Source organism: Streptomyces sp. NBC_00250 (assembly GCF_036192275.1).
In the GTDB taxonomy this organism is placed as follows: Bacteria; Actinomycetota; Actinomycetes; order Streptomycetales; family Streptomycetaceae; genus Streptomyces.
In genome coordinates this window covers 7,886,963-7,944,633 of record NZ_CP108088.1, presented here as the reverse complement: position 1 = coordinate 7,944,633, position 57,671 = coordinate 7,886,963, and the positions used below count along the sequence as shown (strand labels likewise).

Annotated in this window: 43 protein-coding genes (2 of these 43 running past the window's edge); 26 read left to right on the top strand and 17 right to left on the bottom strand. The window is 71.7% G+C overall.

Translation table 11 applies throughout. The features are described from left to right. The 7 genes from OG259_RS36025 to OG259_RS35995 form a co-directional block, all read right to left on the bottom strand. Window positions 1-832, bottom strand: partial view of a lamin tail domain-containing protein gene (locus OG259_RS36025; protein ID WP_443052077.1) — the 5' portion only. Its footprint begins 596 nt before the window's first position; 832 of the gene's 1,428 nt are visible here — the first part of the coding sequence; it begins with the start codon at window positions 830-832; the stop codon falls past the left edge of the window. Between the two features lie 129 nt (window positions 833-961). Next, on the bottom strand, window positions 962-2,152 hold the full coding sequence (locus OG259_RS36020; RefSeq protein ID WP_328946056.1) for a PQQ-dependent sugar dehydrogenase: 1,191 nt from the start codon (window positions 2,150-2,152) through the stop codon (window positions 962-964). 291 nt (window positions 2,153-2,443) lie between these two features. Continuing rightward, on the bottom strand, window positions 2,444-3,250 hold the full coding sequence (locus OG259_RS36015) for a class I SAM-dependent methyltransferase (RefSeq protein ID WP_328946055.1): 807 nt from the start codon (window positions 3,248-3,250) through the stop codon (window positions 2,444-2,446). A gap of 251 nt (window positions 3,251-3,501) precedes the next feature. Further along, complete coding sequence (locus tag OG259_RS36010) at window positions 3,502-4,266, bottom strand: ABC transporter ATP-binding protein (RefSeq protein WP_328946054.1); 765 nt, start codon at window positions 4,264-4,266, stop codon at window positions 3,502-3,504. Further along, window positions 4,263-7,142: an ABC transporter permease subunit gene (locus tag OG259_RS36005; protein ID WP_328946053.1), complete on the bottom strand. Its 2,880-nt coding sequence runs from the start codon at window positions 7,140-7,142 to the stop codon at window positions 4,263-4,265. The genes OG259_RS36010 and OG259_RS36005 overlap by 4 nt, the downstream gene beginning before the upstream one ends. Before the next feature lie 12 nt (window positions 7,143-7,154). Beyond that, window positions 7,155-8,402, bottom strand: coding sequence for an ABC transporter substrate-binding protein (locus OG259_RS36000; protein ID WP_328946052.1), 1,248 nt, complete (start codon window positions 8,400-8,402; stop codon window positions 7,155-7,157). A gap of 255 nt (window positions 8,403-8,657) precedes the next feature. Next, a complete protein-coding gene (locus OG259_RS35995; RefSeq protein WP_328946051.1) occupies window positions 8,658-9,299 on the bottom strand; it encodes a TetR/AcrR family transcriptional regulator in 642 nt (213 codons plus the stop codon). 80 nt (window positions 9,300-9,379) lie between these two features. On the opposite strand from OG259_RS35995, the gene OG259_RS35990 reads away from it, so the two are divergent. Then, on the top strand, window positions 9,380-10,903 hold the full coding sequence (locus OG259_RS35990; RefSeq protein ID WP_328946050.1) for a serine hydrolase domain-containing protein: 1,524 nt from the start codon (window positions 9,380-9,382) through the stop codon (window positions 10,901-10,903). Window positions 10,904-11,008: 105 nt separating this feature from the next. On the opposite strand, the gene OG259_RS35985 is transcribed toward OG259_RS35990, so the two are convergent. Both OG259_RS35985 and OG259_RS35980 read right to left on the bottom strand, forming a co-directional pair. After that, window positions 11,009-12,112: a PP2C family protein-serine/threonine phosphatase gene (locus OG259_RS35985; RefSeq protein ID WP_328946049.1), complete on the bottom strand. Its 1,104-nt coding sequence runs from the start codon at window positions 12,110-12,112 to the stop codon at window positions 11,009-11,011. Window positions 12,113-12,370: 258 nt separating this feature from the next. Beyond that, entirely contained in the window at window positions 12,371-12,850 is a 480-nt protein-coding gene (locus tag OG259_RS35980) for a hypothetical protein (protein ID WP_328946048.1), read from the bottom strand. A 314-nt stretch (window positions 12,851-13,164) separates the two neighbouring features. On the opposite strand from OG259_RS35980, the gene OG259_RS35975 reads away from it, so the two are divergent. From OG259_RS35975 to OG259_RS35970, 3 genes are all read left to right on the top strand, one after another. Next, window positions 13,165-14,610: a purine-cytosine permease family protein gene (locus OG259_RS35975; RefSeq protein ID WP_328946047.1), complete on the top strand. Its 1,446-nt coding sequence runs from the start codon at window positions 13,165-13,167 to the stop codon at window positions 14,608-14,610. Window positions 14,611-14,862: 252 nt separating this feature from the next. Next, window positions 14,863-14,955 carry a putative leader peptide gene (locus OG259_RS41855; RefSeq protein ID WP_353962716.1) on the top strand — a complete coding sequence of 31 codons (93 nt, stop codon included), beginning with the start codon at window positions 14,863-14,865 and terminating at the stop codon, window positions 14,953-14,955. A gap of 97 nt (window positions 14,956-15,052) precedes the next feature. Then, the gene (locus tag OG259_RS35970; RefSeq protein WP_328946046.1) at window positions 15,053-16,456 is read left to right on the top strand and encodes a sulfatase family protein; all 1,404 of its coding nucleotides are present in this window, start codon (window positions 15,053-15,055) and stop codon (window positions 16,454-16,456) included. Between the two features lie 58 nt (window positions 16,457-16,514). Here OG259_RS35970 and OG259_RS35965 read toward each other — a convergent pair whose 3' ends face one another. Then, on the bottom strand, window positions 16,515-17,159 hold the full coding sequence (locus OG259_RS35965) for an SDR family NAD(P)-dependent oxidoreductase (RefSeq protein WP_328946045.1): 645 nt from the start codon (window positions 17,157-17,159) through the stop codon (window positions 16,515-16,517). Between the two features lie 209 nt (window positions 17,160-17,368). Between OG259_RS35965 and OG259_RS35960 the strand changes: the two genes are divergently transcribed. The 5 genes from OG259_RS35960 (at window position 17,369) to OG259_RS35940 (ending at window position 23,599) form a co-directional block, all read left to right on the top strand. Continuing rightward, entirely contained in the window at window positions 17,369-18,163 is a 795-nt protein-coding gene (locus OG259_RS35960; protein WP_328946044.1) for an SDR family NAD(P)-dependent oxidoreductase, read from the top strand. A 334-nt stretch (window positions 18,164-18,497) separates the two neighbouring features. Beyond that, window positions 18,498-21,227, top strand: coding sequence for a class IV lanthionine synthetase LanL (gene lanL / locus OG259_RS35955; protein WP_328946043.1), 2,730 nt, complete (start codon window positions 18,498-18,500; stop codon window positions 21,225-21,227). A 45-nt stretch (window positions 21,228-21,272) separates the two neighbouring features. After that, entirely contained in the window at window positions 21,273-21,428 is a 156-nt protein-coding gene (locus tag OG259_RS35950; protein ID WP_328946042.1) for a VenA family class IV lanthipeptide, read from the top strand. Between the two features lie 129 nt (window positions 21,429-21,557). Continuing rightward, window positions 21,558-22,667 carry an ATP-binding cassette domain-containing protein gene (locus tag OG259_RS35945; RefSeq protein ID WP_328946041.1) on the top strand — a complete coding sequence of 370 codons (1,110 nt, stop codon included), beginning with the start codon at window positions 21,558-21,560 and terminating at the stop codon, window positions 22,665-22,667. Continuing rightward, window positions 22,664-23,599, top strand: a complete 936-nt coding sequence (locus OG259_RS35940) for an ABC transporter permease (RefSeq protein WP_328946040.1) — start codon at window positions 22,664-22,666, stop codon at window positions 23,597-23,599. The genes OG259_RS35945 and OG259_RS35940 overlap by 4 nt, the downstream gene beginning before the upstream one ends. Window positions 23,600-23,618: 19 nt before the next feature. Here the strand turns inward: OG259_RS35940 and OG259_RS35935 are convergent, their stop codons facing one another. Together OG259_RS35935 and OG259_RS35930 are read right to left on the bottom strand one after the other, a co-directional pair. Next, a complete protein-coding gene (locus tag OG259_RS35935; protein ID WP_328946039.1) occupies window positions 23,619-24,473 on the bottom strand; it encodes a DMT family transporter in 855 nt (284 codons plus the stop codon). A gap of 263 nt (window positions 24,474-24,736) precedes the next feature. Beyond that, a complete protein-coding gene (locus tag OG259_RS35930) occupies window positions 24,737-26,080 on the bottom strand; it encodes an ROK family protein (protein ID WP_443052076.1) in 1,344 nt (447 codons plus the stop codon). 134 nt (window positions 26,081-26,214) lie between these two features. Here OG259_RS35930 and OG259_RS35925 point away from each other — a divergent pair, with 134 nt between their 5' ends. The 5 genes from OG259_RS35925 (at window position 26,215) to OG259_RS35905 (ending at window position 31,989) form a co-directional block, all read left to right on the top strand. Beyond that, window positions 26,215-27,519 carry an extracellular solute-binding protein gene (locus OG259_RS35925; RefSeq protein WP_328946037.1) on the top strand — a complete coding sequence of 435 codons (1,305 nt, stop codon included), beginning with the start codon at window positions 26,215-26,217 and terminating at the stop codon, window positions 27,517-27,519. A gap of 11 nt (window positions 27,520-27,530) precedes the next feature. Further along, entirely contained in the window at window positions 27,531-28,523 is a 993-nt protein-coding gene (locus OG259_RS35920; RefSeq protein ID WP_328946036.1) for a carbohydrate ABC transporter permease, read from the top strand. A gap of 34 nt (window positions 28,524-28,557) precedes the next feature. Next, the gene (locus tag OG259_RS35915) at window positions 28,558-29,397 is read left to right on the top strand and encodes a carbohydrate ABC transporter permease (RefSeq protein WP_328947279.1); all 840 of its coding nucleotides are present in this window, start codon (window positions 28,558-28,560) and stop codon (window positions 29,395-29,397) included. A gap of 35 nt (window positions 29,398-29,432) precedes the next feature. Beyond that, window positions 29,433-30,824 (top strand): GH1 family beta-glucosidase, encoded by a 1,392-nt coding sequence (locus OG259_RS35910; RefSeq protein WP_328946035.1) that lies wholly within the window; start codon window positions 29,433-29,435, stop codon window positions 30,822-30,824. 133 nt (window positions 30,825-30,957) lie between these two features. Beyond that, window positions 30,958-31,989: a phosphotransferase family protein gene (locus tag OG259_RS35905; RefSeq protein ID WP_328946034.1), complete on the top strand. Its 1,032-nt coding sequence runs from the start codon at window positions 30,958-30,960 to the stop codon at window positions 31,987-31,989. A gap of 69 nt (window positions 31,990-32,058) precedes the next feature. Here the strand turns inward: OG259_RS35905 and OG259_RS35900 are convergent, their stop codons facing one another. Continuing rightward, entirely contained in the window at window positions 32,059-33,078 is a 1,020-nt protein-coding gene (locus OG259_RS35900) for a LacI family DNA-binding transcriptional regulator (protein WP_328946033.1), read from the bottom strand. Window positions 33,079-33,269: 191 nt separating this feature from the next. Between OG259_RS35900 and OG259_RS35895 the strand changes: the two genes are divergently transcribed. The 4 genes from OG259_RS35895 (at window position 33,270) to OG259_RS35880 (ending at window position 40,408) form a co-directional block, all read left to right on the top strand. Beyond that, complete coding sequence (locus tag OG259_RS35895; RefSeq protein ID WP_328946032.1) at window positions 33,270-35,465, top strand: discoidin domain-containing protein; 2,196 nt, start codon at window positions 33,270-33,272, stop codon at window positions 35,463-35,465. Between the two features lie 124 nt (window positions 35,466-35,589). Then, the gene (locus OG259_RS35890) at window positions 35,590-37,776 is read left to right on the top strand and encodes a discoidin domain-containing protein (protein ID WP_328946031.1); all 2,187 of its coding nucleotides are present in this window, start codon (window positions 35,590-35,592) and stop codon (window positions 37,774-37,776) included. A 27-nt stretch (window positions 37,777-37,803) separates the two neighbouring features. Continuing rightward, entirely contained in the window at window positions 37,804-38,907 is a 1,104-nt protein-coding gene (locus OG259_RS35885; RefSeq protein ID WP_328946030.1) for a DUF1996 domain-containing protein, read from the top strand. Between the two features lie 82 nt (window positions 38,908-38,989). Beyond that, window positions 38,990-40,408, top strand: a complete 1,419-nt coding sequence (locus tag OG259_RS35880; RefSeq protein WP_328946029.1) for a GH1 family beta-glucosidase — start codon at window positions 38,990-38,992, stop codon at window positions 40,406-40,408. 88 nt (window positions 40,409-40,496) lie between these two features. On the opposite strand, the gene OG259_RS35875 is transcribed toward OG259_RS35880, so the two are convergent. The 4 genes from OG259_RS35875 to OG259_RS35860 all read right to left on the bottom strand — a co-directional run bounded on the left by OG259_RS35875 (window position 40,497) and on the right by OG259_RS35860 (window position 46,477). Next, window positions 40,497-42,317, bottom strand: coding sequence for an alkyl/aryl-sulfatase (locus OG259_RS35875; protein ID WP_328946028.1), 1,821 nt, complete (start codon window positions 42,315-42,317; stop codon window positions 40,497-40,499). A gap of 107 nt (window positions 42,318-42,424) precedes the next feature. After that, on the bottom strand, window positions 42,425-44,371 hold the full coding sequence (locus tag OG259_RS35870) for a SpoIIE family protein phosphatase (RefSeq protein ID WP_328946027.1): 1,947 nt from the start codon (window positions 44,369-44,371) through the stop codon (window positions 42,425-42,427). 649 nt (window positions 44,372-45,020) lie between these two features. After that, window positions 45,021-46,208: a helix-turn-helix domain-containing protein gene (locus OG259_RS35865; protein WP_328946026.1), complete on the bottom strand. Its 1,188-nt coding sequence runs from the start codon at window positions 46,206-46,208 to the stop codon at window positions 45,021-45,023. An 86-nt stretch (window positions 46,209-46,294) separates the two neighbouring features. Beyond that, a complete protein-coding gene (locus OG259_RS35860) occupies window positions 46,295-46,477 on the bottom strand; it encodes a hypothetical protein (protein WP_328946025.1) in 183 nt (60 codons plus the stop codon). Window positions 46,478-46,714: 237 nt separating this feature from the next. On the opposite strand from OG259_RS35860, the gene OG259_RS35855 reads away from it, so the two are divergent. From OG259_RS35855 to OG259_RS35820, 8 genes are all read left to right on the top strand, one after another. Further along, window positions 46,715-47,671 (top strand): DUF3068 domain-containing protein, encoded by a 957-nt coding sequence (locus OG259_RS35855; protein WP_328946024.1) that lies wholly within the window; start codon window positions 46,715-46,717, stop codon window positions 47,669-47,671. Between the two features lie 278 nt (window positions 47,672-47,949). Continuing rightward, window positions 47,950-49,176: a glycosyltransferase family 4 protein gene (locus OG259_RS35850; RefSeq protein ID WP_328946023.1), complete on the top strand. Its 1,227-nt coding sequence runs from the start codon at window positions 47,950-47,952 to the stop codon at window positions 49,174-49,176. Window positions 49,177-49,276: 100 nt separating this feature from the next. Next, complete coding sequence (locus tag OG259_RS35845; RefSeq protein ID WP_328947278.1) at window positions 49,277-49,954, top strand: class I SAM-dependent methyltransferase; 678 nt, start codon at window positions 49,277-49,279, stop codon at window positions 49,952-49,954. Between the two features lie 22 nt (window positions 49,955-49,976). Then, on the top strand, window positions 49,977-54,296 hold the full coding sequence (locus OG259_RS35840; protein WP_328946022.1) for an alpha-(1->3)-arabinofuranosyltransferase domain-containing protein: 4,320 nt from the start codon (window positions 49,977-49,979) through the stop codon (window positions 54,294-54,296). Window positions 54,297-54,412: 116 nt separating this feature from the next. Further along, complete coding sequence (locus OG259_RS35835) at window positions 54,413-55,780, top strand: condensation protein (protein WP_328946021.1); 1,368 nt, start codon at window positions 54,413-54,415, stop codon at window positions 55,778-55,780. After that, complete coding sequence (locus OG259_RS35830; RefSeq protein WP_328946020.1) at window positions 55,777-56,601, top strand: class I SAM-dependent methyltransferase; 825 nt, start codon at window positions 55,777-55,779, stop codon at window positions 56,599-56,601. Before OG259_RS35835 ends, OG259_RS35830 begins: the two co-directional genes overlap by 4 nt. A gap of 3 nt (window positions 56,602-56,604) precedes the next feature. Then, the gene (locus tag OG259_RS35825; RefSeq protein WP_328946019.1) at window positions 56,605-57,510 is read left to right on the top strand and encodes a DMT family transporter; all 906 of its coding nucleotides are present in this window, start codon (window positions 56,605-56,607) and stop codon (window positions 57,508-57,510) included. Next, window positions 57,507-57,671: the 5' portion of a Trm112 family protein gene (locus OG259_RS35820; RefSeq protein ID WP_443052075.1), read on the top strand. It continues 42 nt past the right edge of the window; the window shows 165 of its 207 coding nt (coding positions 1-165); it begins with the start codon at window positions 57,507-57,509; its stop codon lies off the right edge, out of view. Before OG259_RS35825 ends, OG259_RS35820 begins: the two co-directional genes overlap by 4 nt.

The following is a 57,671-nucleotide window of genomic DNA, read 5'->3' as shown; positions in this document are numbered from 1 at the left end:
ACAGGCGGCTGGTGCCGGAGGCGTCGCCGTTGCGCTCGGTCGCGACGTACGCGCCGCCCGCGGCGCCGGCGGCGGTCAGGGTGACGGCCTCGCTGTCGGGGCTGCCGCTCCCGCCGGGGTAGCGCAGCGACTTGCCGGAGGTCCAGCCGTCGGCGGTGTCCGGACGCCAGCCGCCGGAGCCGTCGCGGACCAGGCGCCACAGCGTGCCGGAGTTCTGTGCGGCCCAGAGGACGGAGCCCTCCTGGTACAGGCCGCTGAGGTCCTCGCCGAAGACGTCGGACCCGTCGGCCGTCGTCACCGAGCTGCCGCCGGGCCAGGACGCCGGGCCCGTACCGCCCCCGGAACCGCAGTCGTTCGGCGCGCCCAGCGTCAGGGCCGCCTTCTTGAAGGCGCCCGTGCCGTCGGGGCAGCGCGACCAGGACGGAGCCGAGTGGGCGCTCCAGCTGTAGCTGTCGACGAGGGTGCTGCCGCCCGGCAGGTAGAGGCGGGCCTTGTCACTGGAACCGAGGCCGAACGCCGCGGCCACGGCGAACGCGCGCGCCGTCCCCGGTGCGAGCGTGGTCCCGGACGGGACCGCGAACGTGTGGCTCGCGTCGTCGTCCTTGAGGATCCAGCCGGAGATGTCGACCGCGGCCGTGCCCTTGTTGAACAGCTCGATCGAGTCGTCGACGCTGCCGGTGGTCACCACCTCGTTGATGCGGATGTCGTCCGCCGGGGCGGCGTGCGCGGCCGGGGCGGCCAGCGTCGCGGCGGCGAACAGCGAGACACCGGCGACGGCGAGGCGGATCGGGGCGAGGCGGTGGCGCCCCCGGGGAGCGCGTACTACGAGCACGGCGGGTCCGTCCTGAGAGAGTGGCGAAGGGGCGTCACGAGACTCACGCCCACCGCCGAACGCCGGTCGGCGTCCGACCTGTTGTCATGTGAACGCCCGTCGAACGCCGGACGGCACGGCGCTCGTCGGCTACGCCGGGTCGATGCGGGCGATGTCGCCGCCCAGCGCGAGGACGTACAGCTCGCCCGCACGGCCCTCCACGAACGAGATGACTTCGCCACCGTTGACGACGAGGTCGTTCACCCCGGTCACCTTGCCGTTCTTCAGCGCGAGGGAACGGATGGTGCCGTCGCAGTAGTCGCTGAACACGTACTGCCCCTTGAGGGCCGGGATCGCGCTCCCCCGGTAGACGAACCCGCCGGTCACCGCGCAGCCGAGGCCGGTGCGGGCGTACTCGTGGATCGGGCGCACGTGGTTCGCGGGCTCCGTGCCGCCCCGGAAGGGGTGGGTGCCCTCCATCCGGGACCAGCCGTAGTTCTCGCCGCCCTTGCTCCTCGCGGGCGCCCAGTCGATCTCCTCCCAGTCGTTCTGGCCGACGTCACCGATCAGCAGGTCACCCGTGCGCGAGTCGAACGAGAACCGCCACGGGTTGCGCAGCCCGTACGCCCAGATCTCGTCCTTCGCGTCCGGGTCGTCGACGAAGGGGTTGTCCGAGGGGATCGCGTACGGCTTGCCTCCGCGCGGGTCGATGCGCAGCAACTTGCCCAGCAGTGTGTCGAGGTTCTGGCCGTTGCCGTGCGGGTCGCCGCCCGCGCCTCCGTCTCCGAACGCGACGTAGAGGTATCCGTCGGGCCCGAACTTGATGTCGCCGCCGTTGTGGTTCGCGTACGGCTGCGTCTGGGTGAGGACGGTGCGCCGGGTCTCCGGCCGGAGCTTGCCCTTCCGTACGGCGAACTCGTCGATGGTGCTGGTGCCTTCGAGATTCGTGTACGAGATGTAGAGGTGCGTGCGTGCGTTGTCGAACGCGATGCCGAGGAGGCCGCGTTCACCGTCAGTGGTGGTCTCGGCGGAGATGTCGAGCACCGGCTCGCCGAGCCCATGGGCACCCAACACCCGTACCGTACCCGCCCGTTCCGCGATCCAGATCGTGCCACCGGGACCGGCGGCACCGGCGATCGGATTGCGCGCCGTGGCGACAGGGGTGAGCGTGATCTTCGCGACCTTCGCGGCCTCGGCCGCCTTTGCGACCGGAGCGACCTGAGCGGCCTTCGCGACCGGCTGTCGGGCGCCACCGTCCTCCGCGAAGGCCGTGGCGAGGGCGAGGGAGGTGACGAGACCGAGGGTGCAGATGATCGCCGAGCTTCTCGTGCGAACGTTCACCGTGATCCTCCTGGAGGCGGCGAATGGGGGAACCCGGCTGCTCGGGGCAGTGTGTGGGGTCGGCGTCGCCCGCGCCAGCACGCAACCGGGGTGGGGGAAGGGGTACCGCTGGCCACGGAGGAGACTACGGGGAGTCGAGCAATTGGTATAGGCCAAGCGCGCGCCCCTCTTGGGCGGCGGGGGCGCGCGACGGCTGATCCGGGTTCCGGGATCAGGTCTGTGCCAGGGTTCCTTGACCAGCTCTGCGCCCGGACCCGGGATCAGGCCTGCGGGCGGTCCCGGGACCTGGGATCAGGCCTGCGGGCGGGTGGCCGTGACGATGTAGTAGTCGAGGTTGCCCTGCTCGTAGGCCTTCAGGAAGTTACGCGGCCATGTGCCCGGCTTCCACTGGTCGGACAGCCAGCGGTCCCAGCCCTGCCACACGTCCGGCCCGATGGACACGGCCTCCGCGTCCGTCAGGCCCGCCCGGGTGAACGCGTCGGTCACGAGCGTGACGGGACGCGCGATGTCCAGCCCGTCGGCGAACGTCTCCAGGTACGACGCGAGCCGGGCTCCGTGGTCCGGGTCGTCGTCCGGGGTGAAGAAGCTGGCGACGACCACCCGCCCGCCGGGCCGCAGCACCCGGGCCGCCTCCTGGGTGAAGGCGACCATGTCGTCGAAGTGCTGGGCGGCCTCGACGCTGTAGACACCATCGAACTCGCCGTCACCGAACGGCATCCCCTCCGCCGCACCACGGACGAACCGGAGCCCCGACGGCGAGGCTTCCAGCAGGTCCGCGTTGGCCTGGCGGGCGCGGTCCAGCTGTTGCGGATGGATGTCCATACCGGTCACCTGCTCCGGTCGGTACTCGCGCAGGGCGAGCGCGCAGCCGACCCCGAGCCCACAGCCGACCTCGACGATCCGTCGGCCGGCGAGGGGGCCGGCGGCGTCGAGCACCTGCCGGTACAGGTCCTCCTGGCTGCGGACCCGGTCGTCGACGGTGAGCGGCCCGGCGAGGTCGATCGAGCGCCAGTACCCGAAGTTGATGAACCCTCCGGCGAACACCGGGACCGAACTGAGGTCGGCCGGACCGTACGTCTCCCGAACAGCAGCCCGCATTTCCACCGGTTCCACCACCCGCGTCACCTCCGCGAACAGTCTGACGCCCCGAGCCACCCCTGTCGACGGCGCCCCGCCCCACCCGACCCGAAAGGACGCACGCGCCGGGGTACGCCGAGGCCGGGGTGCGGACGGTGGTATCGGGAAGCGCGGTCCCAGCGCCCGGTAGGAGGGAAGGAGTCGGATCGGCCTGGTCCAGGCCCTCGTGGATCGAGGCGGTGCCGATGGCGCGGCAGCCCGCCTCCCCGGCGTCAACGACCAGGGTGATCGCTTTCCGTGCTCCCCGGCCCCGCGCCGAGGTACGCCTCCCGCACCGCCGGGTCGGCGTGGACCGCGGCCGGCGTTCCTTCGGCGAGAACCCGGCCGAGGTCGAGCACCACCACACGTGAACACAGCTCCATCACGAAGGCGACGTCGTGCTCGACGAGCAGCACCGCGCAGTTCTCCTCGTCGGCCATGTGCCGTATGACGGCGGCCAGTTTGCGGCGCTCCTCGGCGGTCGTGCCGGATGCGGGCTCGTCCAGGAGCAGGATCCGGGGCGGATCGGCGAGCGCGCGGGCCAGCTCGACCATGCGGGCCTGTCCGACGGGCAGGCCACCCGCGTACGAGTCGGCGAGTGCGTCGAGCCCGCACTCGTGGAGCACGGCGGCGGCCCGCTCCCGACGGCGGCGCGCGGCGGGCCGTACTCCACCCCGCCAGTCCTGTGCCACGACGAGATTGTCCGCGACGGTCAACTGACCGAAGAGCTGCTGGCGTTGGAACGTACGGCGGATGCCGTGCCGACCTCGCCAGACGGGAGATCGTCGGGTGATGTCCGTGCCGTCGTACGCGACCGTCCCCGCGTCCGGCCTCCGTATCCCCGACACCACATCGAAGAACGTCGTCTTCCCCGCTCCGTTCGGGCCGATGAGACCGCAGATCTCACCGGGGCCGACGGAGACGGTCACGTCGCGCAGGGCGTGGACGCCGCCGAAGCGGACGTCTATCCCGCTCGCCCGGAGCAGAGGGTGGCTCATCGGCGGACTCCCGTCCCCAGGTAGGCCTCGGCGAGCCGGTCCCGGTCCACCTCGGACCGTGGCCCGGACCAGGCGATCTCGCCCTGTGCGAGGTACGCGACGGTGTCGGCGATGCCGAGCACCTCGGCCGCCTTCTCCTCCACGAGGACCAACCCGGTTCCGTGGTCGCGTAGTTCGGTCAGGAGGCGGAAGACCTCGTCCACGACGAGCGGCGCGAGGCCGAGGGACGGTTCGTCGGCGACGAGGACCGCCGGTGGCCGCTGGAGGAGCGGGGCGAGGGCGAGAAGCTGCTGTTCGCCGCCCGACAGGGATCCGGCGGCGACGGCACGGCGGGCGGCGAGCGTGGGGAACCGGGCGTACACGGCGTCCCGGTCCTCCGCTCCCGGCAGCTGCAGGGTCAGGTTCTCCTCGATCGACAGCCCGGCGAAGATCCCCCGCCCCTCGGGAGCCAGCCGCACCCCCCGACGGGCCCGGGTGACCGCCACGTCGCGGGTGGCGTCCTCACCGCCCACCCGCACGAGACCACCGGCCGGCCGCAGCAGGCCCGCCGCGACCCGGCAGAGGGTGGATTTCCCGGCCCCGTTGGGCCCGAGCAGCACCAGCACCTCGCCCCCGCGCACCACGAGATCCACGCCGTGCAGCACCGGCGCGCCACCGTACCCGGCGTGGACGCCGCTCAGTTCGAGCGCGTTCGGCGCCTCGCCGGGTCCGCCGCCCGACGCGGGGGCGATGCCCCCGGCGCCGCCCACGTACGACTCGGACGTCCGCGACGCGAGGTGCGGCTCGGAGGGGCCGTCGCCGACCCGAGCGGTGCCTCCGGCGATGCGTTGTGGCGTGCCGCCGCCGCCTTCCGGGCGCCGGGGGCTTGCCGCCTGTTCCGGGACTTGTGGGTCCCCCCGCTCCTTGAGGGGCGAGGTCCTCGGCGCGGCCGGTCGTGCCACCGCCCCCCACGCCGTAGCCCCCCGTTTCACGGCGCGCCGGGCCGCTCGCCTCGACGGCAGTGCTGCGCAGTAGCCGTCCGGGTCGTTGGCCAGCGCGAGCCCCGCCAGGCCGAAGAGGATCACCGGCAGATGCGCGGACTCCGTCACGTACGTCGCCATCAGGTGCGGGACCACCGCGAAGACCAGCCCCGCCACCACCGCGAACTGCGGCCTGCGCACCCCCGCCGCGACGACGACCGCCAGCCACACCAGGCCCGTCATCGCCGTGAAGTCCGTCGCCGTGATCCTGGTGTTGTACGAGGCGTAGAGCACCCCTCCGAAGCCCGCGAGGCCCGCCGACACCGTGAACAGCAGGAGCTTCGTCCGTACCACCGACACCCCCGACGCCGCGGCGGCCTCCGGGGCCGAGCGGACCGCCAGCATGGCCCGGCCCCAGCGGGAGCCGCGCAGCCAGGTCAGCGCAGCGACGAGCACCCCGCTGAGCAGCACGAGCGCCAGCCCCATGGCCCGGTCGTCGCCCAGGTCCACGGGTCCGGCCACCGGACGCGGGATCTCCCACCCCGTGTCGCCGTTGCGCAGCCACCCGAGCTGGAAGAGCACCTGGTCCGCCAGGAAGGCGAGCGCCAGGGTCGCCAGCGCCAGTGATCTGCCCCCCAGTCGCAGGGCGGGCAGCGCGACCACCGCGCCGAGCAGGGCCGCCGCCGCCGTGCCGACCGCCGCGGCGGCGACGAAGGGCCAGCCGTGGCTCATCAGCAGCCCCGCGACCAGGGCGGCGCCGGTCACGAACGTCGCCTGGGCGAGGGACACCATCGCGCCGAGGCCGGTGACCACCGTGAACGACATGAACACGAGCCCGATCGCGAGCCCTTGGGTCAGGATCCCGCTCCAGAAGGGGGTGGTGACGGTGTAGAACGCCGCGCCCAGGAGCGCGCCGGCGACCACCCACGCGCCCCAGCGGCGGCCCCACCCCTTCCCGGCGAGATAGTCCACCGGCGGTGGGTCCGCGGCCGCCGTGCCCGCCGCGCGCCGACGCTGTGCGAGGACGACGAGGCCGGCGAAGAGGATGAGGAACGGTACGGCGGTACGGAAGCCGGTGATGCCGTCGGCGAACGACGCGTATCCCGCCACCAGGTTCTGCAGCACCCCGAGCCCGAGGCCGCCCGCGAAGGCGAGCGGCACCGACGCGAAGCGTCCGAGGACCGCCGCGGTGGCCGAGACGAACAGGAACAGCGTGTAGTCGTGCGCGGAGAGCCCGAGCAGCGGGGTCGCGAGGACACCGGCGAGGCCGGCGAGACCGGACGACAGCATCCACGCGGTCGAGGACATCCGGTCCGCGCTGATGCCGCGCAGCTCGGTCAGCGCGCGGTTGTCGACCGCCGCCCGCAGCAGCAGGCCGAGCCGGGTGCGCCGCATCAGGACCCACAGGCCGGCCGCCGCGAGGGCGGTGGCGATCCAGGTGATCAGCTGGTCGGAGTCGATGCCGACACCGTCGAGCGGCTGCCAGGACACCGCGGGGCTCGGCCCGACGCCCGGCAGCCCGAACTGGTTCTCGGCGGGCAGGACCGGGGCGCCCGCCCGCTCCAGGAGTTCGACCGACCACAGTCCGGCCGCGGGCAGCGCGACCAGCAGACCGATGGTGGCCACGATCTGCGCGGTCTCGCCGACCTTGGCCAGTTTTCTGAACATCAGCCGGTCCAAGCCCCAGCCGAGACCGGGCGCCACCACGAACACCAGGAGGAGAGCGGTGGGGACGGCCGGCCAGCCGAAGCCGGAGTGGAGCTCGTAGAACGCCAGCGCGCACAGATAGGCCGTTGCGCCGTGTGCGAAGTTGAAGAGCCCGGAGGCGGAGTAGGACAGCACGAGGCCGGTCGCGAGCAGCGCGTACAGCGCGCCCGAGACCAGCCCGCTCAGGACGAAGCCCAGCAGGTCACCCACGTGGCGCGCCCCTCAGCCGAAGGGGATCGGCGGATAGCACTTGAACGGCACCGCCACCTCGTACCGCCCGTTCCTCAGTCGGACGAGCGCCCCGCAGCCGAAGCTCTCCTTCTGCCCCTTGGGCTCGGCGCGGTCGCCCACGAGGGTCCCGGTGTCGGCGAACCCGGCGGCGGCCTTCTGGAAGGACTCGACGGTCAGGTCCTTGCCGGCCTTCCCGGCGATCGCGAGGAAGAGGTCGGCGCTCATGTACCCCGTCATCATGTGCATGTTGAGGGGTATGTCCTTGCCCCCGGCGGCCTTCTCGATGTCGGCCTTGAACTGCCGCATCGCGGGGGTGTCCGCCTCGAAGGGCTGGAACTGCAGCAGCACGTGCACCCCGTCGAGGGCCTGCTTCGTCGCGTCCTTCGCGAGCAGCCCGGGGTCGTAGTCCGTCGGGTCGGAGATGACGCCCTTGTAGCCGGACCGCTTGAGCGCGGTGAACAGACCGATGTTGTACGGCGTCTGCATCACCGAGATCACGGCGTCGGGTGCGCCGCCGCCGGGGCCCGAGCGGAGGATCTCCTTGGTGTACGCCGACCAGTCGCTCGGCATCGAGGTCGCCGGCACCACGGCCTTGGCGTAGGCGACCTGGAAGCCGGCCGCCTTGAAGCCCTGGGTGAAGGTGCGGATGCCGAACTTGCCGGCGTCGTTGTCGCCGGCGATCAGCGCGACCGACTTGCCGCGCGCGCCGCCGAGGACGGCCGCGAGGCCCTCGGGCCAGGTCTGGTTGAGCGTGCCGCCGGGCGTCGGGACGAGGCAGCCGTTGAAGCCGTAGAGGTGCGCCGGCCCGCAGAACGAGGGGAGCGTGCCCCAACCCACCGTCGGGACCTTCTGGGCGTCGAGGAAGTCGGCCCCGGCGAAGGTCACCGAGCTCATGGGGGAAACGGCGAAGACCTTGTCCTGCTGGACGAGTTTGCGGGCCGCTGCCAGGTTCCTGCCGGGGTCCTGGCCGTCGTCCTCGGCCCCCAGGTACTCGATCTTCCGCCCGTTGATCCCACCCTCGGCGTTGGCCCGGTCGTAGCGGGCCCGGGCGCCGAGGTCGGTGTCCTTCTTGGAATAGCCGCTGGCGGTCGTCATGGAGACGATGCCGCCGACCTTGATCGTGTCGGCGGTGACTCCGCGTACGGAGGAGGAGCCGCTTCCGCCGCTGGAGGCGGAGTTGCAGGCAGTGACGAGGAGCAGGGCGAAGGTGGCGGCGATGACGCGCAACGGTCGAGGCACAAGCGATCCCTCCGTCGGGTGACCGCATTCTGTGACCGAACCGATGAACCGTCAATAACTGATACAGCGTCATTTGACGATGCATCAGAATTGGGCCCGCCACCGGAGCCGGGGCTCCCGGGGCCCCCGACGGATCGGCGCTCCCGGATCAAGTCCGCCAAAACCGAGAGCGTTCCCCCGCCCCGACCGTCGCCGAGGACGCCTCTCCGGTCGGAGACTGCCGAGGGCACCTCTTCGGCCGGGGACCCGGCTCCCTCACGTCTCGTACTGGCGGCACTCGCCGGTGAAGACGGCGGCGAGTTCGGCGTCGAGCACGGGTCCCACCAACCGGGCCGCAGGCACTCCCGCGACGCCGTCGGGCTCGCGATAGACCTGGAGTGCGAGGCCTTCCATCACAGCCGCCAGACGCACGGCGGCCGGCACCGGGTCCAGGCCCTCGTCGACCTCTCCGCACTCTTTGCCGTTGTGGACGGCCCGCGCGATGTCCTCGCGCAGCTTCCGGGCGGTCTCGGTATCCACCTCGGCGAGGGCGGGGGCATCGAGGGCACGGCCGGCGAACGCGCGGGCGACCCGGTACTCGGCACGGCGGGCCTCATCCAGGGGGATGTACTCGGTCATCACCTCGGCCATCACCCGGGCGATCGGCCGCCTGTGCTCGACCCCGTCCCTGATGCTCTGCTCGGCGCGAGCGCGGATACAGGCCGAGACCTGCCGGAACGCGTGGAGGAGCATCTCGTCCTTGTTCCGGAAGTAGTGCTGGACGAGCCCGACGGACATGCCCGCGGCGGCGGCCGTGCGGGCGACCGTCACGGCGTCCAGCCCGTGCTCCGCGATCAACCGGCTTACGGCGTCGGCGATCTGGCGGTGGCGTTCCTCGTGATCAGCGGTTCTCGGCACTTGATAACCGTACCAGCGTACGGTTATAACCGTATCTCCATACGGTTATCCTTCCGTCCGACGAAAGGGCGAGTACCGCCATGCCCAGCTCGTTCCGACGCGTGGCCGCCGCCGCGCTCCTGCTCTGCCTCGTGACGTTAGGTCAGGCACCGGCGGCAGCCGGTGCCGACGCCGCCCCGTCCGGCCGCTTCGCGACGATCGACGCCTACGTGCGCGAGCGGATGGAGGCCACCCGCACACCCGGACTCGCCTACGCCGTGGTCGGGCCCGACGGGCCGGTCCACTCGCGCGCCTGGGGTACGGACGGACACGGCGAACGGGTCACGACCGCAACGCCGTTCCTGTGGGGCTCGGTCGCGAAGCCGATCGCCGCGAGCGCCGTGATGACGCTCGTCCAGGACGGCCGCGTCGGCCTCGACGACCGGGTTGTCGACCACCTTCCGGCCTTCCGCTTCGGCGGCACGGACCACGCCTCTCAGGTCACGGTCCGCCACTTGCTCGCGCAGACCGCGGGCCTCCCCGCGTCAGCCACCTTCGAGGTCGCCGACTGCGTCGACGCCGACTGCCCGGGTGCGGCGGAGCGCATCGCCGCCCTCGACGACGTGACGCCGCTCCGCCGACCGGGCAGCACCTACGCCTACACCAGTGCCAACTACCTCGTACTGGCCGCCGTGGTCGAGTCCACGACGGGGCTCTCCTTCGCCGATCATCTCCGAAAGAGTGTCCTCGGACCGGCCGGCATGGACGGGGCGATCGCCGACCGGGCAGCCGCCCGCCGGCGCGACCTGCCGCCCGGACACCAACTCCTGTGGGGCGTACCGTCCGCCATCGTCGACGGCGTGGACGACGCGGGCGCCGCCTACGGGTACACCGGCGGGGACCTCGACGACCTCGCCGCCTTCGCCTCCCTCCAGCTCCGATCGGGGAAGGCCGGCGACGGGGCGACGGTTCTCACTCCCGAGTCCGTCCGCCTCATGCGGGAACCGGGCCGTCTCCACCCGTCCGGCGCCGGCACCGGCTACGGACTCGGCTGGCGCGTCGGGGGCCTGAAGCCCCCGCTCGACACCGCGATCTGGCACACCGGCGCCACACCGGGCTACTCCGCCATGCTCTTCCTCCTGCCCGAGCAGAACATCGCCCTCGTCCTCCAGCAGAACCTCCACGGCCTCCTTCACGACGAGGCCGTCATGGAGGTCGGCTTCGGCGCCGCCCGCATCCTGGCCGGCGGCGACACCCCCACCGACGCGCCCTCCGCAGCGGCTTACTCCGTCACCATCTGGGGCCTCACCGCCCTGACCCTCGGTCTCCTGCTGGAGACCTTCCACTCCATTCGACTGCTGCGCCGCCCCACAGCCCTCCGGATCCTCCCGACCGTCCTGTGGTGCCTGGCCGGCACCCTGCCCGCAATCGCCCTGACCACGGCTCTCACCCTCATCGGCCCCAGGGCCCTGTGGACCTGGACACCCGACGTGTTCGTCACCTTCTGCGGGGCAACCGTCGCCGGCGCCTCCATCACCGCACTGCGGCTCGCACGCCTGTACACCCGGAGGTGGAACGCCCCGGTCAGGCACGGTCGGGACGAGCCCCTACCGGTGGGCCGGTGAGGCACACTCCTCCGCGCCCTCCCCGGTGCCAGGCGTGCGCCCCGGTGACGCGGCCCGGTGCCGGGGCTCCCGACCGGTCGTTCGCGGGGCCGGGGCTCTGTCTCGTCAGCCCGGCCCGGAGGCGTCCAAGGTGAGGATCAGGAGCGTGACGTCGTCCTGGATCTTGGGGGCGAAGCCGCTCAGGTCGGCCCAGATCTCGTCGGGCAACTCGTCCAGGCCGACACCCGTCATCCCTGCCAGACGCTCGACGAAGGGGTAGAAGGCGCCGGAGGCGTCCCGTGCCTCCAGGACACCGTCCGACGCCAGGAGCAGCCGGTCCCCCGGCAGGAGCGTCGCCGTGGCGGCGGTTCCGGGCATGACGTCGGCGAGGCCCAGTCCCAGGGGCGGCCCGGGATCGAGTTCCAGGGTGCTCACGGCTCCGCCGCGCAGCAGGACCGGCGGAGGATGCCCGCAGGCCAGGACGCGGACCTGCCGCCCGCGCGGAGCGAAGTCCAGGAGGACGGCCGTGGCGAAGAGTTCCGCGTGCTCCTTCCCCGCCGAGTCGACCACGAGCCTGCGGTCCAGCCGCGCCGCGATCGACTCCGCGTCCACATCGTCCAGCACGGCCTCGCGGAACGCACCCATCACGGAGGCGACCGTCGCGACGGCCGACAGACCGTGCCCCTGCACGTCGCCGAGGACCGCCCGCACCCCGTGGGGGCCGGGCCGGACGTCGAAGAAATCGCCTCCCACCAGCGTGCCGCGCTCCGCGGCGCGGTACAGGCTCGCGCAGCACACGGGCCCGACCCGCCGCCGTACATCCGGGACGATGGCCCGTTGGGCCGTCTCGGCGACGGTACGTTCCAGGTCGAGCTGCTCGTCCCGGCGCCCCCGTACGAAGGAGACGAAGACGCTCAGGGTCGCCACGAAGCCGAGGGTGAAGAGGTCGGTGTTGCCGGGCTGGTCCAGATGGAAGAGGGGAACGGTCAGCAGCCCGATCGTCGCGGCACCGAGGAACGCCGTGGCCAACGGCCCGTAGGCCAGAACGGCCAGCGGAGGCACCGCGCCGAGCAGGAAGCCGATGTCCACCGGAACGGATTCGGTGAGGGAGGCCGCACCGACCCCGACGAGCAGCAGCACGGGCAGGACCCGCACCCAGCGAGGCGGCGGGGCCCCTCGCAACCAGCTCCGCCGGTACGCGCCGGTCGCCGTCTCCCTTGGCTTCACCACACCACCAGGCTCCTACGCCGGAGTAAGCCGCGCACTCCACGGCACCCGCCGCTCCGGTCCTGGGGCAGGCTGTCATCAACGGAGAACCCGGGGAGAACGAAGCCGCTCCGGGGAGCGGCCAGGGAGCATCGACTGCACGGAGCAGCGTCACCGCGAAAGCTCCAGAAAAGAGCAAAGCCGCAGGTCAGACCACCCTCTGCGGTCATCTGTGCAGGTCGGCGCATGGAGGGCGCGAGGGTTGCCGGCATCTGATCGTCGTCACTTCTCCCGGTATTTCTCGTCGGCCACGAGCACGGAGGTGAAGTAGACCGGCAGGCTGTTCTCGTCCCTCGTCACCTCCTGGGAGGTGTCCCGGGTGAAGGCCAGCGTGACACCGGGCATGGAGGGGGCTCGTGGGTCGTCGTTGTCGACCTGCCAGCCCTTCCGGGCCGCGTGGGCGAGAATCTCGTCGGCGGGGACGCGGAAGACGTCGAGGCCGTCCAGCAGGACCTGGACGTCGGGGTCCTCGTCCTCGTCCGGACCCCAGATGGTGACGGCGGTGACCTGGTGGTCGCGTTCGAGGGCCGCCTGGATGCCGATGCCGTCGTACTCGACGGAGACCAGGTCGAAGGCGCGCACGGCGTCGGCCGGGTACACCCGTGGCGCGCCCCATGCCGAGACCGCGGCGACCGTTTCGTCCAGCGTCATGCCCAGCTGGACGGGGGCCACGCCGCGGGGCGGATCGAGGACGAACTGCATGAGGGGGCCTTTCCGGTGGGGGGATCGTGAGTTCTACGCGCTGCCGTCAGCACCGATTCAGCACGGGACGGGTGAGAACAGGTGCTGACATGGGACTTCGGTCGGCACGAGGCTCAATCGTCCAGGTCTTCCCCCGTGTTCATGGCCGGCACCGGTGCGGCGGGCCGGCCGCAGGCTGCGGGTGACCGTCTTGAAATTCTCCATTCAGGATCTTGCCACCTGTTCAACCCTATGCGAGATTCGGCGCACGCAGCACTGTCAACGGCTGCGCTTCACCCGGACACACCGGAATCGCTGCGGGAGAGGTCTCCACCATGCCGGTCCAGCACACCCCCGGGGAGCGACTCTCGATGGAGACTCGCACCATCGAGGTCATCCCCGACGCCGAGCGGCACGGCACGCCGCGTAGCCAGTTCACCTTGTGGTTCGGCGCCAACATGCAGATCACCGCCATCGTCGACGGCGCGCTGGCCGTCGTGTTCGGCGCCGACGCGCTGTGGGCGATACCCGCGTTGCTGCTAGGCAACCTGCTCGGTGGCATCGTGATGGCGCTGCACTCCGCGCAGGGACCGCGGCTCGGCGTCCCGCAGATGATCTCCAGCCGGGCCCAGTTCGGCGTCCACGGGGCGGTCCTGCCCCTGCTGTTGGTGATCCTGATGTACCTCGGCTTCGCCGCGACCGGCAGCGTCCTGGCCGGCCAGGCGTTGTCCGAGATGCTGCACATCGACAACACGGACGCCGGCATCCTCATCTTCGGCGCGCTGACCGCCGTGGTCGCGGTCACCGGCTACCGCCTCATCCACATCGCGGGCCGCATCGCCACCGTCGTCGGCGTACTCGGCCTCGGCTACCTGCTGGTGCGGCTGTTCACGCAGTACGACGTCGGCGCGCACATCGGGAACAAGGGCTTCGAGACGGCGACCTTCCTCCTCGCCGTGGGGCTCGGCGCCGGCTGGCAGCTGACCTTCGGCCCGTACGTCGCCGACTACTCGCGCTACCTGCCGCGCGACACCAGTACGCGTGCGACGTTCTGGTCCACGTTCGCCGGCTCGGTCATCGGCTCCCAGTGGGCCATGACGCTGGGGGCGCTCACCGCCGCCGTCGCGGGCAAGACCTTCCTCAGCGACCAGGTGGGCTTCCTCGGCGACCTGGCCGGGCCCGTGGCCCTCGCCTTCCTGATCTACCTGGTGATCGTGGTCGGCAAGCTGACGGTCAACTGCCTCAACGCCTACGGCGGCTTCATGTCGATCCTGACCACCGTCACCGCGTTCGACGGCCGCTCGCGCATCTCGGCCGCCGCGCGCGCCGCCTACATCGTCGGCTTCACCGCGGTGTCGATGGTCATCGCGCTGGCGGCCAGCGACGACTTCCTGAGCAACTTCAAGAACTTCGTGCTCCTGATCCTGATGGTGTTCACCCCGTGGAGTGCGATCAACCTGGTCGACTACTACCTGGTCTCCCGCGAACGCGTCGACATCCCCGCCCTGTACGACCCGGACGGCCGCTACGGCCGCTGGAACGTCACCGCCCTCACCTGCTACGTCGTGGGGGTCGCGGTCCAGATCCCGTTCCTGGCCACCAAGCTGTACACCGGCGCGCTCACCAAGAGGCTCGACGGAGCCGACATCTCGTGGATCGTGGGGCTCGTGGTCACCGCGGCCCTGTACTGGCTGTGGGTGCGGCGCACGGCCAACCCGCCCGCGGAGACCGTCCACCCGGCCGTCAGCGAAGCCGACGACATGACTGCGCCCGTGGGCTGACCCGTACTCGTCCAACGGGTGCGACATGCGCCCCGAGGGCGGCGGCGTCGGGCGGGAGCGGAGCGACCGCTCCGCCCGACGCGTCGCCGCCCACACCGGTAGGAGAAGGAACAGGGCCGACAGCCGCGCGCGACGTGACACGCAGAACGCAGATCCCGCGAGTCCGCCGGCATTTCGATCATGCGAACTACGCGCGTCGACCTGCCCGTACGCCGTTGACGGCCCCCTCCGTCTCGGCAAGACTCCTGGCCCATGCAGCCCCTGCGTGACCGCTCGGTCACCCGCGTCCAGCGCCGACACGTGGACCTCGTCCGTGTCGCGAGCGCTGTCTGTCGCTGCCCCTGACCGGTCGCATTCCCCCTCGCCCCGCACCCACGCTTCCTCCGCTCACCCCGCCCGCCGGGCCTCGGAGGCATGCCTGCACGCCCTCCTGGAGACCCGTATGTCCACGCCCCTGTCCCGCCGTGCCCTCGGCGGGGTCGCCGCCGGTGCCGCGGCCGCCGCCGCTCTCGGAGCCACCGCGTCCGCCGCACAAGCGGCCCCCGCCGCCGACCCGCGGGAGCGGCCGTTCCGAGCCGCGCAGCCGCGCCGCCACTCACGGCGGCCCAACATCCTCTTCATCCTGGGCGACGACCTCGGCTGGGCCGACCTCTCCTCGTACGGCTCCCCGCACATCCGCACCCCCCACCTGGACCGTCTCTCCCGCGAGGGCGTCCGCTTCACCGACGCCTACTCCGGCTCCGCGACCTGCTCCCCCACCCGCTTCAGCCTCGACACCGGCCGCTATCCCGGCCGTACGAAGGGCGGGCTGGCCGAGCCGATCGCCGACAAGTCCGTCGGCCTGGAACCCACGCATCCGACGCTCGCCTCGCTCCTCCGGGACTCCGGGTACGCCACCGCCCTCATCGGCAAATGGCATTGCGGCTACCTGCCCGACTACTCCCCCACCCGCTCCGGCTGGGACGAGTTCTTCGGCAACTTCGGCGGGGCCCTGGAGTACTACTCCAAGCTCGGCCTCGGCGGCGAGTACGACCTCTACGAGGGCGATGCCGAGTACAAGGACCTGCGCTACTACACCCGGATCCTCACCGAGCGGGCCGGCGAGTACGTCAGCCGCGACCATGACAAGCCCTGGCTGCTCAACCTGAACTTCACCACCCCGCACTGGCCTTGGATCGCCGACGGCGACAAGGAGGCGAGCGACGAGATCGTCCGCCGCATCAAGGCCGGAGACCGCTCCGCCCTCTGGCACCAGGACGGCGGCTCCGTCAGCAAGTACAAGGAGATGGTCGAGGACCTCGACCGCTCGATCGGGCAGGTCCTCAAGGCGCTGAAGCGCTCCGGCCAGGAGCAGGACACGCTCGTCTTCTTCGCCAGCGACAACGGCGGCGAGCGCTTCTCCTACAACTGGCCGCTCGCCGGGAACAAGGGCTCGCTCCAGGAAGGCGGCATCCGCGTCCCCTCGATCCTGCGCTGGCCCGCCAGGATCGACGGCGGCCAGGTCAGCGACCTGCCGGTGTTCACTCCCGACTGGACGGCGACCCTGCTCGACCTGGCCGGAGCCCGCCCCCATCCCGCGTACCCCCTCGACGGCACCAGCCTCGCCGGACACCTGCTCCGCGGCGCCGACGTGCCCGAGCGGGATCTCTTCTGGCGGGTGCGGGGCGAGCGGGCGCTGCGCCGCGGTGACTGGAAGTACTACCGGGGCAAGACCGGCCGCGACCAGCTCTTCCATCTGTCCGAGGACTCCCGCGAGCAGGCGGACCGGGCAGCGTTCGAGCCGGCGCGGCTCGGCGAGCTGCGGGCAGCCTGGGAGCGGATCGACGCGGGGCTGCTCCGCTACTGAGCCGTGCCGGCCCGCGCTTCCGGCAGGTCGGCAACCCGGTGCACACCCAGCCGCACGCTCAGTGGAGCACTTCGCGCTCCCACTGGTCGTGCGGCTGGGTGTGCAGACGCCAGTAGTGCTCGGCGATGTCGTCGGGGTCGTACGCCGTCCCGGGTGCGACGACTCCGCCGACGGTGACCGTGGCGACGTGCACACCCGACGGCCCGTACTCGGCGTCGAGCAGTTCGACCAGAGCCCGCACCCCGGCCTTGCCCAGGGACAGACTCACGTACTGCGGCTTCATCTCGGGCATCCCGCCGGTGACGACGAAGGTTCCCCGTCCGCGCCGTGCCATCCCCGGCAGGATGTGTGCGGCGGCGGTGAGGGCGCCGAGCACGTTGACCGCGTAGGTGTCCGCGTGGTCGCGGAGCGAGAGTTCACCGACGGCGTCGGGTCGGATGACGGCCGCGTTGTAGACCACGACGTCCGGTTCGCCGAGTTCACCTGCGGCGGTGTCCAGGGCGGCGCGCAGGGCCGTCTCGTCGCCGGCGTCGGCGGTGAGGGGCACGGTCCGCACCCCCAGAGGGCCGATGGACTCGGCCGCCGCCACCACCGTCTCCTTCGTGCGCGCGATCAGGGCGACCGGCAGCCCCTCCCGGGCGAACCGCCGCGCCACCGCCTGCCCTATCCCCGGCCCCGCCCCCACGATCAACGCTCCCGCCATGACGGCTCCTTCTCCTCCGCGTGCAACGACAAGGAGGTCAACTCCGTTCGGCCACCATGTCTTCCCCGGGCGCGCCGTCGTGTCGCGCCGAGTGGGCCGTACGAAGGGTGATGCAGGGATTGCCGATGCTCTCTGTCACCGTGCGGGTAAAGGGGACGGGAAGTGGTGACCGACGCATCCATCGAGTTCTGCAAGGAGCCCGCCCGGCCATGCTCATCGATCTGACACGACGCACCGCGCTGGTCACCGGCTCCACCCAGGGGATCGGCGCCGCCATCGCCACCGGTCTGGCTCGGGCCGGAGCCCGCGTCGGCGTCAATGGGCGGACCGAGGAACGCGTCGAGCAGGCCATCGCGAGCATGCGGGCCGAGGCCCCCGACGCGGATCTGGTTCCGGTGGTCGCCGACGTCGCCACCGAGCAAGGCGCGCGGCTGGCCGCCGAGGTGCTGCCGCACGTGGACATCCTGGTGAACAACCTCGGCATCTTCGGCGAGGCCGACCCGCTGAAGATCAGCGACGACGAGTGGCGGCGCTACTTCGAGGTGAACGTCCTGGCCGCGGTGAGGCTCATCCGTCAGTACCTCCCCGGCATGAGCGAGCGCGGCTGGGGGCGGATCCAGAACATCGCGAGCGACTCGGCGGTGGTGATCCCCGCCGAGATGATCCACTACGGCATGTCCAAGACAGCCCTTCTGGCGGTCACGCGCGGCTTCGCCAAGCAGGCGGCGGGGACCGGTGTCACCGTGAACTCCGTCATCGCCGGGCCCACGCACACGGGCGGCGTGGAACAGTTCGTGTACGAGCTGGTGGACCAGGCCCTGCCGTGGGACGAGGCACAACGCGTCTTCATGCGCGAGTACCGTCCGCAGTCCCTGCTGCAGCGGCTCATCGAACCCGAGGAGATCGCCCACATGGTGGTGTACCTCGCCTCCGAGTACGCGTCGGCCACGACCGGCGGCGCGCTGCGCGTGGACGGCGGGTACGTCGACTCGATCCTGCCGTAGCGGAGACACCAGCGGCCGCGCGACGACTTGCTCGCTGCGCGGTGCCCGTTACCCGTTGCCCGCCGCTTTCTCGTTGCTCATTGCTCGTTGCCCGCCGCGTTTCCCGTCGGCTCCGACCTGCGGGTGCTCCACGGGGCTGCCTCACAGGCACTGCGCGTGGGAGGCGTCCCGGGTCGGAGATTCGTGAGCCTGTTTCTGCGCTGGGCGCACCCGTGAGTCGCGCCGGCGCGCTGTGCGCTCGCCGGATCAAGTGAATACGGGCGGTGGTGTGTTGGTCCGGTCATGCCGTCGGGCACGTTCCGGTCAGCGGACCTCACCGGCGAGAAGGACGCGAATGACGAGCCAGGTTACCGAAGTCGAACTGGAAGGCCTTCTCCGCAAGGCGCTGCACACCACGGGTACGGACGCGCGTTGGGCGACCGACTCGGACGAGATGTGGTGCCGTGTCACGCCCGGGTCGGGGACACGGCGCGAGCAGGGGTGGAAGCTTCATCTGTCGGCGACGGCCGCCTCCGCGTCGGCCGTCCTCGAAAAGGCGCTGGAGGTGTTGCTGCGGGAGGAGTCGGCGTTCAAGTTCGCCCGGTCGCTGGACCGGGTGAGTGCGCTCAACTCCCGTGCCACGCCCCGGGGAAGCTCGGGCAAGTTCATCACCGTCTACCCGCGCTCCGACGTCGAGGCGGCCCGGCTCGCCCGCGAGCTGCACGGGGCCACGGCGGGGCTGGCCGGTCCTCGGATCCTGTCCGACCAGCCGTACGCGGTGAAGTCGCTGGTGCACTACCGATACGGCTCGTTCGTCGGCCGGAGGCGACTCTCGGACGACGGCCTGCTGGTGTGGTTCATCGAGGACCCCGACGGCAACCCCGTGGAGGACAGGCGCACCGGCCAGTACTCTCCGCCCTCTTGGGCGGTCTGCCCCTTCCCCTCCACGGTTCCCGGCGCCCCACGCGCGGCGGGCCGGGTGGCGGAGGCCGAAGGGGCGGGTGCTCCGGTGCTGCTCGGTGGCCGCTTCGCGGTACGGGAGGCGATCCGGCACACCAACAAGGGCGGCGTCTACCGGGGCAGCGACGTCCGTACGGGTGCCCTCGTGGTGATCAAGGAGGCCCGGCCGCACGTGGAGGCCGACGCCTCCGGCCGCGACGTCCGTGACTGGCTGCGCACCGAGGCACGGACGTTGGAGAAGCTCAAGGGCACGGGGCTGGCTCCGGAACCGCTGGCGTTGTTCGAGCACGGCGAGCACCTCTTCCTGGCCCAGGAGGAAGTGCCGGGCGTCCCTCTGCGTACCTGGGTCGCCGAGCATTTCCGCGACGTCGGAGCGGATCGCTACCGCGTCGACGCGCGGGCGCAGGTCGGGCGTCTGGTGGACCTGGTCGCGGCGGCGCACGCGCGAGGCTGCGTCCTGAGGGATTTCACACCCGGCAACGTCATGGTCCGTCCGGACGGAGGGCTGCGCCTCATCGACCTCGAACTCGCCGTCCTGGAAGGCGAGGCCGCCCTGCCGACCCGGCTGGGAACCCCCGGTTTCAGTGCCCCCGAGCGCCTGGAGGACGCGCCCGTCAGCCCGACGGGCGACTACTACAGCCTCGGTGCCACCGCGTGCTTCGTGCTGGCCGGGAAGGTACCGAACCTGCTGCCCGAGGAGCCCGCCACCAGGGCCGCCGAGCAGCGGCTCGCCGCATGGCTCACCGCGTGCACGGGGCCGCTTCGACTGCCGGGCGGCCTCACGGAGATGGTTCTCGGGCTGATGAAGGACGCCCCCGCCGAGCGGTGGGACCCTGCCCGCGCGCGCGAGGCCCTCCGGAAGGCGGGCCGGTCGCTGCCACGGAACCGCTCCGCCCCACGCACTCCGCGCAGCGACCGCCGCGAGGACGGCCGGAGTGGGGGCCGGCACGAGGCGGTCACCGGGAGTGTGGACGATGCGGTGGCCGGGATCGTGGACCATCTCATCGCTTCGATGAGTCCCGCGGACGAGCGCCGACTGTGGCCCGTGTCCACCACGGCCGGGGAGGCCGACCCCTGCACCGTGCAGCAGGGCGCGGCCGGTGTCCTGGCCGTCCTGACACGCTACTGGGAACTCACCGGCGACGACCGGCTGCCCGAGCTGATCTCCACCGCGGGCCACTGGATCGCGAGCCGCACCGATCTCCGCTCCCCACGTCCCGGCCTGCACTTCGGTGGACGCGGTACCGCCTGGGCGCTGTACGACGCCGGGCACGCCGTGGACGACCAGGGGCTCACTGACCATGCGTCGGCCCTGGCACTGGCCCCGCAACAGTCGACGCCCCATCACGACATCACCCACGGCAGCGCGGGGAGCGGGCTTGCCGCGGTCCACCTGTGGCACCGCACCGGTGATCCGCGCTTCGCCGAACTGGTCGTCGACGCGGCCGACCGGCTGGTCGCCGCGGCGCGGCGCGACCGGTCCGGAGTGGGCTGGCCGGTGCCCGCGGAAGCCGCCTCCTCGGAGGGCGGCACACGCTACCTCGGTTTCGCCCACGGCACGGCCGGCATCGGCTGCTTCCTCCTCGCCGCCGCTGGGGTCTCGGGGCGCCCGGAGCACATGGACCTCGCGGTGGAGGCCGGTGAGCACGTGCTGGACTGCGCCGTACTCACCGGCGAGGCCGCCCAGTGGCCCGCCCGGTCCGCGGACCTGCCCACGGCCCCGTACTGGTGCCACGGCGCGGCGGGCATCGGTACCTTCCTCGTCCGGCTGTGGCAGGCCACCGGGGACGAAAGGTTCGGCGACCTCGCCCGCCGCAGTACGTACGCCGTCACGGAGCGCGCCTCCCGCGCCGCCCTGGCCCAGTGCCACGGCCTTGCGGGCAACGGCGACTTCCTCCTCGACATGGCCGACGCCACGGGCGACCCGGTCCACCGGACCATGGCCGAGGACCTGGCCCGCCTCATCCTCGGCGAGAGGGCCCACCGCCATGCCCAGGTGGTCTTCCCCAACGAGTACGGGGACGTCTCGACCAGCTGGAGCGACGGATCCGCCGGAATCCTGGCCTTCCTCCTGCGGATCCGTCACGCAGACCCCCGGCACTGGATGGTCCAGCAGCCGGTCTGAGCGGCAGCACGTCAGCCGCCGGCTCACAGAACGAAGGAGAAGCCCATGGAGAACAACGACATCGAACTGCTGGCCCACCTCCACGCCCTTCCGGAGACCGACCCGGTCGGTGTCGACGCAGCACCGTTCGCGGCGACGTGTGAGTGCGTCGGCCTGCTGACCCTCCTCAACACGGTCTGTATCGGCATCAGCTGCGCGTAGGACAGGCACCCACCATCCGGTCGGCGGCCCACCCGGGAAGCCGCCGACCGGATGTTCCCAGGGCGAACCCGTAGAAGAGGACCCGACCGCATGCAGCTACCCGCCGGTGAAGAGGACCGACCAGACCCCGTGCGACCGACCGCCGGTGGCGACGACCTCGCCCCCACAGCGCTCAGGACGGCCGCCGCCGGCACGGCCGTCGCCCATCACGTTCCCGAGCCCGGGTACGCCATCAGCACGCGCGGCCTGGTCAAGAGCTATCCGGGCCCGCACGGCACGACCACCCTCGCCGTGCGCGGCGTGGACCTGGACGTGCCGCAGGGCGAGACGTTCGCCTTCCTCGGGCCCAACGGCGCCGGGAAGTCCACCACCATCGCCGTCCTGTGTGCCCTGGCCCGACCCACCGCCGGTCAGGCCACCGTCGCCGGCGTCGACGTGCTCGGTCGGCCCCACGAGGTACGGCGACGCGTCGGCATGCTCTTCCAGCACAGTGCTCTGGATGCGGACCTGACAGCCGAACAGAACCTGTTCATCCACGCACGCCTCTACGGGCTGTCCGGCCGCCGTGCCCGCTCGCGCGGCGCGGAGGTACTCGAGACGGCCGGGCTGACCGACCGGCGGCGCTCCCCCGTACGCACCCTGTCGGGGGGCATGCGGCGGCGCCTGGAGATCGCCCGGGCCCTGCTGCACTCCCCCCGGGTGCTGTTCCTGGACGAGCCGACCACCGGCCTCGACCCGCACGCCCGTGCCCGGGTCTGGGAGCATCTGCGCGCGCTGCGCGACCGTGACGGCAGCACGCTCTTCGTCACCACCCACTACCTGGAGGAGGCGGAGCACTGCGATCGCATCGCCATCATCGACCGCGGCCGTGTGGTGGCGCGGGGCACGCCCCTCGCGCTGAAGGCGGCGATCGGAGACGACCGGGTGGTCCTGCGTACGGGCGACGACCCGGCAGCGCTACGGATCGTGCGCGGCATCGTTCCGCCGGACCGGGCCGTCACCGCGGACGCCGGCGGAGTCTCCCTGCGGGTGCCGGACGGCAGCACATGGATTCCGCGCCTCTGCGCGGCACTGCAACGCCACGGCATCGCCGTACACGCCGCTTCCGCGGCCCGGCCCACGCTCGACGACGTCTTCTTCCACCACACCGGCCGCAGTCTCGACACCGAGCCCGGCCACACGCCGACGGCCCCCACCCCGTCGTCCGCAACCACGTCAGAAACCGGCGGCCACCGATGACCGACCTCACCGTGAAGGCCCCGGCCACCGTCGGCACTCCCGACGGCCCGGGTGCCGCGGGCGCCCCCGGCGACTCCGGCGACTCCGGCGACTCCGGCGACTCCGTCATCCGCGGCAGCGGGCGGGCGGCCCGTCTCCGGCGCGAACTGCGCGCGATCCACGCCCTGGTCCACCGCGACCTGCTGCGCCTGGCGGGCCAGCGCACCCACACCGCGCTGATGCTGCTTCACCCGACGCTGTACCTCCTCGTCCTGGGAGGCGGACTCGCCGCCCTCATCCCCCGATCCTCACTGGGCGTCGGCTACCAGACCTACCTCTTCCCCGGCATGCTGATGATGACGGTGCAGACACCGGCCATCATGGTCGGCATCCGTCTGATCACCGACCGGCAGAGCGGCTACGTGCGGGAGCTCCTCATGGCCCCCGTCAGCCGCGCCACCCTCCTCCTGGGTCACTGCGCGGGCGGCACCATGACCGCCACTGCGCAAGGCGCTCTCCTGCTCGGCCTCGTCGGCACGGTCGGCCTGCCCTACGACCCGATCCTCCTGGTCCTGCTGCTCGGCGGCATGATCCTGGCCTCGTTCACGATCACCGCCTTGGCCCTGACCCTGGCCGTGTCCCTCCGCAGGGCGGAGACGTTCCATACCCTCCTGGGCGTGGTCATGATGCCGCTGCTGTTCCTCTCCGGCGGCTTCTTCCCCCTGCGGGCCCTGCCCGGCTGGGCCCACACGCTCGCCGGCGCCAACCCCCTCGCCCTCGCCGTGGACCTCCTGCGCCGGTGCATCGCCTACCGCGTACCCGACCAGCGGGCGACCACCGGCGTCGAGTGGGCCGGCCGGCAGCCTCCCCTCCCCCTCGAAGCGGGCCTCCTCCTCGTCATCGGCGCCGTCGCCCTGCTCTGGGCGGCGCGACGCTTCAGCCGTCCGGAATGACGCACCGCTCCGGTCGGTATCAGGTCGTTCCGACTCCGCTGCGAGCCAGCGTGAACACCCCGAGGACGATCAGTGCGATCCCCGCCAGCTGGGGCAGCAGCCACCAGCCGGCCCGTACGTGCTCCTCGTACAGCAGGACACCGAGGCTCAGGCTCACGGTCGCGTCGCCGAGGGTCAGGGCGGGCTGTGAGGCGACGAGCGGACCGCCCTGCATGGCGTGTTCGAGCAGCAGGAGGGCCGCGATCCCCGCCGCGCAGAAGGCATAGGTCTGCCAGGCCGTCAGGAAGGCGCCGATGCCGCCGTCGCCGAGGATGTGCATGGACGTCTTCATGAGGGCGGCCGTGAGCGCGTAGCAGATCGCCGTCGCGGCCCCCAGACACCCGGCCCTCGCGCGGCCGGGCGGCCTGCGGAGTCCGATGGCGGCGAGGGCCACCACGGCGACGGCGCAGGCCACCAGGACCGGTACCCAGCGGTCCAGTTCCACCCGGGTGCGGTTGCCGGTGGGCGAGGCGGCCACCAGCGCCACTCCGAGGCCGAGCACGACCCCTGCCACGGCAGCCCAGAGCCGGGCGGGCAGTCGTTCGCGCGTCAGGAGGGTGGCGATCAGCAGGGCGAGGGGAAGTTCGAGTACGAAAAGCGGCTGTACGAGGGCCAGCGGCCCGGTCGCGAGGGCGGCCGCCTGTCCGACACCGGCGGCGATGACGGCGAGGATGCCGGCCAGCCACAGGGGGCGGTGCAGCAGGTCGAGGATCAGTCCGGGCCGGAAGGAGTGGGACTGCGGGACGGTGAGCGCCGCACGCCGCTGCAGCACCGTGGCCAGCGCGTTGCTCAACGCGGCGAACAGCGAGAAGAGGACCGGCAGGACGACGCCCATGGCCCGATCCTCACCGGGGCGGCGGCCGGCCGAGGGGCGACACCGGCGGACGCCCGTACGGAGGACCCGGTCGGGCCAACGCTCGGTCGGCACGCTCACCGGCGTCGGGCCTCAAGCAGCGGCCACGCAGGGGACCGTGACGGCGTGCGACCGGATCGGCGTACGGGCCGGTCCGCGGTGGGCTTCGCCGAGGTGGCCGGAACGATCACGACGGTCGTCGCGCCGAACCCCTCACTCCCGCCGCCGGGGGAGGGCCGGTCGTCTCAGGGAGAGACCCTGTCCTGGAGGGCCGACTGCCAGGCGGGGGCGGGGGTGGTGGGCTTGCTCTCGGGGCGTCGGCCTCCCTGGGCGAAGAAGTCGACCAGCGGCAGCAGGGCCGCGCCGACCGTGACCGCCTCCGGGCCGAGGGTGCCGAGACCGATGTCGGTGCGGCTGGCCGGGTACTTGAGCGCGTACTCACGTGCGTGGCCGGACACGGATTCGAGGAAGCGGGCGCCGAGCTGGAGGCCCGCCCAGCCGCCGACCAGGATGCGCTCGGGCTGGAAGAGGTTGATGAGGTCGGCGAATCCGGCGCCCAGGTACTCGGCGGTCTCCTCCAGGACGGCGACCGCGGTGGCATCGGGCTCCGCCCCCGCCTCCGCCGGGTACGCCGCCGCCAGCATCGCCGTCAGCGCCGTCTCCTCGTCCGCGCCCGCCGGGGGCACTCCACCTGCCTCCCGCCACCGCTCCAGGAGGGCTTCGGCTCCGGCGTACGCCTCCAGGCAGCCCTGGGCGCCGCAGCGGCAGCGCCGCCCCCGGACCCGTACCGTCAGATGACCCCACTCGATCGCCCGGCCCGGCCCCATCGGGTCGGTGACCACGCACGCGCCGACGCCCGAGCCGAAGAGGACCACCACCGCGCTGCGCGCGCCCCGCCCGGCGCCGAACCACATCTCGGCCTGGCCGAGGGTCTTGGCACCGTTGTCGATCCAGTACGGGACGGACTCGGGAAGGTCGACGGCGGCGCGGAGGAGTCGCTCGAAGGGGACGGCGTCCCAGCCGACGGTCTGGCCGTGCACGACGGCACCGTCGTCGGTGGTGCGGGCGACGATGCCGGGGACGCCGACGCCGACGCCGATGAGGCGGTCGGCCGGTACGTCCGCGAGACGCAGCACCTCGGCGATGCCCTCGCGGAGACGGTCGACGACGAGATCGACGTCGTAGCGGGCCGTGCGGGGCCCGGAGCAGGCCAACGGGCGTTCAGTGCGGGCGAGTTCGGTGAGGGTGAGGTCGAACAGCTCGATCCGGACCCGGGTTTCGCCGATGTCGACGCCGATCATGAAGCCGCTGGCGGGCGTGATCCTGACGAGGGTGCGGGGGCGCCCGCCCGCGGAGTCGACGCTGCCGGCCTCCTCGACGAGGCCGTCGGCGACGAGTTCGGCGACCACGTTGCTGACGGAGCCCGAGCTGAGTCCGGTCGCCGGGCCGAGCATGAGGCGGCTCATCGGTCCGTCGAAGTACAGCCTGCGCAGAACGGCGGTGCGGTTCTCGCGCCGCAGGTCACGCACCGTGCGGCCAGTTCTCGCGTGCACTTTGGTCCCCGTCTCTGAAGTCGTTCGTTGCAACATACCCGCAGTACAAGCCTTGACGCGACCTTCTCATGGGGTTTAACTCACATCCTAAATTAAGCCGATGTCACGGCGAGGCCTCCAGACGCCCACCACATCGGCGATCCCCTCGTCCCCGAAAGGGCCCAGGAGCCATGCGCAGAGTCAGAGCCGCTGTCACCGGTGTCGTCACCCTCTCCCTCGCCTTCACCGCCACCGCCTGCGGCGGGGGTGAAGGCAGCGAGTCGGCGCCGAAGACCCTCACCTACTGGGCCTCCAACCAGGGCGCCAGCCTGGAGGTCGACAAGAAGGTCCTGCAGCCCGAGCTCGACCAGTTCGAGAAGGAGACCGGGATCAAGGTCAAGCTGGAGGTGATCCCGTGGTCCGACCTGCTCAACCGGATCCTCACCGCGACGACCTCCGGCCAGGGCCCCGACATCCTCAACATCGGCAACACCTGGAGCGCCTCGCTCCAGTCCACCGGCGCCCTCCTGCCCTGGGACGCGAAGAACCTGGAGGCCATCGGCGGCAAGGACCGCTTCGTCGACTCCGCACTCGGCTCCACCGGCGTCCCCGGCCAGGACCCCGCCGCCGTCCCGCTCTACTCCATGGCCTACGCGCTCTACTACAACAAGCAGATGTTCAAGGACGCGGGCATAGCCAAGCCGCCGACCACCTGGGACGAGGTGACCGCGGCCGGCAAGAAGCTCAGCAAGAACGGAAAGTCGGGCATCGGGGTCGAGGGCTCCAACCTCTCCAACAACATCCACCAGGTCTTCGTCCTCGGAAAGCAGCACGGCGCCGACTTCTTCACCGCCGACGGCAAGCCCGACTTCACGTCCGACGGTGCCGTCGCCGCCGTCAAGCAGTACGTCGACCTGATGGCCGTGCAGAAGATCGTCGCCCCCGGCAACGCCGAGTACGCCCAGAACCAGTCCCTCAGCGACTTCGCCAAGAACAAGACCGGCATGGTCCTGTGGCAGACCCCGTCGCAGACCTTCTCCTCGCAGGGCATGGGCCCGGAGGAGTGGGGTGTGGCTCCCGCCCCGGTCCCGTCGGGCAAGCCCGGTCAGGGCGCCCAGACCAACTCGATGGTCGCCGGCATCAACCTGGCCGTCTTCAAGAACACCAAGAACCTCGACGGCGCGCTGAAGTTCGTGAAGTACATGACGAGCGACGAGGAGCAGATCGTCCTCAACAAGGCGTACGGCTCCGTCCCGCCGGTCAAGAGCGCCCAGAAGGACCCCGGCTTCGCCGCCCCGTCGCTCGCCGTCATCCGCGACACCCTCGCCACCAGCGCCGCGGCCCTGCCGCAGGTGCCCGAGGAGTCGCAGTTCGAGACGGTCGTGGGCACCGCGGTCAAGGAGCTGTTCGCCGACGCCGCCGCCGGCCGCCCCGTCACCACGGAGTCCGTGAAGGCCAAGCTCGAAAAGGCCCAGCAGCAGATGCCCAAGAAGTAGGCCGCCCCACCATGACCGAAACCGCCGTCGCTCACCCGACCGAGCCGGCGGTGCGCAAGGCCACACCCGGAGAGGCACGCGCACCACGCCGCTCCGGGCGTCGCCGCATCGCACTGCCCTACCTGCTGCTCCTGCCCGCCCTGCTCCTCGAACTCCTCGTCCACCTCGTGCCGATGCTCATGGGCATCGCCATGAGCTTCAAGGAGCTCACCCAGTTCTACATCCGGAACTGGGGCGAGGCTCCCTGGTCGGGTTTCGACAACTACACCGTCGCGATCGACTTCGACGCCCCCGTCGGGCAGGCGCTCCTGAAGTCCTTCCTGACGACGTGTCTGTTCACCGTCCTCTCCGTGGGGCTGTGCTGGTTCCTCGGAACGGCCGCCGCGATCTTCCTCCAGGAGAACTTCAAGGGCCGCGGCTTCCTGCGGACCCTGTTCCTGGTCCCGTACGCCCTGCCCGTCTACGCCGCCGTCATCACCTGGGCGTTCATGTTCCAGCGGGACAACGGCCTCATCAACCACGTCCTCCACGACCAGCTCGGCATCGGCGACAGCCCCGCCTTCTGGCTCATCGGCGACAACGCCTTCTGGACCCTGCTCGTCGTCTCCGTGTGGAAGGGCTGGCCCTTCGCCTTCCTCACCGTCATGGCCGGCCTGCAGAACATCCCGCGGGACATGTACGAGGCGGCGGCGCTCGACGGCGCCGGCGTCTGGAAGCAGATCCGGCACATCACCCTGCCGTCGCTGCGCTCCGTCAACCAGGTCCTCGTGCTCGTCCTGTTCCTCTGGACGTTCAACGACTTCAACACGCCGTTCGTGCTCTTCGGCAAGGCGGCGCCCGAGGCAGCGGACCTGATCTCGCTCCACATCTACCAGTCGTCCTTCCAGACCTGGAACTTCGGCACCGGCTCGGCCATGTCCGTGCTCCTGCTGCTCTTCCTCCTCGTCGTCACGGGCGTCTACCTCCTGCTCACCAGCCGCGGAAGGAAGACCTCCGATGTCTGAGCACGCATCCCGGCGCGCGGCTCCGCGCTCCCCCATGGCGGCACCCCGCTCGTTCCTCTGGACCCGGCGGATCTTCCTCACCCTGCTCACCGCCTTCGTGGTGCTGCCGGTGTACGTCATGGTCTCCAGCTCCCTGAAGCCGCTGGAGGACGTCTCGGGGAAGTTCGAGTGGATCCCCTCCGGGCTCACGCTCCGCCCGTACTTCGACATCTGGGAAACCGTCCCGCTCGCCGACTACTTCGTGAACTCGATCGTGGTCGCGGGCGCGGCCACGGTGTGCTCGGTGGTGGTCGCGATCTTCGCCGCGTACGCCGTCAGCCGCTACACCTTCCGCGGCAAGCGGGTCTTCACGGTCACGGTGCTGTCCACCCAGATGTTCCCCGGCATCCTCTTCCTGCTGCCGCTCTTCCTCATCTACGTCAACATCGGCAACGCCACCGGCATCGCCCTCTTCGGCTCCCGGGAAGGCCTGATCCTCACCTATCTGACCTTCTCGCTGCCGTTCTCCATCTGGATGCTGACCGGCTACTTCGACTCGATCCCGCGCGAGCTCGACGAGGCCGCCAAGGTCGACGGCTGCGGGCCGCTCAGCGCGCTGTTCCGCGTGATCGTCCCGGCCGCGTCCCCCGGCATCATCGCCGTCGCCGTCTACGCCTTCATGACCGCCTGGGGCGAGGTCCTCTTCGCCTCCGTCATGACCAACGACACCACCCGCACCCTCGCCGTCGGTCTCCAGGGGTACGCCACCCAGAACGACGTCTACTGGAACCAGGTGATGGCCGCCTCCCTCGTGGTGAGCGTCCCCGTCGTCGTCGGCTTCCTGCTCCTCCAGCGCTATCTCGTCGCCGGCCTCACCGCAGGTGCGGTCAAGTGACGCCCCTCTCCACACCCATCACGAAGAGGTTCCCCGTGTCCGAATCCACCGACTCCCGCACCACGCTCGACCTGGAGGCCTTCCCGCCGGACTTCGCCTGGGGCACCGCGACCTCCGCCTACCAGATCGAGGGCGCCGTCGCCGAGGACGGCAGGGCTCCGTCCATCTGGGACACCTTCTCCCGCGTCCCGGGCGCGATCGACAACGGCGACCACGGCGACACCGCCTGTGACCACTACCACCGCTGGCCCGAGGACATCGCCCTGATGAAGGGCTTCGGCACGAACGCCTACCGGCTCTCCGTCGCCTGGCCGCGCGTCGTCCCCGGCGGCGACGGCCCCGTCAACACGCCCGGACTCGACTTCTACGACCGGCTCGTCGACGGACTCCTCGACGCCGGCATCACCCCCTCCGTCACCCTCTACCACTGGGACCTGCCGCAGGCCCTCCAGGACCGGGTGAAGGACAGCCACGGGGGCTGGACCGAGCGGGCCACCGCCGAACACCTCGCCGCCTACGCCTCCGTCGTCGCCGAACGCCTCGGCGACCGCGTCACCCAGTGGGCCACCCTCAACGAACCGCTCTGCTCCGGCTGGATCGGCCACCTGGAGGGCCGGATGGCCCCGGGCCTCACCGACCTCACCGCCGCCGTCCGCGCCTCGTACCACCTCCTCCTCGGGCACGGCCTCGCCACCCAGGCCATCCGTGCCGCCGCACCCGGCGCCCAGGTCGGCCTCGTCACCAACCACTCGACCGTCGCGCCCTCCTCCACCCGGCCCGAGGACATCGCCGCCGCCGCCCGCGCGGACGGCCACACCAACCGCTGGTGGCTCGACCCGGTGTACGGCCGCGGCTTCCCCACCGACATGCGCGAGCTGTACGGGGTCGAACTGCCGGAGCAGCCCGGGGACCTGGAGACCATCGCGGCCCCGCTCGACTGGCACGGCCTCAACTACTACTTCCCGGTCACCGTCGCCGACGACCCGACGGGCCCCGCCCCGTACGCCCGCGAGGTACGCCTCCCCGACGTCCCCCGCACCGGCATGGACTGGCAGATCGACGCCGGCGGCCTGGAGGCCTTCCTGCTGCGGCTCACCGAGGACTACGGCGTACGGAAGCTGTACGTCACCGAGAACGGCTCGGCCTTCCCCGACACCGTCGGCCCCGACGGCGAGGTCCACGACCCGGAGCGCACCCGCTACCTGGAGCAGCACCTCGCGGCCTGTGCGAGCGCCCTGCGCAAGGGCGCCCCGCTCGCCGGGTACTACGCCTGGTCGCTCCTGGACAACTTCGAGTGGGCCTACGGCTACGACAAGCGCTTCGGCCTCGTCCACGTCGACTACGCCACGCAGCGCAGGACCGTGAAGACGAGCGGACGACGGTACGCGGACATCGTCCGCGCCCACCGCGCGGCGAACGCGGGCTGACCGGAAGCCCCTTCGCGATCCTCCGGAAGGCCGCCCCGGCACCACCGGGGCGGCCTTCCGGAGTCTCCACCTCCCTCTCCCCCGCCGCCTCCACCCCTTCCCTCCGCCGGCATCCCCTTGAAGGAGTGCCCCCATGACCGCCAGCGCCGCTCCGTCCCCTCCCCCGGGGGCCGACAACGCCGACGAGCTCGCCGCCGAACGGCTCCGTCACGTCCTCGGCCCGACGACGGTCGTCCGGGGCACCGCCCTCAGCGGTGGTCTCCACAACTCCGCCCGGCTGCTCGAACTCTCCGACGGACGGCACCTGGTGCTCAAGACCGCGCCTCCGGCGAGCGCCGCCGCCCTCACCCACGAGCGGGGCCTCCTCGGCACCGAGGCCCTCTTCCACCGTCTCGCCGCCAGGACGGGCGCCCGGGTGCCCACCGTCCTGCACCATGAGCCCGCCGGTCCCGGCACGCCCGCCGAGTGGCTGCTCCTCTCCTACCTCGACGGCACCACCTGGGATGCCGCCCGCGACCGGCTCACCCCGGCCGATCGCGCGACGCTGCGCCGAGAGTTGGGAGAGAGCCTGGCCCGGATCGCCGGCGTCACCGGTCCGGCGTACGGATACCCGCAGCCCACCGCTGGGCTGTCGGCTCCCGACTGGCCGACCGCGTTCACCGCCATGCTGGACGCGGTCCTCGCCGACGCGCACCGGTTCGACGTCGCCCTGCCCGCCCCCGCCGGGTTCCTCGCAGGGCTGCCGGGACGGTTCGGCCACCGGCTCGCCGAGGTTCGCCGTCCCGCCCTCGTCCACTTCGACGCCTGGGAGGGCAACGTCGTCCTCGCCGGGACCGGGAACGGCCCGTGGCACCTGAGCGGGCTGATCGACGGCGAACGCGCCCTCTTCGGCGATCCGTTGGCCGAACTCGTCGGACTCGACCCGCTCGGCGCGGCCGAGGACGACGCCGACCTCCTGGCCGGCTACCGCTCCGTCACCCCCGCCCTGACCGTCGACACCGGCGCCCGTGTCCGCCTCGCCCTCTACCGGGTCTATCTCGCCCTCGTGATGCGCGTGGAATCCGTCCCCCGCGCCTACGGCGGGGATTTCGCGGGCTGGCTCGACAGCTGGTCCGCCGACCGTGTCATGGAGCAGCTCGCCGTACTCGACGCCCTGGAGGCGTGACGTGCGGGGGGCGATCGGCGGGCACCGTCTCCGTGCTCACCGCGAGCCCGCCCGCCGCGGCGGAGCGGCTCAGGTGGACTCGCGTACGACCAGCACCGGTTCGAACACCTTCGCGGCCGGCTCGGACCGGGCGCCGTCGAGCTGCTCGACGAGCAACGTGGCCATCGCGGCCGCCATGCGCTCCACCGGCTGGCGCACGGTGGTCAGCTGTGGCCGGGCCTTCCGCGCTGCCACCGAGTCGTCGAAGCCCACCACGGCCACCGTGCCGGGGACCGAGACCCCCTGCTCACGCAGGTACTGACAGGCGCCCTGGGCCATCAGGTCGTTGGCGGCGAACACGGCGTCGATCTCCGGGTGGTCCTTGAGGAGTCTGGCCATGGCGCGTCTGCCGCTGTCCACCGTGAACCGGCCCCGTACGACGGGAACCGACGTCACCCCGTGCGCCGCGAGCGCCTGGCGGAAGCCGTCGAGGCGTTCGTCCGCCGTGGGTGCGGTGACCGGTGCGGCGATGGTGGCCGGGCGTCGCCGGCCGGTCGCCCACAGGTGCTCCGCCGCCAGTCGCGCGCCGGCGGGGTTGTCGAGGTCGACGTAGCCGCACCGCTCCCCGTCGCGGGGGCGGCCGAACAGCACCGTGGGAAGGCCCGCCGCCACCAGCATCGAGGGGAGCGGGTCGTTCTCGTCCAGCGGCACGACCAGGGCTCCGTCGGCGCCGCCCTGTCGCAGGTACTCGACGAGTTGGGCCCTGGCCTGTTCTGACTCGGCGACGAGCAGCACGGGCTGGATGGCGCGGCGGCGCAGGACGGGCAGGACACCGTCCACCACGCGTCCGAAGAACGGGTCGGAGAACACCCGGGCGGTGAAGGACCTGCCCGTGGCGGAGAGCACCAGGGCCACGGTCCCGGTGCGCCGTGTGACGAGGGAACGGGCGGCCTGGTTGGGCGTGTAGCCGATGCGGGCGATGGCTTCGCGCACGCTCTCCTGGATGTCGGGGGCCACGTTGCGCACGCCGTTGACGACGCGGGACACCGTCGCGCGCGATACCCCCGCCTCGCGTGCGACGTCTTCCAGAGTCGGTCCTCGATTCCCCACCTGCGCACCTTAACGGTGCCGTGTGTCCGGTGGGAGGACGGTCCACGGCCGGCTGGAACCGGTTGGCGTCGACACTTAATGAAAGCCAAAAGAAAAGTCGTGTCATACGCCTTGACCGTCAACTCGCCCTGCGGGCAAGGTTTCGGGAGAGCGCTCTCCCACGTTTCCCCCATGTATCCAGAGGAGACCCCATGTCTTCCGTCGGGTCCCCGCCGGTCTTCCGGCGACCCGCCTCACGCGTCCGCCGGGCCACCGTCGGCGCACTTGTCACTTCACTGGCCGGCGGCCTGCTCGCCCTCGGTCCCGCCACGACGGCACAAGCGGCCCCCACCCTGCTCTCCCAGGGGAAGACCGCGACCGCCTCCTCCACCGAGGGCGGCGCCTTCTCCGCCTCCGCCGCCGTCGACGGCGACCTCACCGGCACCCGCTGGGCCAGCGCCTGGCAGGACGCCCAGTGGATCCAGGTCGACCTCGGCAGCAGCGCCACGCTCAGCCACGCCGTCCTCAACTGGGAGGCGGCGTACGGCAAGAGCTACGACATCCAGGCCTCCGAGAACGGCACCGACTGGCGGACCGTCACCACCGTCAGCGCGGGCGACGGAGGCACCGACAACGTCACGCTCTCCGGCACCGGCCGCTACATCCGCATGAACGGCCTCACCCGGGCCACCGGATACGGCTTCTCCCTCTGGGAGTTCCAGGTCTACGGCACCACCGGCGGCACCGGCCCGACGCTCCCCGGCGGCGGCGACCTCGGCCCCAACGTGCATGTCTTCGACCCGTCCACACCGGGCATCCAGGCGAAGCTGGACCAGGTCTTCCAGGAGCAGGAGTCGGCCCAGTTCGGCAGCGGCCGGCACGCCTTCCTCTTCAAGCCCGGCACGTACAACGGCCTCAACGCCCAGATCGGCTTCTACACCCAGATCGCCGGCCTCGGTCTGCGCCCCGGCGACACCACCATCAACGGTGACGTGACCGTCGACGCCGGCTGGTTCAACGGCAACGCCACCCAGAACTTCTGGCGCGGCGCGGAGGGCCTGACCCTCAACCCGGTGAACGGCACCGACCGTTGGGCCGTCTCGCAGGCCTCGTCCTTCCGTCGCATGCACGTCAAGGGCGGCCTCAACCTCGCGCCGAACGGCTACGGCTGGGCCAGCGGCGGCTACATCGCCGACTCCAAGGTCGACGGCCAGATCGGCAACTACTCCCAGCAGCAGTGGTACACGCGGGAGAGCTCCATCGGCGGCTGGTCCAACAGCGTCTGGAACCAGACCTTCTCGGGCGTCGAGGGCGCTCCGGCCACCTCCTTCCCCGAGCCCCGCTACACCACGCTCGACACCACGCCGATCTCCCGCGAGAAGCCGTACCTCTACCTCGACGGCAACGAGTACAAGGTCTTCGCCCCCGCCAAGCGCGTCAACGCCCGCGGCACCAGCTGGGCCAACGGCGCCCCGCAGGGCGAGTCGATCCCGCTGAGCCAGTTCTACGTGGTCAAGCCGGGCGCCACCGCCGCCACCATCAACCAGGCGCTGGCCCAGGGCCTGCACCTGCTGTTCACACCGGGCGTCTACCACGTCGACCAGACCATCAACGTGAACCGCGCCAACACCATCGTGCTCGGCCTCGGCCTCGCCACGATCATCCCGGACAACGGCGTCACCGCGATGAAGGTCGCCGACGTCGACGGCGTCCGCCTCGCCGGCTTCCTGATCGACGCCGGCCCGGTCAACTCGCCGGTCCTGCTGGAGCTCGGACCGCAGAACTCCGCCGCCGACCACACCGCCAACCCCACCACCGTGCAGGACGTGTACGTCCGCATCGGCGGCGCGGGCGCGGGCAAGGCCACCACCAGCGTGGTCGTGAACAGCGACGACGCCATCATCGACCACACCTGGGTGTGGCGCGCCGACCACGGCGAGGGCGTCGGCTGGGAGACCAACCGGGCCGACTACGGCGTCCGTGTCAACGGCGACGACGTGCTCGCCACCGGTCTGTTCGTCGAGCACTTCAACAAGTACGACGTCGAGTGGTACGGCGAGCGCGGCCGCACGATCTTCTACCAGAACGAGAAGGCCTACGACGCCCCCAACCAGGCCGCCATCCAGAACGGCTCGACGAAGGGGTACGCCGCCTACCGGGTCGACGACTCCGTGAACACCCACGAGGCCTGGGGCCTCGGCAGCTACTGCAACTACAACGTGGACTCGACGATCGTCCAGGACCACGGCTTCAAGGCACCCGTCAAGCCGGGGGTGAAGTTCCACAGCCTCCTGGTGGTGTCCCTCGGCGGAATGGGCCACTACAACCACGTCATCAATGACACCGGGGCCTCCACCATCCCCGCCGGCACCTCCACCGTGCCGTCCACCGTCGTCTCCTTCCCCTGACGGTCCCGCCGGGACGCCCCGCCCATCCGGGGCGTCCCGGCCCTCCCACCCCTTCCGGGCGGCGCCCAGTCCCCGCCGCGCCGCCCGGAAGGCGATCCCCCTCCCTCTCCGTCCAGGAGCCGCCATGACCGCGTCCCATGCCCCCACGACACGAAGGCGCCGCGCACGCGACCGCGCCCGTACGACAGGCTCACTCGTCTCCCTGGGTGCCCTGCTCGCCACCTCGGCGACGGCGCTGACCGCCGCCCCGGCCACCGCCGCCGAGACCCTCCTCTCCCAGGGGAAGACCGCCACCGCCTCGTCGAGCGAGGGCGCCGCCTGGGCCGCCTCCGCCGCGGTCGACGGCGACCTCACCGGAACCCGCTGGGCGAGCCAGTGGAGCGACGCCCAGTGGATCCAGGTCGACCTGGGCAGCAGCGCGGACATCAGCCGCGTCGTCCTGAACTGGGAGGGCGCCTACGGCAAGGCGTACGACATCCAGCTCTCCGACAACGGGACCGACTGGCGCACCGTCAAGTCCGTGACCGCCGGCGACGGGGGCACCGACGAGCTCGCGGTCAGCGGCAAGGGCCGCTACGTACGCCTCCAGGGGATCACCCGGGGCACCGGCTACGGCTACTCCCTGTGGGAGTTCCAGGTGTACGGCGGCGGGTCCGCGCAGCCCGAGCCCGGCGGCGCCGTCCGCGTGAGCGGCACGCAGGGCGACTGGCAGCTGACGGTGGGCGGGCAGCCGTACACCGTCAAGGGCGTCACCTGGGGCCCCGCGATGGCCGACGCCCCCCGCTACATGCCGGACGTGAAGTCCATGGGCGTCAACACCGTCCGCACCTGGGGCACGGACGCCGGCACCAAGCCGCTGCTCGACGCGGCGGCCGCCAACGGCGTCAAGGTGATCAACGGCTTCTGGCTCCAGCCGGGCGGCGGTCCCGGCTCCGGCGGCTGTGTCGACTACGTGACGGACACCGCGTACAAGACCAGCTCGCTCACCGAGTTCGCGAAGTGGGTCGACACCTACAAGTCCCACCCCGCCACCCTCATGTGGAACGTCGGCAACGAGTCGGTCCTCGGTCTGCAGAACTGTTACAGCGGCGCCGAGCTGGAAGCCCAGCGCAACGCGTACACGACCTTCGTCAACGACGTCGCCAAGAAGATCCACTCCATCGACCCCGACCACCCCGTGACCTCCACGGACGCGTGGACCGGCGCCTGGCCCTACTACAAGCGCAACGCGCCCGACCTGGACCTCTACTCGATGAACGCCTACGGCGACATCTGCGGGGTCCGCGAGGACTGGGTGGAGGGCGGCTACACCAAGCCGTACATCATCACCGAGACCGGGCCGGCCGGCGAATGGGAGACCCCCAAGGACGCCAACGGCGTCCCCGACGAACCCACCGACGTGCAGAAGGCCGACGGCTACACCAAGGCCTGGAACTGCGTCACCGGTCACCAGGGCGTCGCCCTCGGCGCGACCGTCTTCCACTACGGCACCGAGCACGACTTCGGCGGCGTCTGGTTCAACCTGCTCCCCGACGGCCTCAAGCGCCTCTCGTACTACGCCCTCAAGAAGGCGTACACCGGCTCCGTCGCCGGCGACAACACCCCGCCGGTCATCAGCGACATGACGGTCACGCCCGCCGGATCCGCGTCGGCCGGTGGCGAGTTCACGGTCCGCGCCGACGTCCGCGACCCCGACGGCGACCCCGTCACCACCAAGATCTACCTGAGCGGCAACTACGCCAACGGCGACAAGCGCCTGATCGACGCCCAGTACCGCCCGCTCGGCAACGGCGCCTTCGCCGTCACCGCGCCCGAGAAGCTCGGCGTGTGGAAGGTGTACGTCCAGGCCGAGGACGGCCGCGGCAACGCCGGCATCGAGACGAAGTCCGTCAAGGTCGTCGCCCCGCCGGTCACCGGCACCAACATCGCCCTGAACAAGCCCACCACCGCCTCCTCCGCGCAGGCCTCCTACGGCGACTGCCCCTGCCCGGCGACCAACGCGACCGACGGCAACACCACCACGCGCTGGGCCAGCGACTGGAGCGACCCGCAGTGGATCCGGGTCGACCTCGGCTCGGTCCGCTCCTTCAACCGGCTCCAGCTGGTCTGGGACCCGGCCTTCGCCCGCGCCTACGAGGTCCAGGTCTCCGACAACGGTGACACCTGGCGGACCATCCACGCCACCACCACCGGCAACGGCGACATCGACACCATCGAGACCGGTGCCACCGCACGGTACGTCCGGCTCCAGCTCACCGCGCGCGGCACCGGCTGGGGCTACTCGCTCCACGAGTTCGGCATCTACAGCTGACCCCCTGAGGAGAACGAGGAGATCACGATGAGAATCCGCGGCCGGACCCTGTCCGCCTTACTGCTCAGCGCCGCCCTGGGCGTCTCCGCCCTGACGGTGAACACCTACACCGCGGCCACCGCCCACGGGGAGACCACCGCCCCGGCCGCCGCCCACGGGGCGCACGCGGCGGGCGCGGCCCAAGGCCACGTCATGGCCGCCTCCGCGCTCCCCTCGGGGGACGACGCCGACGGCGACGGCTACATCCCGGCCGTACCCCAGGTCACCGGTGTGACCCCGTCCACGGCCACCCCTCCCCCGGCCTACCATCACGAGTTCCAGGCCGGCTGCTCGGTCACCCACACCGCGCCGGACGACCCGATCGTCTACCCGGGCCAGTTCGGCAAGTCCCACGACCACACGTTCATGGGCAACACCTCCACGAACGCGGCCAGCACCACCGGCTCGCTCTACGGAGGCAGCACCACCTGCAAGGCGCCCGCGGACGCCTCCGCGTACTGGATGCCCTCGCTGTACAAGGGCGACCAGAAGATCCTGCCCGTCGGCCCGCAGGTCATCTACTACAAGGCCGGCGTCACCGACTACCGCAGCGTGCGGCCCTTCCCCAAGGGTCTGCGGTTCGTCGTCGGCAACCCGATGCAGACCGCCGAGGAGTTCCGCGGCCACAAGGGCTTCGTCGAGGGCTGGGAATGCGGTGACAGCTTCTTCAACACCGACATCCCGGCGAGCTGTCCGAGCCGGCCCGACGTCCAGCTCAACCTGCGCATGCAGGCCCCCAGCTGCTGGAACGGCCTGTACCTCGACACGCCCGACCACAAGAGCCACATGGCGTACCCGGTGGTCAAGCCCGGCACCAACGACAACATGTGCCCGGCCTCCCACCCGGTCGCCCTGCCGATGATCGAGTTCAAGATGGCGTGGCCCGTCAACGGCGACATGAGCCAGGTCCGCCTGGCCAGTGGCCGCGGCTACTCCTTCCACTACGACTTCTTCAACGCGTGGGAGGAGCGCACCCTCAAGGCCCTCGTCGACCACTGCATCGTCGGTGGGCTGCAGTGCGACACCCGGGGCTTCGACCTGTACCGCCCCGAACGCGGTGTCGTGCTCGACGAGAACCACCGTCTGCCCTGATCCGTCTCCCGCACCCGGCCCGGACGCCCGCGAGGGCGGCCGGGCCGCTTTCCCTGCCGCCGCCTCGACACAGGAGCACCCCATGACCGCGCCCGCCCGGTCCGCCACCACCCACCACGACGCGCTCATCGACCTCCTCCCGCCGCACTTCCGCTTCGGCGCCGCCACGTCCGCATTCCAGATCGAGGGGGCCACCGCCGAAGACGGCCGCACCCCGTCGATCTGGGACACCTTCTGCCGTGTCCCCGGCGCCGTCGACAACGGCGACACCGGTGACGTGGCCTGCGACCACTACCACCGCATGCCCGAGGACGTGGCCCTGCTCGCCGCCCTCGGTCTGGACACGTACCGCTTCTCCGTCTCCTGGTCCCGCGTCCAGCCGCACGGCCGGGGGCCGGTCAACCCGGCGGGGATCGGCTTCTACGACCGCCTGGTCGACGCGCTCCTCGCGCACGGCGTCACCCCCTGGCTGACCCTGTACCACTGGGACCTGCCCCAGGAGCTCCAGGACGCGGGCGGCTGGCCCGCCCGCGACACCGCCCACCGGTTCGCCGACTACGCGGAACTCGTCCACGAGCGCCTCGGCGACCGCGTCACCCACTGGACCACCCTGAACGAACCGTTCTGCTCGGCCGTCCTCGGCCACGTCGAAGGCGTCCACGCTCCCGGGGGCCGCTCCTTCGCCGACGGGGTGTGCGCCGTGCACCACCTGCACCTCGCCCACGGACTCGCGGTCCAGCGCCTGCGCTCCGCCGCCCGCCGGCCCCTCGACCTGGCCGTCACCCACCTCCTCGGCACCAGCCGGCCCGCCACCGACTCGGCGGCCGACCGCGAGGCCGCGCGCCGGGCCGACGCCCTCGGATTCCGCTTCTACCTCGACCCGATCCTGCGCGGCCGGTACCCGCGGGACCTCGTCGACGACCTGGCCGTGCGGGGCGTCGAGATCCCGGTCAGGGACGGCGACCTGGAGATCATCTCCAGCCCCGTCGACACCCTGGGCGTCAACTACTACCGCTCGATGCGCACCTCGGGAGTCGACGAGCACGGCGCCACCACCGACGCCCGCGGCATCCCCGTCACCCGGAACCTGCCGCACGGCGGCCTGCCGGTCACCGGCCTCGGCTGGGAGGTGATGCCGCACGACCTCACCGACCTGCTGATGCGCATCTCCCGCGACTACCCCGGCACACCGATGGTGATCACCGAGAACGGCGCCTCGTACGAGGACGTTCCCGACGCCCACGGCTTCGTCGAGGACTCCGACCGCACCGCCTACCTCGCGTCCCACCTCGCCGCCGTGGCCGAGGCCCGCACCCGGGGCGCCGACGTCCGCGGCTACTTCGCCTGGTCGCTCCTGGACAACTTCGAGTGGGCGTACGGCTACGACAAGCGCTTCGGGCTCGTCCGCGTCGACTACGCCACCCAGACCCGTACACCCAAGCGCAGCGCCCTGTGGCTGCGCGACACGGCCCACCGCGTCCGCGCCGGCGCACACGGGTGACGCCCCTGGGGGGAATCGGGCGAACCAGGACGTCTTCTTCGAGCGCGGCCGGCTCGGGCGCACGGGACGGAAGGCTCCGGTCACGCGGTCAGGGGGTGACGATCGGGAAGGTCGGGTCCGGTTTCGTCACGTACGAGAAGAGGCGGGCCAGCAGCTCGGGGTCGCCGTCGACGACCACTCCGTCCAGGCCCTTCCCGGCCAGGACACCGAGGAGCCGTGCCTTCGTCAGGGTGAGCGTCAGACCGGCGGGGGTGCGGGGTTCGCCTGCCACGGTCCGGTGGGTGAGGGCGCCGTTGTGCAGGGTGAGGCGATGACGGGCGTTCTCGTCGATGAGCACGAGATCGATCGTGATGTCCTCGTCCCAGGCGCGCGGTCCGTCGACCCGGATGGCGATCGAGTCGACGAGCATCGGGACCGTGAGCGCCATGAACATCTCGGGGTTGGACAGGTCGACGACGTCGGAGGACGGGCCGTCACGGAGTTCCTTCGCCCCCGTCAGGTAGAAGTTCCGCCAGGTGGCGTTCTCGGCGCCGTGTCCGAGCGTGTCGTACACCCCGGCGAGAGCGGTCTTCGCCTCCGCGTTCTCCGGATCGGCGAAGACGAGGTGGTTGAGCACCGTCGCGGCGAACCGCAGATCGCCGCTCTCGATGTACGTGCGGGCCTTGGCGAGTGCTTCGGCGGGGCCGCCGGCCAGGTCCACGTACCGCACAGCGAGTTCCACCGGCGGGTGCTCCCAGAGGTGGGCGGGGTTGCCGTCGTACCAGCCGAGGTAACGCTGGTAGATCGCCTTGGTGTTGTGGCTGAGGGAACCGTAGTAGCCACGGGCGTGCCAGGACTTCTGCAGGCCGGGGGGCAGTTCGATCCGCTCGGCGATCTCGACGCCGGTCAGGCCGTCGTTGAGCAGCCGCAGCGTCTGGTCGTGCATGTACGCGTACAGGTCGCGCTGCTCGGAGAGGAACCGCACCACGTTGTCGTGGCCCCAGGTCGGCCAGTGGTGGGAGGCGAAGCCGACGTCGTACCGCCCGTGGAAGTACTCGATCGCCTCGTCGAGGTACCGGGCCCAGATCCGCGAGTCGCGCACGACGGCGCCGCGCAGGGTCAGGACGTTGTGCATGTTGTGCGTGGCGTTCTCGGCCAGGCACAGGGCGCGGTGGTCGGGGAAGAGGAAGTTCATCTCGGCCGGTGCCTCGGTGCCCGGCGTCAGCTGGAAGACGATCCGCACCCCGTCGACCGTCTCCTCCTGGCCGGTCTCCGTGATGTCCACGGTCGGCGGGACGAGGGAGATGGCGCCGGTCGAGGTGGCCTGTCCGAGGCCCACGCCGATCTGGCCCGCCGGCGAGGTGGGGAGCATGACGCCGTACATGTATCCGGCGCGGCGGCCCATGGCGTTGCCGGCGTAGACGTTCTCGCTGACCGCGTGCTCCATGAAACCGGCCGGCGCGAGGATCGGCACACCCTCCTCGGTGCCGTGTGGGAGCACGCCACGGGCGCCGCCGAAGTGGTCGCCGTGCGAATGGGTGTAGATCAGCCCGGTGACCGGGCGGTCGCCGCGGTGCTCCCGGTAGAGCGCGAGGGCCGCGGCTGCGGTCTCGGCGGAGATGAGCGGGTCGATGACGACGATCCCGCGCTCGCCCTCGACGATCGTCATGTTGGAGAGGTCCAGGCCGCGGACCTGGTAGATGCCTTCGGTGACCTCGTACAGGCCCTGTCGGGCGCAGAGCTGCCCTTGGCGCCACAGGCTCGGGTGCGCGGTGTCGGGGCAGTCGCCCTCGAGGAAGGCGTAGAGGTCGTTGTCGTAGACGACCCGGCCGTCCGCTGCCTTGACGACGCCTGGGACGAGTGCGCCGATGAACCCCCGATCGGCGTTCTCGAAGTCCGTCGTGTCCTCGAACGAGGGCAGGGTGCTCATACGGCCGCTCCGTTGCATGGTCTGGCGCACTGTCGATCAATAGGACCATTCATTTGTAATCGGTGCATATCGCGGTATGTCCCGTCCCTGCTCTTCCGCCGGTCACGTCAGATTTCGGCCCACACCGTCTTTCCGTCGTCGGCGTAGCGCACGCCCCAGTTCTCCGCGACGGTGGCGCAGATGAGCAGTCCGCGGCCGCCTTCGTCGACTGCTCTGGCGTGCCGGAGATGCGGGGCGGCGGCGCCGGCGTCGCTGACCTCGCAGATGAGCCCCGCCGAAACCGATGGATCCGCGATGAGTCGGAGCGTGATCGGGGCCGCGCCGTACCGGATCGCGTTGGTGACGAGTTCGCTGGCCACCAGCGTCGCTGTGAAGGGGTCGGCGGGGTGTCCCCACTGCCGGAGGCACGACTCGACGTGACTCCGTGCGGTGGCGACGGCCGAGAAGTCGAAGGGAACGGTCCACTGGGCCAGTTCGCTCGGCGGCAGGTGGCGTGTGCGGGCGACCACCAGGACGCGGTCGGGGGCCAGGAGCCGGTCCACGTCGTCCGCCATCGCCTCCGGGGTGCGTTCGGGGTGGACAAGGGCGTTGACGACGGCTGCCGTTGACGGGCCGTCGTCGACGGATGCCGCCGCGGAGGCCAAGCAGAGGACGCTTCCCTCGGGCAGGAAGTGCGAGGAGCAGGCGAAGGGCGGCCCCTCGGCCCCGAGCAGGGGGCCGTCGTCGACCGGCTCCGTGTCGACCGTTCCGTCGGGGTGGACGACGACGAACAACGAACGGCCGGCACGTGCGATGTCCAGCCGCCCGCCGACCGGGTCGTGGACGGCGACCGTGCAGCTCGCGGTCGGGACGCCCCCGTCGGACGGACCGTCCTGTTCGGCGGCGAGCCGGAGGGTGGTGGCGTGGAGCCGCGCGAGCAGTTCGTGCGGGTCGAGGTCGAGGGTGGTCAGACTGTTGACGGCGGTCCGCAGCCGGCTCATGGTGGCGACGGTACTCAGCCTCGCGTGCTCGACCTGGCCCACGACGAGCGCGACTCGCGCCCCCGGAAGTGGGATGACGTCGAACCAGGAGCCGGCGCCGCGGCCGCCGGACCGGTGCCGCTGGGCGACTTCGACGGCCCTCTGCGTGACCTGCTCCTGGCGCAGCGGCCAGCTCTGCAGCGCCGTCATCACGATGTGCTCGCGGGTGAACCGCAGGGCGTTCTCCAGGCAGGTCACCGTACGGGCGGCCATGCCGTCGACGAGATCGAGGTCGTCGGCCCCGTACGGTTCGGCCCCTGCCCGGCGGTGGAAGACGACGGCGCCGAAGAGCTGCCCGCGAACCGCCAACGGCGCCGCGATCCCGGTACCGGCGTCGCGTCCGCCCGTCCCTGACATGATCGATGAAGCGGTCGCGGACAGGGCGTCTCCGAAGACACCGGGAAGCAGGATGGCTCCTGCCTCCGGAACGGGGATGTCCCCGCCCGCACTCCCGGCCGCCGCGCAGCGCAGCAGCGGAATGCTGTCCTGTCCCTGGAGACCGGGCTCCTTTCCTTGCATGACGGCGTCGGTGAGGGCGACGACGGCCCAGTCGGCGAAGTCGGGCACCGTCACGTCGACGAGTTCCCGTGCCGTGCGCTCCACATCGAGGCTGGAGCCGATCCGTTCGCGGGCGCTGTGCAGCAGTCGAAGCCGGTCCTGTGCGCGTTCGCGCTCGGTCACGTTCGTGCTCGTGACGACCACCCCGAGCACATGCCCCGCATGGTCCTCCAGTCGGTGCGCGGACACCGAGAAGACCCGCCTGCTCTGCGGATCGGCAGGAGGACGGCTCGTGATGAGTCGTTCGATCACCGGGCGTCCCGTGGCGAGGACCTCGTGCAGCACGGTCCCGTCGACACGGACCCCGACAGGGGCGTAGGCCTCCGCCGCCGGCAGCCCGACCATGCGCTCCGCCTGGAAGCCGAGCGAGCCGAGGGCGACCGCGTTCACGCGGACGATCCGCAGATCCGTGTCCAGGACGTGGAGTCCCACGTCCGACTGCGCGAAGACGGCGTCGAGGATTGCCTCGTCCCACACACTCCGCCGGCCGCGTTCCGCATCGGTGGCGTCCGGTTCCGGTCGGCTACGGCGCCCAGGACCGTCGCGGCCCCCCTGTTCGCGGGGCTCCTCGGGGTGTGCGTCCACCCGTCCCTCCCACCCGTCAAGACGTGCGGGCACGAGGACCGGGACAGATCGTCGCCGATCGAAGCGCCTCTCTGGACTCATCGCCCGGTCCGGCCGGTTCGGCCGGCGCGCTCCTCCCGGTGGCGGCCTGGGGTGCGTGGGCCATGCCTCTTCCTCTCCGAGGTGCGGCCGCGCCGGGCGACTCGACGCGGCCCTGATCCCGAGCCTGGCGCAGGGCGGGCGCCTCCAGCGAGGCGGAAGGGACCGTTCGAGTGAATCGGGGCGGCAGCGCTCACCGCGACCCCCGACGCACTCGTCCTGGCCATCGAGGCGGACGACGCCGGCCCGGAGGTGCTGGAGGACGTCGTCGGCCGCCGTCTGGTCCGCTTCGACACGAAGACCGAGCTGGTCGTGGAGTGGCTGAGGGACACCGGGGAGAAGGGCCGCACCTACCTCCTGTCACGGCCGGCCGGTCCGTACCCGGCAGGAAGTGATGCACCGCCCGCGGCGCTCCTCGCACAGGGGATCCCGGACATCCCGCTTCGCCTTCGCCGTCCCGAGGTCAGTCGGGCGGTGGGGCCAGCTCCCCTCGCAGCCGCCGGGTGCGGAGCGCCAGCTCCAGCTCGAAGCGGCGGTCCGGGTCGTCCAGGTCGTCGCCCCACAGCTCACGGAGCTGCCTCAGGCGGTAGCGCACGGTCTGCGGGTGGACTCCGAGCCGGGCGGCCACCTCGGGAGCACCACCCCGCGTCTCCAGCCAGGCCAGCAGCGTCTCGGCGAGTCGTTGGGCGTGCGCCGGGCCGCCGGCCTCGTCCAGCTGCGCCAGCCGCCGCCGTGCCAGGTCGTCGATCAGCTCACCCGCGGGCAGGAGCACCAGGGCTTCGACGTGCTCGCCGCAGTGCAGGAGCCGCCCTCGTGGCAGCAGCCCCTGCTGGATCATCCCGACGGCGGCCTCCGCCCAGCGCAGTGACGTGACGGCCTCCACCAGGGGGACCAACGGGCCGATCGCCCCGGACCAGCCGGTCACCGCCCGGTCCAGCAGCTCCGCGCGTCCCGGGGCGTCCGGGTCCGGTACGACCAGACGCGGCTGCGCGCCCTCCATGTCGAGCAGCATCTCGTCGCCCACGGCAGGGGCGACGGCCTCCTGGGCAGGGCGGAGCAGCACCGCCACCGCCACCTTCCCGGGCAGCTGCCAGCCCAGGCCGGCCGCGCGGTCGGCGAGCAGGGCGGTCGGATCCGTGCGGTGTTCGGTGAGCAGGAGATCGACGAGCAGCCGTTGCAGGCGCAGGCGCTCCCCGGCCTGGCGGGCGACGGCTTCGGCGTAGCCGCGTACCGACTGGGCCACCATGACGTCGAGGTACTCGAACGCCGACTCGGCCAGTTCGTACATGGCCGAAGGCGGGATGTCGACCTGCTGGCCGACCTCCGCCATGCGCCGCCAGGAGAGGCGGACGCCCAGCCGGTAGATCCCCTGCAAGGAGTCCAGGCTGCGCCCTTGGGAGACCTCGCCGCGGCCGAAGTCGCGGAACAGCTCCGGGAGGGCGCGCGGCCGGTCCGACCCCGTGGTCATCTGTTCCACGAAGAGCTCGAGGGCGTGCCGGATGGCCACCAGGGCCTTCGGTTCTCCGGACTCGTCGGGGAGGAGCACCAGGCCCGGATACTCCCGCCGGATCTCGGCGAGGATGTCCTGGGCCAGTTCGGGGACCTGCTCCAAGGCACGGTCGGCGAACTGCTGAATCCGTTCTCGTGGCACGTCGTGCCACGCTGACGACGTTTCCACCACACCGCTCCTGGGCGTCCAGTCCGTACGCGCTCGGTCTGCGGGCCGCATGTTCCAACCTAGCCCGCGCCGGAGCCGGCCGTGCTGGACGTGTCGCCCGTGGGCGGTTCGGGGAACGTGACGAGCGGCACATTCTGCTGCTCGGGTGTGGCGTCGAGAGCGGTGACGATTCCGAAGGCGACGCCTGCGGCCAGGAGGGCGGCGGCGACGCAGGTCAGGAAGGCGGCAAGCAGTCTGGGCATGGGGATGATCGGCCTCTCGGTCATCGAGGTCTGTCACCCAGCGCGCCGGCCCGGTCCGGCGCCGCCAGTATGAGAGGCGCATTGACAGGTGGTCAAGAGCCGCCTAATTTCGCCGCCACAGGACTGTTACTCCCGGGTACGCATCTCGCCCCGGTCAGGCTGCACCCCGTGTGTGCGCCTCCTTTCCGCACGGCCCACGAGCCCCCTCGCACGTCGCGCCCGTATTGGAGTACCCGTATGCGTCGTTCAACATCACCTTTGTCCCTGATTCTGCTGGGTGTCGGAGTCTTCCTCCTGGTGCTCACCCAGCTGCTGGTCTGGTACGTGGAGCCGCGCGCCAAGCGCACACCGACCGATGTGGACTCCACGACGGTCTTCAGTGGTCAGGGCAGCTACTTCGACACCGGGTCCGTCTCCGAACTGGATGGCCAGACGCTCACGATCACCCGTCGTGTCCTGGGGGACGTCGCCGCCGGCGAGCACAGCGGAAACGCGATCTGGGACGTGTCGACCCAGATCGACTCGCCGAAGACGCTCGCACTGCGCGACCCGCGCAAATCTCTGCAGTGGACCACCGAACGCTGGGTGACCGACCGCCGGACGAACCTGCCGGTGCGCTGCTGCGAGGAGAAGCCCGAGTTCGAGGGCGAGGCCTATCTGAAGTTCCCGTTCGACGTCGAGAAGCGCGGCTACTCCTGGTGGGACAGCACCCTGGGTGCCACCGTGCCGCTGGAGTTCGAGAAGGTCGCGAAGGTCGACGGGCGTGAGGGCTACCGCTTCGTCGGCAAGGTCGAGGCCACCCCGACCGGCACCCGTCTGGTGCCCGGCGTGCTGGTGGGCAGCTCGAAGGGTGGTCAGATCCTGGCGGAGGAGTGGTACTCCAACGCGAGGATCGAGCTGACCGTGGACCAGCGCACGGGCCGGATCATGAACGCGCTGATCGCGCCGAAGAAGACGCTGCGGGCCCCGGGTTCGAAGAAGGACGCGGTCACCCTGCTGGCCAGTGAGGGGTTGGAGTTCACGGACGCGACCCGGCGCGAGCAGGTCGCGCTGGCCTCCGACGACAGCGGCCGGCTGGAGCTGCTCGGCGAGACCGCTCCGCTCGTGGGCGGCGTGGCGGGCGGTCTGCTGGCGGTCGCCGGCGCCGTGCTGCTGATCCGCGGTCCCCGGCGGGGCGAACACTCAACAGAGTGAGTAGAACGGGCCTGCCCAAAGTCCCGAAATTGTCATCGGCGTGAGTAGCCGGAACGAATGCTTGAACGAACACTGATGTTACCCCGCGGTAAGGCCAACGTGTCCACTTGAACCGGCCGCCACCCTCGGCCGCCTACCACCGCGGTGTCCGCAGTACCCGTACCCGCAGCACTCCGTACGAGCCAGCCCAGCGCTTCATCCCCGGAAGCCCGGCACACCCTCATGTGCGCATCCCCCTGCGCATCCCCCACCCGCAGCCGCCGAGTTGGAGCACCTCTATGCCCCAGCGCTCGTCCGCTCTGGCCCCCGGCCAGAAGGACTCCCGTTCCGTCCCCGCTCAAGCACGCACGGGCAGCCACGTCACCGAATCGCTCGCCCTCGACCCCCACACCGCGTCCCCCGTGGCGCCCGTGCCGCGTCGGATCACCTTCCTCGCCCGCCGCGACCTGGCCAACCGGGCCGCCGGCGGATCGGAACTGCTCATCGACCGGATAGCCGACGGTCTGACCGCCGACGGCCACGACGTCACGCTCCTGTGCGGAGGCCCGGCCGCCGCACGCGACTACCGGGTGGTCTCCGCGGGAGGCGACGCGAGTCACTTCCTGCACGCCAGATCGACCTTCGCCCGCGAGGTCGGCAACTGCGACCTGCTGGTCGAAGTGTGCAACGGCATGCCGTACCTGGCGCCGCTGTGGCACCGCGGGCCCACGTTGTGCCTGGTCAACCACGTACACACCGATCTCTGGCAGATGCGTTACCCGGGCCCGGCGGCACGGCTCGGACGCAGACTGGAGCACTGGGCACTGGCCGGCACCCATCGCGACAACCTGATGGTGGCCGTCTCCGATTCGACCGCCGCCGAGCTGCGCGCCATCGGCGTGGCACCCGACCGCATCCGGATCGTCAACAACGGTGTCGAAGAGCCCGCCCCTCTGCTGCCCGAAGCGAAGGAACCGCTGTTCCTGGCCGTCGGCAGACTGGTGGAGTACAAGCGCGTCGACCTGCTCCTACGACTGTGGGAGCGGGTGCGCCCCGTCACCGGCGGCCGGCTCGTCATCGTGGGGGACGGCCCCGAACGGGAGCGGCTCGAAGCCATGGCCGGCCCCTCCGTGACGTTCGCCGGCCGGGTATCGGAAGCCGAGAAGCACCGGCTGATGTGCGAGGCGTGGCTGCTGTTGCACCCCTCCCTCGTCGAGGGCTGGGGCCTGGTCGTCACCGAGGCGGCCGCGCGGGCCACCCCCGCGATCGGATTCGACATACCCGGCCTGCGCGACTCCGTCGAGGACGGGGAGACCGGGGTGCTCGCCCGGGGCGAGAGTTCGTTCGCCGCCGCGTGGTGCGCCCTGTCCCTCAGTGCCGACCGGCGCGCGGCCATGGGGCGTGCCGCGGTGCTGCGCGCCAAGCGCTTCCGCTGGAGCGCGACGGTCCGTCAGTTCCAGGCGGTCGCCGCCGAGGCCGTGGCCCGCACGGCGTCCCCCGGACGCGGCAGGAGCGTCCATGGCTGAGACCACCGAACGCGAGCCCAGGGCTCCATCGGCCGGCGACACCGCACACGGCTTCAAGGACCCGTCGTTGAGGCGGTCGGCCGCCCTCTTCCGAGCGTTCATGCGCGAACCCGACGATCCCGAGCGGTGCTACACCCTGCTCGCCCGTGACTCGGTCGCCCAGGTGGCACGCCATGTCGACCTGGCCGGCAAGATCGTCGTCGACGTCGGCGGCGGCAGCGGCCACTTCACAGAGGAGTTCCGCCGCCGGGGCGCACACGGCTACCTCTTCGAGCCCGACCCGCGGGAGCTGAACGCCCGCGGCCGTACCACCGAGGACGCGGTCCTCGCCGACGGATACCTGCTGCCGCTCGCCGACGGCGTCGCGGACGTGTGCTTCTCGTCCAACGTGCTCGAGCACGTATCGGATCCGCAGACGTTCATCAGCGAGATGGCGCGGGTCACCCGCCCCGGCGGGCTGATCTACCTGTCGTTCACCAACTGGCTCTCGCCCTGGGGAGGTCACGAGACCGCGCCGTGGCACTACCTCGGGGCGGAGCGGGCCCGCGCACGCTACGAACGCCGCACCGGCCGCGCGGCCAAGCACACGCTCGGGGAGAACCTCTTCCCCGTCCACATCGGCTCCACCCTGCGGCACGTCCGCGGTCGCGACGACGTGCAGGTCGTGACCGCGCGGTCACGCTACTGGCCGTTCCTCGCGAGCACGATCACCCGGGTGCCGGGACTCCGCGAGATCGCCACCTGGAATCTGCTGCTGATTCTCAGGCGAAGCCCATGAGCATGCGAAGCGAGGAACGGTCATGACCACTACGGTCCAGGCGCCCACCTGGGTGCCGCAGCCCGGCCCGACGCCGACCAAGGCGTCCGGCGAACCGCGCGGACGCCGCCTGCTGTTCGGCTTCTGGGCCCTCGTCCTGGTGGCGTTCCTCGCGGTGTCACCGGGGAAGATGACGTTCGAGACCAAACTCGGCGTCGCCCTCGACCCCTGGCGCTTCCTCGGCGACCTCGGGTCGCTGTGGAACGGGAACGTCGGCCTCGGCGGCATCGCGAACCAGTACGTCGGCTATGCCTTCCCCGCACTCCCTTACTACGGGCTCATGGACCTGCTGCAGGTGCCGGTCTGGGTGGCCGAACGGCTCTGGCTCTCGATCATCGTGACCGCCGCCTTCTGGGGCGCGCTCCGGCTCGCCGAGCGGCTGCGGGTGGGGACGCCCGCGTCCCGGGTCCTCGGTGCCGTGGCCTACGCACTGTGGCCCACCTTCACGATCGTCATCGGCTCGACCTCCGCCGCCGCGCTGCCCGGTGCCCTGCTGCCCTGGGTACTGCTGCCGCTGACCTCCACGGCGTACAGCCCCCGGAAGGCCGCCGCACGGTCGGCCCTCCTGATCCCCTTCATGGGCGGCGTGAACGCCGCTTCGACACTGGCCGCGCTGCTGCCCGTGGGCCTGTACCTCCTCAGCCGCCCGCCCGGCCGGCGCCGGCGCGCGCTGCTCGGCTGGTGGATACCGGGCGTCGCGCTCGCCACCGTGTGGTGGGTGGTGCCGCTGCTCCTGCTCGGCGCGTACGGCGAGAACTTCATGCCGTACGTCGAGCAGGCCGACACCACCACCGCCACCATGTCCGCGACCGAGCTGCTGCGCGGCGCCGGCAACTGGGTGGCCTATCTGAACTTCGGTGAGGCATGGCTGCCCGCCGGCTGGACCGTCGCGACCTCCGTCGTCACCGTCCTCGGCTCGGCGTTCGCCGCGGCGCTCGGCCTCGCCGGCCTGGCACGGCGGGACCTGCCGGAGCGCCGCTGGCTGCTCCTGACCGTCCTGGCCGTCGTCCTGATCGCGCTCGCCGGGTACGCCGGATCCTTCGGCGGTCCCTTCCACGGCGCCGTCCAGGACTGGCTGAACGGGCCGTTGAAGCCGTTCCGCAACATCTACAAGTTCCAGCCGGGACTGGCCCTCGCGCTCGTCCTCGGACTCGCCCATCTGACGGCCGTGCTGTCCGAGAGCAGAGGCTCTCACGCACTCCGCGGTCGCCGCTGGGTGCCCGCGACCGCGGCCGTGCTCGTACTGCCCGGTCTGGCGCTCCCTTACGTCAACGGCTCGATCCTCCAGCCCGGGGCGTTCACCAAGCTGCCCACCCACTGGGAGAAGGCCGCCGACTGGCTCAAGGACAACGCCCGGGACAGTAGGGCCCTGGTCGTCCCCGCGACGGCGCACGGCATCTACACCTGGGGCTCCCCCATCGACCAGCCGTTCGACGTGCTGGCCGAGACCCCCTGGGCACAACGTGACTTCGTCCCCTTCGGCACCCCCGGCGCACGCCGTATGACGGACGCCGTCGAGCAGGCGCTGCTCTCCGGCGCCGAGGTCCCGGGCCTCCGGGAGTACCTCGCCCGGGCCGGCATGCACGAGGTGGTCGTCCGCAACGACCTCGACCCCGACCAGATCGGCTACGTCCCGCCGCAGACGGTGAAGCGAACCCTGGAGTCGTCCGGCTATCGCAAGGTCACCGGATTCGGCCCGCTGGTGACCGGCGGACGCATCGCCGCCGGCACCCCGCTCCAGGTGCAGGGGCTCTACCCGCGGCTCCAGGCCGTGGAGATCTACCAGCCGCAGGACACCGGGCGGCCCGGCAGGGTCGGTGTCTCGGCCGTGGCCGACACGGCCCTGGTCAGTGGCGGACCCGAGGCGCTGCTCCAGCTGTCCGCCGATCCCTCGATGACCGGCCGTCCGGCCGTACTGGCCGGGGACACGCTTCCCAAGGGCCTCGTCGCACCGGTGAAGGCGGTCGCGGACGGGCTGCGCCGGGCCGACACCCGGTTCGGCCTGGTCAACAACAACACCTCGTACACCTACACCGCGGACGAGCGCAATCACTCCGGCAGCCTGCAGAACCCGGGCGAGAAGCCCAAGCAGATCCTGCCGTCGGAAGGCACCGGTCACCAGACGACGGCGGTGCTGCGCGGCGCCCAGGCCGTGACGGCCTCCAGCAGCGGCAACTGGCTGTTCCACCTCCCGCAGTACGACCCGGTGAACGCCTTCGACGGCAACCCGGACACCGCGTGGGCCGAGGGCAGCCCGGGCGAGCCGGTCGGACAGTGGCTCCGGGTGGACTTCTCCCGGCCGACCGACATCCCGGCCTCCCTCCAGCTGACGCCCCTGCCGGGCGACGCCATGCGCGCGGCGCCCACCCAGGTGCGGATCGAGACCGACCGCGGTTCGGCCGACAGTCCCCTGCGGACGGACGGCCTGCCGCAGACCGTCAAGGCTCCCGCCGGCCAGGCCTCCTGGATGAAGATCACCGTCCTTGCCTCGCAGCAGGCGCGCCCGGGACTCTCCGGCGCCGGGTTCTCCGAGGTGTCGATCCCGGACGTGCAGGTGACGCGCCTGCTTGAGCTGCCCGCCGACGCGGGGAACACCGACGCGGAGTCGACCGTGTACTCCCTGCACCGCGGTACCGACGCGGGCGGCCTGTCGCCCGCGTCGGCCGAGGTGGGACTGCACCGGCAGTTCAGCACCGAGGAGTCGGGCGAGTACCGGGTGTCCGCGCGAGCCGTCGCCGTACCCGGCGGCGCGCTGGACGAACTGCTCGACCGTTCGGCCCTCGGATCGAAGAACCGGCTGACGGCCGCCGTGGACTCCATCAGCCGCAACGGCACGTCACTCGGCGCCCGCAACCTGGTCGACGGCGATCTGACGACCGCCTGGATCGCCGGCGACCGGCCGGTCGTCCACCTGAGCTGGCCCGCGATGAAGAAGATCGACGAGATCGTCCTCGCGGCGGCGGGCGGGGTGTCCACCCGGCCCGAGCAGGTGATGATCAGCTCCCCGCACGGCGCCGCGGTGGCCGACGTGGACGAGAACGGGCGGGTCCGCTTCCCGGCGATCGAGACGAACCGGCTCGACATCACCATCACCAGGGTCGCGCCGCTCACCGTTCACAACCCGGTGGCGAACGCGCAGTTGCAGCTGCCCGTCGGCCTGAGCGAGGTGCACGTTCCCGCGCTGGCCGACCTGCGGGTGCCGCGGCCGAAGCCGTCCGCCCGCTTCTCGCTGCCGTGCGGTGGGGGCCCGGACCTCGCCGTGGGCGGTGTCCTGCACAAGACGAAGGCCTCCGGGCTCGTCCGGGACCTCACCGAGCGACGCCCCGTCACCGTCACCCTCTGCGCGGGCGAGGAGAAGGACGGCACCCTGGAGCTTCCGTCCGGCGATCACGAGGTGGAGGCGAGTGACGCGGGCCCGCTGGCGATCACCGACGTCACGCTGACCCTCGGCACCCCGCGGGCCATGGACGGAGCGGCGGGCCGTGAGGCCACCGTCACCAGGTGGGCCGACGACAGCCGGACCGTCTCGGTGTCGGCGGGCGCGGGCGAGGCCGTGTACCTGCGGACCTACGAGAACGCCAACGACGGATGGAAGGCCACCCTGGACGGCACAGAGCTCGAGCCGGTGCGCCTCGACGGCTGGCAGCAGGCCTGGGTGATCCCGGCCGGCGCCTCCGGCACGGTGACCATGGAGTTCGAGCCCTCAGGTTCGTACCGGACGGCCCTGGCCGGCGGTGCGCTCGCGCTCGTCGCCCTCGCCACCCTGGCCTTCGTGGGCCGTCGGCGCGACGACGGTGACACCGACGAGCAGCTGCCCGAACCGGCGGCCCCGGGGATGCTGCTCGGAACGCTGGTGCTGACCACGGTCGTCGCGGTGGCGGCGGGGCCGCCGGCCCTGGTCGTGCCCGTGCTCGCCGTGGCGGCGCGGTTCCGGCCGGGTGTGCTGGTGCCGACGGCGGCGGTGGCGATGGGCGGCGCCGGCGTCGTCGCGGCCCTGGGCGCCGGGGATCCGGTCGCCGACGGGGTCGGCGCTTTCAGCGGCTTGGCGCAGGTGCTCACGCTGGTGGCCCTGTCCGCCGCGCTGGTGACGGCGGTGCGGCCGTCGGCCGCGGCCGACGGCCGCGGGGACGACGACGGGCAGGGAGGCGACGACGGATGGGCGGACGGCGACGGGCGTGAAGGCGACGGCGGTTCCGCCGCGCCGGACGCCGGACCGGTGGTCACGGCCAGGCCGCGAAGCACCGGCGACGGGCACCGGCCCGAGCAGCCCTTCTGGCGGCCGGAGGGCGGTGGCCCCTCGTGACCGAGCCGGGCACCACGGCCGGGACAGGGGCCGCCCCCGAGAAGGAGACCGCCGCCGGGAGGGGGACCGCTACCCCTCCCGGCAGGGTCCGGATTCCCTTTCCGACCGTCGACGAGGTGTCGCGGCACTGCCTCAGCGACGACGAACCGGAGAGCGTACACATCGAGGTCCATCTCCCCGGCAGGCTGGACCCGGTACGGCTGCGGGTCGCGTTCCAGCAGGCCCTCCTCGCACACCCCCGGGTACTGGCACGAGAAGTGCCCGGGCGTGGGCACCGGCGGTCCTTCGCGTGGGAGCTGACCGGTCGACCGGACAGCGATCCGGTGAGTTTCGCGGGGCCGGGGCCCGATGCCTTGGCGCAGGCCCGATCCCGCGCCCTGACGGAATGCCCACCGCTCACCCTGGCTCCGCCGATGCGCCTGGAAGTCGTCCAGGTGGAAGAGGGTGGGACCGTACTGCTGCTGATGTTGCATCACACCGCTCTCGACGCCCCGTCGGGGCTGCGGGTGCTCGCCACGACCGCCGAACGGTACGGCGGCACGGAAGCCCTCCCGGTTCCCGGGCGGGTCCGGCCGGAGCGCCCGGGTCCGACTCCGAGCGGGACCGGTGCCACCGGCCGCACCGTACTGGCGCGGCCCGTACGGGTCGCGCCGGACTCCCGCCCCGGGCCGGTACGCGCGCGTGCAGTGGGCAACGGCATGGTCCAGGCGGACCTGCCCGTTCCGCGGCGTGCGGCGCGAGACGGAGGCCTCCCGCCCTGGACCGTCAACGACCAACTCCTTGTCGCCACCTCACTGACGGTGGGGCGCTGGAACGTCTCGCAGGGCCGGCCGGCCGGTCCGGTACGTCTCACGATGCCCGTGGACGACCGGCCGCGCGGCACGGACATGCCGATGGGCAACGGAACCCGGCTCGTCGAGGTGGCCATGCCCTCCGAGGACCCGCGCGACATGGAGCTGCTGCTCGGTGAGCGGCCGGACCCGGAGGCCGTGGCCCGGCTGCTGCGCACCACAGCACGGCGCACCCGCGCTCTGAAGTCCGCCGACGGCGCCCCCATGGGCGCGGGGGCGAGCCTGCTGACCGCACCGCTGCTGCCGGTCGGCGTCCGGGGCGTGCTCACCCGTGGCGCGCGGCGGGCGGTGGCGTCCTGGACGTCGACGGCGCTGGTCACGAACATCGGACGCGTGCCGTACGCGCTGGACTTCGGCGACGCGGGACGGGCGACGGCCGTGTGGTTCTCCGCACCGGCGCGGATGCCACGGGGGCTGAGCGTGGCGGCGGCTGCCACCGGCGGGCGACTGCATGTGACGTTGCGCTGGTCGCGGGCGCTGCTCGGTGACGCGTCAGGCGCGGAACTGGCGGCCCTGTTCGCGGAGTCGCTGTCGACGACGTCTCTCACTCAGGCCGGGGACGACACACCGCGTCCGGACAGGACACCGGTGGGAACCCGCTCCACCCAGGACAACCACAAGAGGCCGTCATGACCACGTCAGCCACCGAATCCGCAGCTACCGAATCCGCAGCCACCGACTCGGAGGCAGCCGATAAGTCGCCCGCGACGGAGGCGACTTCGCCGGCCCCGCGCACCCCCGGGCTGCGGGACTTCTACGAGAACCCCACCGTTCCCGTCGCCTCCGGGGAGGCCCGGACAGTGCGGCAGGCCCGGATGCTGGCCGACGCGCTCGGCCCCGTGGGGCCCGGCCGCCCGGCCGCGACCGTACTCGACGTGGGCTGCGGGGACGGCTCGGCGGGCGCGATCGCGGCCCGCGTACTCGGCGGGCACCGCGTCGTGGGGATCGACTGGTCGCAGGACGCCCTGCGCCGCGCGGCCCCGCGCCTGAGCCAGGTCGTCCGCGGCGAGCTGACCGGCAGCGGTCTGCCGTTCGCCTCCGACAGTGCCGACGCCGTCCTGTTCAGCGAGGTCGTCGAGCACCTTGTCGACCCCGACAGCGCCCTCGACGAACTGCGCAGGATCCTGCGCCCCGGCGGGCATCTCATGCTCTCCACGCCGAACCTCGGCGCCTGGTACAACCGCGCGCTGCTGCTCGCCGGAGTCCAGCCGGTCTTCTCCGAGGTGAGTCTGCGGCGCATCCACGGCAGACCGGGCAGCGAGGTCGTGGGCCATCTGCGGCTGTACACGGCACGCGCGTTGCGCGAGTTCGTGGCCGCGTCCGGATTCGAGGTGGTGAAGCTCGCCGGCGCGCCGTTCCACGGAGTCCCGCGCCCGCTCCGGCCGCTGGACCGGCTGGCCTGCGGGGCGCCGTCGCTCGCGTCCATCCTCCTCGTGCATGCGAGAAAGGTGTAGCCCGTGGTGTGGGGTGTGGCCGCCGCGCTGGTGGCGAACGTCCTGTACAGCACCGGCTTCGTCCTGGAGAAGCGGGCGCTGGCCGGCATGCCGCCGTTGAGCGCCGCACGGCCGGGCCGGGCCCTCCTGCTGCTGGCCGGCCGGCCCTTGTGGATCTGCGGGGCCGTGGCGCTCGCCCTGGGGTTCGCCGCGCAGCTGGCCGTCTACCGCACCCTGCCGATCGCCGCCGCCCAGGGTCTGTTCCTGTCCGGTCTCGTCCTCCTGCTCGTGCTCTCATCGGTGGTGCTCGGCGAACGGCCCTCCGGCCGCGAGCGGCGTGCGGTGGCCGTCATCGGTCTTGCGCTTGTGATGGTGGTGGCCTCGCTGTACGAGACCAGCGAGGAGATCAGCCGTACCGCTCCCACCGGAATCCTGCTGGCCCTGTGCCTGCCGACCCTCGCGGCCGGTCTCCTGCTCTACGCGGCCGCGGAGCGGCGCGCCCGCCGACGGCATCGGCAGCCGACCACCGGAGTGGCCTACGCGGTCGCCGTCGGTCTCATCTACGGCGTCAGCTCGCTCGCGATCAAGGGCGTCTCCGGGCACCTGGACGCCGAGGACCTCATGGGCTCCGTGCCCGCCGTGCTGGCCTCCCCGTACCCGTACCTCCTGCTGTCGACGGGCGTCAGCGGACTGGTGCTGTCGCAGACCGCCCTGCAGCGCTGCCGGGCGTCCCTGATCGTCCCGGTGTGCTCGACGGTGAGCTGCGTGTTCTCCATCGTGAGCGGCACGATCGCGTTCGACGAGCCCCTGCCCGACGACCCGTTGCGGCTGTTACTGCGTCTCGGCGGCACCGTACTGGCGCTCACGGTCCTGCTCACCCTGCCGCGACACGAGGCGAACACCCCCACTCCCGAAGGAACCCGGTCATGAAGCCCGACAGCCCGCTGCTGAAGATTCTCGCCTGCCCGCTCGACAAAGGGCCGTTGATCCTGGACGAGATCGGGGGCACGCTCTACAACCCGCGCCTGCGCCGGCGCTACCCGATCGTCGACGGCGTCCCGCAGCTGCTTCCCTCCTCCGGTGTGCCCGCC

Bases quoted from the DNA above. Each gene is read 5' to 3' on its own strand.
- lanL (WP_328946043.1), top strand. From the start codon at position 18,498: ATGACGAGCCAGGTTACCGAAGTCGAACTGGAAGGCCTTCTCCGCAAG.
- OG259_RS35935 (WP_328946039.1), bottom strand. From the start codon at position 24,473: ATGGGCGTCGTCCTGCCGGTCCTCTTCTCGCTGTTCGCCGCGTTGAGC.
- OG259_RS35860 (WP_328946025.1), bottom strand. From the start codon at position 46,477: ATGCCCAGACTGCTTGCCGCCTTCCTGACCTGCGTCGCCGCCGCCCTC.
- OG259_RS36015 (WP_328946055.1), bottom strand. From the start codon at position 3,250: ATGCGGGCTGCTGTTCGGGAGACGTACGGTCCGGCCGACCTCAGTTCG.
- OG259_RS35840 (WP_328946022.1), top strand. From the start codon at position 49,977: ATGACCACTACGGTCCAGGCGCCCACCTGGGTGCCGCAGCCCGGCCCG.
- OG259_RS35880 (WP_328946029.1), top strand. From the start codon at position 38,990: ATGACCGCGCCCGCCCGGTCCGCCACCACCCACCACGACGCGCTCATC.
- OG259_RS35940 (WP_328946040.1), top strand. From the start codon at position 22,664: ATGACCGACCTCACCGTGAAGGCCCCGGCCACCGTCGGCACTCCCGAC.
- OG259_RS35930 (WP_443052076.1), bottom strand. From the start codon at position 26,080: ATGTTGCAACGAACGACTTCAGAGACGGGGACCAAAGTGCACGCGAGA.
- OG259_RS35975 (WP_328946047.1), top strand. From the start codon at position 13,165: ATGCCGGTCCAGCACACCCCCGGGGAGCGACTCTCGATGGAGACTCGC.
- OG259_RS35895 (WP_328946032.1), top strand. From the start codon at position 33,270: ATGTCTTCCGTCGGGTCCCCGCCGGTCTTCCGGCGACCCGCCTCACGC.
- OG259_RS35950 (WP_328946042.1), top strand. From the start codon at position 21,273: ATGGAGAACAACGACATCGAACTGCTGGCCCACCTCCACGCCCTTCCG.
- OG259_RS35980 (WP_328946048.1), bottom strand. From the start codon at position 12,850: ATGCAGTTCGTCCTCGATCCGCCCCGCGGCGTGGCCCCCGTCCAGCTG.
- OG259_RS36010 (WP_328946054.1), bottom strand. From the start codon at position 4,266: ATGAGCCACCCTCTGCTCCGGGCGAGCGGGATAGACGTCCGCTTCGGC.
- OG259_RS35965 (WP_328946045.1), bottom strand. From the start codon at position 17,159: ATGGCGGGAGCGTTGATCGTGGGGGCGGGGCCGGGGATAGGGCAGGCG.
- OG259_RS35990 (WP_328946050.1), top strand. From the start codon at position 9,380: ATGCCCAGCTCGTTCCGACGCGTGGCCGCCGCCGCGCTCCTGCTCTGC.
- OG259_RS35855 (WP_328946024.1), top strand. From the start codon at position 46,715: ATGCGTCGTTCAACATCACCTTTGTCCCTGATTCTGCTGGGTGTCGGA.
- OG259_RS35960 (WP_328946044.1), top strand. From the start codon at position 17,369: ATGCTCATCGATCTGACACGACGCACCGCGCTGGTCACCGGCTCCACC.
- OG259_RS41855 (WP_353962716.1), top strand. From the start codon at position 14,863: ATGCAGCCCCTGCGTGACCGCTCGGTCACCCGCGTCCAGCGCCGACAC.
- OG259_RS35885 (WP_328946030.1), top strand. From the start codon at position 37,804: ATGAGAATCCGCGGCCGGACCCTGTCCGCCTTACTGCTCAGCGCCGCC.
- OG259_RS35875 (WP_328946028.1), bottom strand. From the start codon at position 42,317: ATGAGCACCCTGCCCTCGTTCGAGGACACGACGGACTTCGAGAACGCC.
- OG259_RS35915 (WP_328947279.1), top strand. From the start codon at position 28,558: ATGGCGGCACCCCGCTCGTTCCTCTGGACCCGGCGGATCTTCCTCACC.
- OG259_RS35845 (WP_328947278.1), top strand. From the start codon at position 49,277: ATGCGCGAACCCGACGATCCCGAGCGGTGCTACACCCTGCTCGCCCGT.
- OG259_RS35970 (WP_328946046.1), top strand. From the start codon at position 15,053: ATGTCCACGCCCCTGTCCCGCCGTGCCCTCGGCGGGGTCGCCGCCGGT.
- OG259_RS35830 (WP_328946020.1), top strand. From the start codon at position 55,777: ATGACCACGTCAGCCACCGAATCCGCAGCTACCGAATCCGCAGCCACC.
- OG259_RS35850 (WP_328946023.1), top strand. From the start codon at position 47,950: ATGCCCCAGCGCTCGTCCGCTCTGGCCCCCGGCCAGAAGGACTCCCGT.
- OG259_RS35890 (WP_328946031.1), top strand. From the start codon at position 35,590: ATGACCGCGTCCCATGCCCCCACGACACGAAGGCGCCGCGCACGCGAC.
- OG259_RS35920 (WP_328946036.1), top strand. From the start codon at position 27,531: ATGACCGAAACCGCCGTCGCTCACCCGACCGAGCCGGCGGTGCGCAAG.
- OG259_RS35925 (WP_328946037.1), top strand. From the start codon at position 26,215: ATGCGCAGAGTCAGAGCCGCTGTCACCGGTGTCGTCACCCTCTCCCTC.
- OG259_RS35905 (WP_328946034.1), top strand. From the start codon at position 30,958: ATGACCGCCAGCGCCGCTCCGTCCCCTCCCCCGGGGGCCGACAACGCC.